At 71.3% G+C, this 57,671-nt stretch carries 43 protein-coding genes and 2 rRNA genes (2 of these 45 cut by a window edge); 22 read left to right on the plus strand and 23 right to left on the minus strand.

Annotated features, from left to right (window positions below):
* The 3 genes in view from OG453_RS18885 to OG453_RS18895 are tightly spaced (at most 48 nt apart) and all read right to left on the minus strand, a layout consistent with a single transcriptional unit that may run on beyond the window.
* Positions 1 to 452 carry the start of an MFS transporter gene (locus OG453_RS18885; protein ID WP_266869086.1) on the minus strand. Its footprint begins 901 nt before the window's first position, so 452 of the gene's 1,353 nt are visible here — the first part of the coding sequence; its start codon is at positions 450 to 452; the stop codon falls past the left edge of the window.
* 48 nt (positions 453 to 500) lie between these two features.
* Positions 501 to 1,268 (minus strand): glycerophosphodiester phosphodiesterase, encoded by a 768-nt coding sequence (locus OG453_RS18890; RefSeq protein WP_266869087.1) that lies wholly within the window; start codon positions 1,266 to 1,268, stop codon positions 501 to 503.
* Complete coding sequence (locus OG453_RS18895) at positions 1,265 to 1,888, minus strand: YitT family protein (RefSeq protein ID WP_266869926.1); 624 nt, start codon at positions 1,886 to 1,888, stop codon at positions 1,265 to 1,267. The genes OG453_RS18890 and OG453_RS18895 overlap by 4 nt, the downstream gene beginning before the upstream one ends.
* Before the next feature lie 150 nt (positions 1,889 to 2,038).
* Between OG453_RS18895 and OG453_RS18900 the strand changes: the two genes are divergently transcribed.
* A complete protein-coding gene (locus tag OG453_RS18900) occupies positions 2,039 to 3,538 on the plus strand; it encodes a PLP-dependent aminotransferase family protein (protein WP_266869088.1) in 1,500 nt (499 codons plus the stop codon).
* A 76-nt stretch (positions 3,539 to 3,614) separates the two neighbouring features.
* Here the strand turns inward: OG453_RS18900 and OG453_RS18905 are convergent, their stop codons facing one another.
* Positions 3,615 to 5,204, minus strand: coding sequence for a hypothetical protein (locus OG453_RS18905; protein ID WP_266869089.1), 1,590 nt, complete (start codon positions 5,202 to 5,204; stop codon positions 3,615 to 3,617).
* Between the two features lie 48 nt (positions 5,205 to 5,252).
* Positions 5,253 to 5,447, minus strand: coding sequence for a hypothetical protein (locus OG453_RS18910; RefSeq protein WP_266869090.1), 195 nt, complete (start codon positions 5,445 to 5,447; stop codon positions 5,253 to 5,255).
* Positions 5,448 to 5,742: 295 nt separating this feature from the next.
* Between OG453_RS18910 and OG453_RS18915 the strand changes: the two genes are divergently transcribed.
* From OG453_RS18915 to OG453_RS18935, 5 genes are all read left to right on the plus strand, one after another.
* On the plus strand, positions 5,743 to 6,135 hold the full coding sequence (locus OG453_RS18915; RefSeq protein WP_266869091.1) for an ankyrin repeat domain-containing protein: 393 nt from the start codon (positions 5,743 to 5,745) through the stop codon (positions 6,133 to 6,135).
* A gap of 302 nt (positions 6,136 to 6,437) precedes the next feature.
* A complete protein-coding gene (locus OG453_RS18920; RefSeq protein WP_266869092.1) occupies positions 6,438 to 7,856 on the plus strand; it encodes a HEAT repeat domain-containing protein in 1,419 nt (472 codons plus the stop codon).
* A 109-nt stretch (positions 7,857 to 7,965) separates the two neighbouring features.
* On the plus strand, positions 7,966 to 9,090 hold the full coding sequence (locus tag OG453_RS18925; RefSeq protein ID WP_266869093.1) for a glycosyltransferase family 1 protein: 1,125 nt from the start codon (positions 7,966 to 7,968) through the stop codon (positions 9,088 to 9,090).
* Positions 9,087 to 10,418: a glycosyltransferase gene (locus OG453_RS18930; RefSeq protein ID WP_266869094.1), complete on the plus strand. Its 1,332-nt coding sequence runs from the start codon at positions 9,087 to 9,089 to the stop codon at positions 10,416 to 10,418. The genes OG453_RS18925 and OG453_RS18930 overlap by 4 nt, the downstream gene beginning before the upstream one ends.
* Positions 10,415 to 11,272 (plus strand): SGNH/GDSL hydrolase family protein, encoded by an 858-nt coding sequence (locus OG453_RS18935; RefSeq protein ID WP_266869096.1) that lies wholly within the window; start codon positions 10,415 to 10,417, stop codon positions 11,270 to 11,272. Before OG453_RS18930 ends, OG453_RS18935 begins: the two co-directional genes overlap by 4 nt.
* Before the next feature lie 6 nt (positions 11,273 to 11,278).
* Here OG453_RS18935 and OG453_RS18940 read toward each other — a convergent pair whose 3' ends face one another.
* From OG453_RS18940 to OG453_RS18960, 5 genes are read right to left on the minus strand one after another with little or no spacing between them, the layout of a single operon-like run.
* A complete protein-coding gene (locus tag OG453_RS18940) occupies positions 11,279 to 12,136 on the minus strand; it encodes a biotin-dependent carboxyltransferase family protein (protein ID WP_266869097.1) in 858 nt (285 codons plus the stop codon).
* Positions 12,133 to 12,747 (minus strand): allophanate hydrolase subunit 1, encoded by a 615-nt coding sequence (locus OG453_RS18945; protein ID WP_266869098.1) that lies wholly within the window; start codon positions 12,745 to 12,747, stop codon positions 12,133 to 12,135. The genes OG453_RS18940 and OG453_RS18945 overlap by 4 nt, the downstream gene beginning before the upstream one ends.
* Positions 12,744 to 13,532, minus strand: coding sequence for a LamB/YcsF family protein (locus tag OG453_RS18950; protein ID WP_266869099.1), 789 nt, complete (start codon positions 13,530 to 13,532; stop codon positions 12,744 to 12,746). Before OG453_RS18950 ends, OG453_RS18945 begins: the two co-directional genes overlap by 4 nt.
* Before the next feature lie 49 nt (positions 13,533 to 13,581).
* A complete protein-coding gene (locus OG453_RS18955) occupies positions 13,582 to 14,373 on the minus strand; it encodes a putative hydro-lyase (RefSeq protein ID WP_266869100.1) in 792 nt (263 codons plus the stop codon).
* A complete protein-coding gene (locus tag OG453_RS18960; RefSeq protein ID WP_266869101.1) occupies positions 14,370 to 15,671 on the minus strand; it encodes an MFS transporter in 1,302 nt (433 codons plus the stop codon). The genes OG453_RS18955 and OG453_RS18960 overlap by 4 nt, the downstream gene beginning before the upstream one ends.
* 179 nt (positions 15,672 to 15,850) lie before the next feature.
* Here OG453_RS18960 and OG453_RS18965 point away from each other — a divergent pair, with 179 nt between their 5' ends.
* The 4 genes from OG453_RS18965 to OG453_RS18980 all read left to right on the plus strand — a co-directional run bounded on the left by OG453_RS18965 (position 15,851) and on the right by OG453_RS18980 (position 24,013).
* The gene (locus OG453_RS18965; protein WP_266869102.1) at positions 15,851 to 16,555 is read left to right on the plus strand and encodes a GntR family transcriptional regulator; all 705 of its coding nucleotides are present in this window, start codon (positions 15,851 to 15,853) and stop codon (positions 16,553 to 16,555) included.
* A gap of 58 nt (positions 16,556 to 16,613) precedes the next feature.
* A complete protein-coding gene (locus tag OG453_RS18970; RefSeq protein ID WP_266869104.1) occupies positions 16,614 to 18,140 on the plus strand; it encodes a hypothetical protein in 1,527 nt (508 codons plus the stop codon).
* 58 nt (positions 18,141 to 18,198) lie between these two features.
* Complete coding sequence (locus OG453_RS18975) at positions 18,199 to 19,101, plus strand: hypothetical protein (RefSeq protein WP_266869105.1); 903 nt, start codon at positions 18,199 to 18,201, stop codon at positions 19,099 to 19,101.
* A gap of 79 nt (positions 19,102 to 19,180) precedes the next feature.
* Positions 19,181 to 24,013, plus strand: coding sequence for a hypothetical protein (locus OG453_RS18980; RefSeq protein ID WP_266869106.1), 4,833 nt, complete (start codon positions 19,181 to 19,183; stop codon positions 24,011 to 24,013).
* Positions 24,014 to 24,046: 33 nt separating this feature from the next.
* On the opposite strand, the gene OG453_RS18985 is transcribed toward OG453_RS18980, so the two are convergent.
* The 4 genes from OG453_RS18985 to OG453_RS19000 form a co-directional block, all read right to left on the minus strand.
* The gene (locus OG453_RS18985) at positions 24,047 to 25,201 is read right to left on the minus strand and encodes an aromatic ring-hydroxylating dioxygenase subunit alpha (RefSeq protein WP_266869107.1); all 1,155 of its coding nucleotides are present in this window, start codon (positions 25,199 to 25,201) and stop codon (positions 24,047 to 24,049) included.
* Positions 25,198 to 27,666: an FAD-dependent oxidoreductase gene (locus tag OG453_RS18990; RefSeq protein ID WP_266869108.1), complete on the minus strand. Its 2,469-nt coding sequence runs from the start codon at positions 27,664 to 27,666 to the stop codon at positions 25,198 to 25,200. The genes OG453_RS18985 and OG453_RS18990 overlap by 4 nt, the downstream gene beginning before the upstream one ends.
* A complete protein-coding gene (locus OG453_RS18995) occupies positions 27,663 to 28,748 on the minus strand; it encodes an S-(hydroxymethyl)mycothiol dehydrogenase (RefSeq protein WP_266869109.1) in 1,086 nt (361 codons plus the stop codon). Before OG453_RS18995 ends, OG453_RS18990 begins: the two co-directional genes overlap by 4 nt.
* Before the next feature lie 338 nt (positions 28,749 to 29,086).
* Positions 29,087 to 29,929 (minus strand): IclR family transcriptional regulator, encoded by an 843-nt coding sequence (locus OG453_RS19000; protein WP_266869110.1) that lies wholly within the window; start codon positions 29,927 to 29,929, stop codon positions 29,087 to 29,089.
* A 204-nt stretch (positions 29,930 to 30,133) separates the two neighbouring features.
* On the opposite strand from OG453_RS19000, the gene OG453_RS19005 reads away from it, so the two are divergent.
* Positions 30,134 to 30,454: a bifunctional 3-phenylpropionate/cinnamic acid dioxygenase ferredoxin subunit gene (locus tag OG453_RS19005; RefSeq protein WP_266869112.1), complete on the plus strand. Its 321-nt coding sequence runs from the start codon at positions 30,134 to 30,136 to the stop codon at positions 30,452 to 30,454.
* Positions 30,451 to 31,626 (plus strand): NAD(P)/FAD-dependent oxidoreductase, encoded by a 1,176-nt coding sequence (locus OG453_RS19010; RefSeq protein WP_266869113.1) that lies wholly within the window; start codon positions 30,451 to 30,453, stop codon positions 31,624 to 31,626. Before OG453_RS19005 ends, OG453_RS19010 begins: the two co-directional genes overlap by 4 nt.
* 49 nt (positions 31,627 to 31,675) lie before the next feature.
* On the opposite strand, the gene OG453_RS19015 is transcribed toward OG453_RS19010, so the two are convergent.
* The gene (locus OG453_RS19015) at positions 31,676 to 32,197 is read right to left on the minus strand and encodes a hypothetical protein (RefSeq protein ID WP_266869114.1); all 522 of its coding nucleotides are present in this window, start codon (positions 32,195 to 32,197) and stop codon (positions 31,676 to 31,678) included.
* Positions 32,198 to 32,638: 441 nt separating this feature from the next.
* On the opposite strand from OG453_RS19015, the gene OG453_RS19020 reads away from it, so the two are divergent.
* From OG453_RS19020 to OG453_RS19040, 5 genes are read left to right on the plus strand one after another with little or no spacing between them, the layout of a single operon-like run.
* Positions 32,639 to 35,647: a nitrate- and nitrite sensing domain-containing protein gene (locus OG453_RS19020; RefSeq protein WP_266869115.1), complete on the plus strand. Its 3,009-nt coding sequence runs from the start codon at positions 32,639 to 32,641 to the stop codon at positions 35,645 to 35,647.
* Entirely contained in the window at positions 35,644 to 36,084 is a 441-nt protein-coding gene (locus tag OG453_RS19025) for a roadblock/LC7 domain-containing protein (protein ID WP_266869116.1), read from the plus strand. Before OG453_RS19020 ends, OG453_RS19025 begins: the two co-directional genes overlap by 4 nt.
* Positions 36,085 to 36,093: 9 nt before the next feature.
* On the plus strand, positions 36,094 to 36,498 hold the full coding sequence (locus tag OG453_RS19030) for a DUF742 domain-containing protein (RefSeq protein WP_266869117.1): 405 nt from the start codon (positions 36,094 to 36,096) through the stop codon (positions 36,496 to 36,498).
* A gap of 25 nt (positions 36,499 to 36,523) precedes the next feature.
* Positions 36,524 to 40,195 (plus strand): hydantoinase B/oxoprolinase family protein, encoded by a 3,672-nt coding sequence (locus tag OG453_RS19035; protein ID WP_266869119.1) that lies wholly within the window; start codon positions 36,524 to 36,526, stop codon positions 40,193 to 40,195.
* Positions 40,176 to 40,781: an ATP/GTP-binding protein gene (locus OG453_RS19040; protein ID WP_266869120.1), complete on the plus strand. Its 606-nt coding sequence runs from the start codon at positions 40,176 to 40,178 to the stop codon at positions 40,779 to 40,781. Before OG453_RS19035 ends, OG453_RS19040 begins: the two co-directional genes overlap by 20 nt.
* 65 nt (positions 40,782 to 40,846) lie before the next feature.
* Here OG453_RS19040 and glpK read toward each other — a convergent pair whose 3' ends face one another.
* The 5 genes from glpK to OG453_RS19065 all read right to left on the minus strand — a co-directional run bounded on the left by glpK (position 40,847) and on the right by OG453_RS19065 (position 46,040).
* Positions 40,847 to 42,367 (minus strand): glycerol kinase GlpK, encoded by a 1,521-nt coding sequence (gene glpK / locus OG453_RS19045; RefSeq protein ID WP_266869121.1) that lies wholly within the window; start codon positions 42,365 to 42,367, stop codon positions 40,847 to 40,849.
* 24 nt (positions 42,368 to 42,391) lie between these two features.
* The gene (locus OG453_RS19050) at positions 42,392 to 43,147 is read right to left on the minus strand and encodes an MIP/aquaporin family protein (protein WP_266869122.1); all 756 of its coding nucleotides are present in this window, start codon (positions 43,145 to 43,147) and stop codon (positions 42,392 to 42,394) included.
* 371 nt (positions 43,148 to 43,518) lie between these two features.
* Entirely contained in the window at positions 43,519 to 44,709 is a 1,191-nt protein-coding gene (locus tag OG453_RS19055; protein ID WP_266869123.1) for a lipid-transfer protein, read from the minus strand.
* Positions 44,706 to 45,131, minus strand: coding sequence for a Zn-ribbon domain-containing OB-fold protein (locus OG453_RS19060; RefSeq protein ID WP_266869927.1), 426 nt, complete (start codon positions 45,129 to 45,131; stop codon positions 44,706 to 44,708). The genes OG453_RS19055 and OG453_RS19060 overlap by 4 nt, the downstream gene beginning before the upstream one ends.
* Before the next feature lie 102 nt (positions 45,132 to 45,233).
* Entirely contained in the window at positions 45,234 to 46,040 is an 807-nt protein-coding gene (locus OG453_RS19065; RefSeq protein ID WP_266869124.1) for a M15 family metallopeptidase, read from the minus strand.
* A 72-nt stretch (positions 46,041 to 46,112) separates the two neighbouring features.
* Between OG453_RS19065 and OG453_RS19070 the strand changes: the two genes are divergently transcribed.
* The gene (locus OG453_RS19070; protein ID WP_266869125.1) at positions 46,113 to 46,643 is read left to right on the plus strand and encodes an NUDIX domain-containing protein; all 531 of its coding nucleotides are present in this window, start codon (positions 46,113 to 46,115) and stop codon (positions 46,641 to 46,643) included.
* A gap of 26 nt (positions 46,644 to 46,669) precedes the next feature.
* On the opposite strand, the gene OG453_RS19075 is transcribed toward OG453_RS19070, so the two are convergent.
* Positions 46,670 to 49,051, minus strand: a complete 2,382-nt coding sequence (locus OG453_RS19075; RefSeq protein WP_266869127.1) for a TIM-barrel domain-containing protein — start codon at positions 49,049 to 49,051, stop codon at positions 46,670 to 46,672.
* Positions 49,052 to 49,264: 213 nt separating this feature from the next.
* Here OG453_RS19075 and OG453_RS19080 point away from each other — a divergent pair, with 213 nt between their 5' ends.
* Entirely contained in the window at positions 49,265 to 51,247 is a 1,983-nt protein-coding gene (locus OG453_RS19080) for an acetoacetate--CoA ligase (protein WP_266869128.1), read from the plus strand.
* A gap of 79 nt (positions 51,248 to 51,326) precedes the next feature.
* Positions 51,327 to 52,220, plus strand: coding sequence for a hypothetical protein (locus OG453_RS19085; RefSeq protein WP_266869129.1), 894 nt, complete (start codon positions 51,327 to 51,329; stop codon positions 52,218 to 52,220).
* 82 nt (positions 52,221 to 52,302) lie between these two features.
* On the opposite strand, the gene ptsP is transcribed toward OG453_RS19085, so the two are convergent.
* Together ptsP and OG453_RS19095 are read right to left on the minus strand one after the other, a co-directional pair.
* Positions 52,303 to 53,973 (minus strand): phosphoenolpyruvate--protein phosphotransferase, encoded by a 1,671-nt coding sequence (gene ptsP, locus OG453_RS19090; RefSeq protein WP_266869130.1) that lies wholly within the window; start codon positions 53,971 to 53,973, stop codon positions 52,303 to 52,305.
* A gap of 77 nt (positions 53,974 to 54,050) precedes the next feature.
* The gene (locus OG453_RS19095) at positions 54,051 to 54,500 is read right to left on the minus strand and encodes a PTS glucose transporter subunit IIA (protein WP_266869131.1); all 450 of its coding nucleotides are present in this window, start codon (positions 54,498 to 54,500) and stop codon (positions 54,051 to 54,053) included.
* A 561-nt stretch (positions 54,501 to 55,061) separates the two neighbouring features.
* Here OG453_RS19095 and OG453_RS19100 point away from each other — a divergent pair.
* Both OG453_RS19100 and OG453_RS19105 read left to right on the plus strand, forming a co-directional pair.
* A 16S ribosomal RNA gene (locus OG453_RS19100) occupies positions 55,062 to 56,587 on the plus strand.
* Between the two features lie 306 nt (positions 56,588 to 56,893).
* Positions 56,894 to 57,671: ribosomal RNA gene (locus OG453_RS19105) — 23S ribosomal RNA — on the plus strand; it runs 2,344 nt beyond the window's last position.
* The 16S and 23S rRNA genes sit together here, the layout of an rRNA operon.

Raw genomic sequence — 57,671 nt, forward strand, 5'->3', positions numbered from 1 at the left:
TAGAGCACCATCGACACCGCGAGCGACGCATTCGCGACGACCAGTAGGAAACCGCCGAGCAGATAGCGGTCGCCGTCCAGGAAGAACATCCCCGCCGTCGCCCCGGCCCCCAGATAGGCCGCTGCCGCCAGGAGCGGCTTCTTGCGGCCCGAACGGTCGGCCGCGGCGCCCGCCAGCGGCATCACGAAGATCGAGACGAGCACCGACGCCGAGACCGTGTACGCGAAGAACGACCCGGCGCTGACCGGGACGCCCAGCGGATGGACGTACCCGTCCGCGTCCGCGACCGTCTTGGCGATCTCCGTCAGATAGGGGCCGAGGAACACTGTCAGGACGCTCGTCGAGTAGACGGAACAGGCCCAGTCGTAGACGTACCAGCCGCGCTGTTCGCGCCGCCGCCCTGCGGCCTCCTCGTCGGCCGTCCGCTCTGCCCGCACGGTGTCGCTGCCCACCCGTGCCCCCTCGCTGTTCCCCGTGGTCCGCTGCCCCCGCCAAGGCGGTCAGGCCCAGGTGCCCCGGTCCTTCAGCACCTCGCGCAGCGTCTCGATGTGATCGGAAATGATGCCATCCACTCCGAGGTCGAGAAGGGCCGTCATACGGTCCGCGTCATTGACCGTCCAGACATGGACCTGCAGCCCGCGCGCGTGGGCCGCGCGCACGAAGCGGCGGTCGACCACCCGGATCCCGCCGTGCGTCTCGGGCACCTGCGCGCACACTGCGGAACGGCGCACCGCGGCCGGTACGCCGTAGGAACGCAGCCGGAGCGCCGCCACACCCCGCGTCCCGTACGAGGTGGCCAGGCGCGGCCCCGCAAGGCGCTGCGCCCTGGCCACCCGGGCCTCCGAGAACGAGCCCACGCACACACGGTCCCAGGCATCCGTACGGCGCAGCAGATCCAGCAGCGGGAGCAGGGCGGGCTCGGCCTTGACGTCCACGTTCCAGCGGACGTCCGGGAACGACTCCAGGAGCTCTTCGAAGAGGGGCACCGGCTCACTGCCCGCCACGCGCGCGTGGCGCACGTCCTCCCAGGGAAGGTCGGCGATCCGGCCGACCCCGTCCGTCACCCGGTCCAGCGTCGCGTCGTGGAAGGCGACGAGCCTGCCGTCCGACGTGGCGTGCACGTCCGTCTCGATGTAGCGGTAGCCCAGGCCGACGGCGCGCCGGAACGCGGCCGTGGTGTTCTCCAGGCCGTCGGCCGCCCCGCCGCGGTGGGCGAAGGCGAGCGGGCCCGGATGGTCGAGATAGGGATGGGGTACGTGCTGGGTCACCGCTGCAGTATCGCCTGCTCCGGTTGACCGCCGGCAGCCACCACGTCACTCCCGGATGGAGCAGGGACGGCGAAGAAGCGCAGGAAGAACTGGGCGAGCGGCCCGATCGCCAGCGCGTACAGGATCGTCCCCACACCCACCGTGCCGCCCAGCGCGAAGCCGGTCGCCACCACCGCCACCTCGATCAGCGTCCGCATCAGCCGGATCGAGCGGCCCGTGCGCTGATGCAGGCCCGTCATCAGACCGTCCCGCGGCCCCGGCCCGAACCTGGCCGAGATGTAGAGCCCGGTCGCCACACCGTTCAGGACGATGCCCGCCACCAGGAGCGGGACACGGGCGGCGAGCGCGTGCGCGTCCGGCAACAGCGCGAGGGTGCCGTCCATCGCCAGGCCCACGACGAAGACGTTGGACACCGTGCCCAGACCGGGACGCTGCCTCAGCGGGATCCACAGCAGCAGCACGGCCGCGCCCACGAAGATCGAGACGACGCCGATGGACATCCCGGTCAGCTCGGCCAGACCCTGGTGCAGCACGTTCCACGGCTCGAGGCCGAGCCCGGACTCCACGAGGAGCGCGGAGCTCGCCCCGTACAGCGCCAGGCCTACGTACAACTGGATCAGCCGGCGCGCCAGATGCGCCGTGGGCGTCGTCGTCGGCTTCGTCGTGGACAAGGATGCCCCCCGCTAGTGGTAGTGGCCTGACGCATGACACTCTGTGGCTTGTAAAGGGATGCCAACCATGGCCAATTCCAGGAAGGTGGACTGGGAATCATGGCTCAGTGGACTTCGGCGGTGGGCGCCACACAGCTTGCCCGGCTGCTCACCTCTCAGCAGACCCGCCCCGCGGGCCCGGGCAGCCGCAGGCCGCCCGCCTACCGCGCCCTCGCCGATGGCATCCGCATGCTCGTCCTCGAAGGCCGGGTCCCCGTCGCCGCCCGCCTGCCCGCCGAGCGCGAACTGGCCGTGTCGCTCTCCGTCAGCCGGACCACCGTCGCCGCCGCGTACGAGGCGCTGCGCACCGAAGGATTCCTGGAATCCCGCAGGGGAGCGGGCAGTTGGACTGCCGTCCCCGCCGGCAACCCGCTGCCCGCGCGCGGGCTCGAACCGCTGCCGCCCGAGGCACTCGGCTCGATGATCGACCTGGGCTGCGCGGCCCTGCCCGCACCCGAGCCCTGGCTCACCCGCTCCGTCCAGGGCGCCCTGGAGGAACTGCCTCCCTACGCGCACACCCACGGCGACTACCCGGCCGGCCTGCCCGAACTGCGCCAGATGCTCGCCGAGCGCTACACCGCGCGCGGCATCCCGACCATGCCCGAACAGATCATGGTCACCACCGGCGCGATGGGCGCCATCGACGCGATCTGCCACCTCTTCGCCCCGCGCGGCGAACGCATCGCCGTCGAATCCCCGTCGTACGCCAACATCCTCCAGCTCATGCGCGAGACGGGGGCCCGTCTCGTCCCCGTTGCCATGGCCGATGGACTCGGCGGCTGGGACATGGACCGCTGGCGCCAGGTGCTGCGCGACGCGGCGCCCCGGCTCGCCTATGTGGTCGCCGACTTCCACAACCCCACCGGCGCCCTCGCCGACGAGGACCAGCGGCGCCGACTCGTCGACGCGGCCCGCTCCTCCGGCACCGTCCTCGTCGTCGACGAGACGATGAGTGAACTGCAGCTCGACACGGACCTGCCGATGCCGCGCCCCGTCTGCGGATTCGACCCCGCGGGCTCGACCGTCATCACCGTCGGCTCGGCGAGCAAGGCCTTCTGGGCGGGCATGCGCATCGGCTGGGTGCGGGCCGCCCCCGATGTGATCCGCAGCCTGATCTCGGCCCGCGCGTACGCCGACATGGGCACCCCCGTCCTGGAACAGCTGGCCGTGAACTGGCTCCTGAACACCGGAGGTTGGGAGTCGGCCGTGGAAGTGCGCAGGGCCCAGGCGCGCGAGAACCGCGACGCCCTGGTCGCCGCCGTCCGCCGCGAACTGCCCGGCTGGGAGTTCGAGGTCCCGGCAGGTGGCCTCACCCTCTGGGTGCGCACCGGCGGCATCTCCGGCTCCCGCCTCGCCGAGGTCGGCGAACGCGTGGGGGTCAGGGTCCCGTCGGGGCCGCGCTTCGGAGTGGACGGCGCGTTCGAGGGGTATGTGCGGCTGCCGTTCACCGTGGGAGGCGCGGTGGCGGACGAGGCGGCGGCGCGACTGGCGGCGGCGGCTCGGTTGGTGGAGACGGGGGCGGGGGCCGGGGTGGAGACGCCTCGGGCGTTTGTGGCGTGATGGCTGGCAGGTGGCGGGTGAGAGAAGACGGATGACGGGTGACAGATTTCAGCATCTGTCACCCGTCATTCGCTCTTCAGCTCTCGGCGGGCACCGGCTCCGGCTGGGGCTCCGCCCCTGCCCCCGCGACCGCCACCGGCTCAACCGCGTCCGCCGGTGTGCTCCGCCCCGGCAGCAGCTCCAGGACCGCCTGACGGTGCGACTCGCTGGTCGCGTCGTCGTACGGGTCGGGTGTCGCCGGCACCTGGAGGCGGTGCACCGCGGCCGTGCCGAGCCGGGCGTAGCCGCGGCCCGGCGGGACGTGGGCCGTGGGGGTCGTGTGCGGCGGTACGCCGAGGACGTCCTCGAGCTGGTCGGGCGTCGCGGGGCCGAGCACCACGCGCGCGCGGGTGTGCTGCCGTACGGAGTCGCTCAGCGCGTCCAGGCTGTCGAACTGGTCGGCCACGACGACCGTGACCGCGGCCGCCCTGCCGTGCCGCAGCGGTACCTGCAGCAGGGACTGCGGGTCCTGGTGTCCGTCGGCCGCCGCCAGGTGGCCGAGGACGCTGGGGCGGTCCAGGAGGATCCACAGGGGGCGCTTGGTGTCCTCCGGTGCCGGGTGGCCGGCCTGCCGGGCGCGGTTGGCGGAGATGAGGCGCCGCTCCGTCTCGTGTGCCGCCCACTCCAGGCTGGCCAGGGACCCGGCGAGCCCGCACTCGACGGCAAGGACGCCGTCACGGCCGGTCAGGCAGGCGTAGTCGCCGGTGCCGCTGCCCTCGACGATCAGGACGTCGCCGTGCTGGAGCGCCTGCAGGGCGATGGACCGCAGCAGGCTTGTGGTGCCGCTGCCGGGCTGGCCGACCGCCAGGAGGTGTGGCTCGGTGGAACGGGGTCCTGTGCGCCAGACGACGGGGGGTACGTCGCGCTGGTCGTCGCCGTCCGCCACGGGCAGGGTGCGCTGGACTCCGGTGGGGTCGGTGAAGCCGAGCACGGTCTCGCCGGGAGCGGTGACGAATCGCTGGGCGGCGATGTCGGTGGGCAGCGGGGGCAGCACGTTCACCGTGAGCTGGTTGCCCTCCTCGTCCCACGCGAAGTGGTATTCGCGGCCGCGTCCCGACTTGGCGTGCAGGAGCTGCTCGATCCGTGCGCGGGACTCGGCCTCGCCGTCCGTGAAGTACGCCGGGTAGCGCACCACCAGATGGGAGACGCGCCCGGAGTCGTCGAACTCGTACGAAGTGAAGGCCTTGTCCCACTCACCGCCGTGCGCGAAGAGCGGGGCGGGGTCCTCGGGGACGGAGAAGTACGGGACGAGTGCTTCATAGAGGGACTGCAGCCGCTGGATCTGCGCCTCGTCGGGGCCGGTCGGCGCGGGCGCCGTGCGCTCCCGCCCTGTCCACCCGGCGGCCGCCATCAGGCAGATGGCGGCGAGCAGCGGACCGTACGGAATGAGCGCCACGACCAGAACCACGGAGGCCACGAGGAACAGCAGCGGTCCGCGCCGGTCCTTGGGTGTGTCGGCCCACTTGCGCCGCCCGGCTGAAGCCAGCCGGCGCAGTCCACGGGTGATCGTGATCAGCGGATGGAGGACGTCGGTGGCGCTGTCGGCGGCCGACCGTGCGAGCTCCCGGCTCCGGGCGATCGGGGCAGTGCCGTTGCTCAGAATGCGGGGGAGGGGGCGCCGGGCCACGTCAGTCTCCTGATGGTGCGAACGAAGTGCTACGGGGGGCAGGGGACGTCAGAACTTGATCCCGCCGAGCAGGCTCGCCAGGCTCGCACTGCCGGCCTTGATGCTCGGGGCGATGGCGGTCCCCGCCATGAAGAAGCCGAAGAGCGCGCAGACCACCGCGTGGGACGCCTTGAGGCCGTCCTTGCGGAAGAACAAGAAGACGATGATTCCGAGCAGCACGACGCTCGAGATGGAAAGGACCATGAGGGTTCTCCTGGTTGGTGGGGACAGTCACCATCAGTACTTCCAGGCTCACAGAATGTATCCATACGATAAAAGGTGCAAATGGGGGAATTCCTCGTAATTTCCCTCGAATGGGCGAGGGTTGCTGGGCCACCCGTGCGCAGGTCGTGAGGTGTATGTGCCCCTTGTGATCTTTGCCGCGGGCGGGCCCGGTCATGTGCCCGGACGGGCAGTACCCTGTCGATTCACTCGTACGGCTGCACCGAGCGCCGTACGCCCCCCCGAATCACCCCGCAGTCGAAAGGCGGTCCGGTCCATGAGCGAAGCACCCGACCCGGAAGTCGTGGAGCTGGCGACCAAGATCTTCGATCTGGCGCGGCAGGGCGACACCGCGGCGCTCACGGCGTACGTGGACGCGGGCGTTCCGGCCAATCTCACCAACGACAGCGGCGACTCGCTCGTGATGCTGGCCGCCTACCACGGGCACGCCGACGCGGTCCGTGCCCTCCTGGAGCGGGGCGCCGAGGCCAACCGCGCCAACGACCGGGGGCAGACGCCGCTCGCGGGCGCCGTCTTCAAGGGCGAGGACGCCGTGATCAGGGCGCTGCTCGACGGCGGTGCCGATCCGGCCGCAGGAACTCCTTCGGCGGTGGACACCGCCCGTATGTTCGCCAAGACGGAGCTCCTCGAGCTGTTCGGGGCGGCCTGAACGGGGTAGCTGACCAGCAACAACGGGGGCGCTGGAAATGTGGTCGCGGCGGGCTGAACCGCTGGGTCATCATGACGACGTGATTTACGGACGCGACGGCGGGGCAGGTGTTGCCGCACCGCGCGGACCGTGAGCGGCCCGCCCCCGGACCTCCCGTCCGGGATCCCTTCGGGCCACCGACGAGAGGCAGAGGAAGATGGTCTACAACAAGCAAGAGACGGCGGGCGGCCCGACCTGTTGGCGCACGGCCAGGTAATTCACGATTCCCGGTTGCGTCGACGCTTGATGTGAGGCTGTTTCCCATGTTCGATCCGGTCATAGCGCCCAGCGGTACGCTGCTCGGCCTGCTGCAGCGGGGCCGCGGCGACGGCACGCTGCACGCACTCACGGCACCCCGATCCGAGGCGCTCGCCGCCCTCGACCACTGTGTGCTCCACGACCCCCGCCACGACTGGCAGGTGGAGAACCGCTCCCTGTACTTCGCCCGCCTCTACCTCGATCTGCGCGGCGAGATCAAGGGCATCGAGCGGCACCTGTTCGACCCCGAGGACGTCCTGGACACGGACGACTCACGCACCGGCCTCGCGCTCTCCGTCCTCGGCCACCTGGCCTCGTACGGCAGGCGTGACGCCCTGGAGCTGCTGCGCCGGTACGCGGCGTTCGGTGCCAACTGGGCGTGGGCCCTCGACGAGCTGGCGCTGCGGGACGACGACGCGGGCCTGCGCGCCCTTGCCGCCCCCGTGCTCGCCAGATTCCCCGCCGACGCGGAGGGCGAGGCCGAACTGGCCGCCTCCGTGCGCGACGCCTACGAACCGCGGCCCTGGCGGCTGTGGGAGGAGGACCCCCGCGCCGATATCGGCGCCCGTGTGCGTGCCGCACGGGAACAGGGCTCCTTCGACCGCTGGCAGCGCCAGATGCGGCCGTCGGGGCCACGCCCCGGCTGGAGCGTCCAGGCCGTCTTCGACTGGGCGCAGGAGGGACTTGAGCGCGGCGCCGTCCTTCACGTGCCGGCCGCCCGCTGCCTGAGCGCGGTCGCCGGACCCGACGACCGCGCCGAGATCCTCGAAGCCGCCCGCAACGGCTCCGACGGGGCGCGCGGCACCGCCTTGCGCTACTTGGCCGACGCCCATGACCCTGGCGTCTTCGAGCTGATCGAGTACGCCGTCCAGAGCCCGTCCCGGGTCGTCGTGGACGCGGCGGCCGAGGCTTTCGAACGGATGCGCAGTGTCGCCGCCGTGGAGTGGGCCCGCCGCTGGGCCTACCGGCCCGACGCCCTGGGTGCCGCCGCCGGACGGGTGCTCGCCTGCAGAGGCGGCGCCCACGACAGCAAGCTGGTGCTCGCGGCACTGCGGGAAGCGGTCCGCGGCGAAGGCCCGGACGCACCCACCCTGTGGACCCTCGTCGACGGAGCCGGACGGCTCGGCATCGCCTGCGCGGCCCCCGTCCTTCGCCACGTCTACCGCGAGACCGCCTCGTCCCATCTGCGCGGCCGCGCCGCCCGCGCGCTCGCCGCAACCGACCCCTCCTTCGCCGCCGGATTCGCCGTCGAGTGCCTGTGGGACTGCGAGGAGTCCACCCGCGAGGTCGCCGCACGGCACGCCGAGACCGGTGACGCCCGCGTGGTCACCCAGCTCAGAAGGCTCGCCGCGGACCCCGCCGAAGAGGACGACGTACAGAGCGCGGTGCGCAGCAGAATCGACCCCGATGCGGCCGAGGTGTGACCCGGCGCTGACACCGGCGTCGGGTACGGAGGGGAACGCTCATGGGACGTTCCCCGCCAGGAAAGATCCACGTTGACGTGCCCACGCCCCGCACGACGACAACACGGGTATGCGTGTCGTCATCGTCACCGAATCCTTCCCTCCCGACGTCAACGGTGTGGCGCACTGTGCGCTGCAGACCGCCCGGCAGCTCGTCGCCCGCGGTCACGACCCCCTCGTCATCGCCCCGGCCCCCGCGGCCGGGGCGGACGCCGATGAAAGCGCGCCCTGCCCCGTCGTCCGCGTTCCCTCCCTGCCGCTCCCCGGCTATCCGCAGGTCAGGGTGGCGCTGCCGAGCCGGCGCCTTTCCGCGGCGCTGAGCGCGCACCGGGCCGAACTCGTCCACCTCGCAAGCCCGTTCGTCCTCGGCGCGCGCGGCATGGCGGCCGCCGCCCGGCAGGGCATCCCGACCGTCGCCGTCTACCAGACGGACCTGGGCGGCTACGCCCGTACGTACATGGGCATGGGGGAGTCCACCGCCTGGCGGCGCATCCGCGCCGTGCACACGGCCGCCGACCGCACGCTCGCCCCGTCGTCGGCCGCCCTGCGCGACCTCGTGGCGCACGGCGTGCCACGGGTGCGGCTGTGGCCGCGCGGCGTGGACACCGCGCGCTTCAGGCCTTCCCTCCGGGACGCCGCGATACGTCGTGAACTCGCCCCGAACGGTGAGCTGATCGTCGGCTACGTGGGCCGTCTCGCCCCCGAGAAGCAGGTCGAACTCCTTGCCGGGGCCTGCGGCCTCGAGGGCGTGCGCGTCGTCGTCGTGGGCGACGGGCCCAGCGAGGACTCCGTGCGGGCGGCGCTGCCGGGCGCGCTCCTCCTGGGACGCCGTACCGGCGATGAACTCGCCAGGATCTTCGCCTCGTTGGACCTGTTCGTGCACACCGGGCCCTACGAGACGTTCTGCCAGACCGTGCAGGAGGCGATGGCCAGCGGAGTGCCGGTGGTCGCGCCCGCCGCGGGCGGACCGCTCGACCTCGTCATGCCGGGACGCACCGGCGTCCTCGTACCGCCGAGGGACGCCCTCGCGGTGCGGGACGCGGTGTGGGCGCTCGCCGCCGATCCGGGGCTGCGCGCCGCGTACGGGGCGGCAGGACGCGCCGCGGTCGAAGGGCGTACCTGGGGTGCGGTGGGCGAACAACTCGTCGGCCACTACGCCGAGGTGCTCGCGACGCGGACGGCGGTGGCGGCATGAGGGCGGCGGCATACCGGGAGGCGGCGGCTTCCCGGGCGGCGGCTTCCCGCGAGGCGGCGCGGTCCGGCGCGAGGCCCGCGGAGGGGCTGCGGATCGTGCGGCTCGCCAACTTCGTCGCGCCCTCGTCGGGCGGACTGCGCACGGCACTGCGTGAGCTGGGCCGCGGCTACCTGGCGGCCGGGCACGAACCCGTCCTCATCGTTCCCGGCGAGCGGGCCTCGGTGCGCGACACCGAGCAGGGACGCGTGCTGACCCTGCCGGGCCCCGTGCTGCCCGGCACCGGCGGTTATCGCGTCCTCAAGGACCGCGTGCGGGTGGCCCGGCTCCTGGAGCGCCTCGCCCCCGACCGGCTCGAAGTCTCCGACCGCACGACACTGCGCTGGACCGGCGCGTGGGCCCGCCACCGCCGCATCCCGGCCGTGATGGTCTCCCACGAGGCGACCGACGCCGTCCTGAGGACCTGGGGCCTGCCTCCCGGGGCCGCGCTCCGTGCCGCCGACGCGCTCAACTCCCGTACCGCGCACGCGTACGCGCGTGTCGTGTGCACCACGGAGTGGGCTGAGCGCGAGTTCGTCCGCATCGGGGCGCGCAATGTCGTACGTGCTCCACTCGGCGTCGACCTGGAAGGACGTCACCCGGGGCTGTACGACGCCCGCGTGCGTGCCCGCCACGCGCGCGTGGACGAGGTGCTTCTCGTGCTGTGCTCGCGGCTGTCCGTGGAGAAGCGCCCCGGCACGGCCCTCGACGCCCTGGAGGCGCTGCGCGGGCGGGGCGTACGGGCGGTGCTCGTCGTGGCGGGGGACGGCCCCTTGCGCGGCCGCCTCGAACAGCGGGCGCGCGAGCGGCGGTTGCCGGCGACCTTCCTGGGTCATGTCGCGGACCGCGCGACGCTGGGGGCGCTGCAGTCGGCGGCCGACGTCTGCCTGGCGCCGGGCCCCTGCGAGACGTTCGGCCTGGCGGCCCTGGAGTCCCTGGCCTGCGGCACGCCGGTGGTGGCCAGTGCGTCGTCGGCGTTGCCGGAGATCGTGGGCGCGGCGGGCGCCGCTGCGGCCGACAACGGGGACGCGTTCGCCTCAGCCGTCCAAACCCTGCTGGCCCGCCCTGAGCGGGCACGCAGGGAGGCGGCACGCGCGCGTGCGGAGGGCTTCGGCTGGGAGGGGGCGGTGGCGGCATTCTTGGGGGCGCATGACGCGGAGATTGGTATCCGCCCTGGTTGTGGGCAGGCGTCCCGCAGGGCGGGACGGGTGGGCACAACCCCCCTGCCGGGCACGGATGCACCAGGCGCAGGGGCAAGCACGGCAACGGAACACACGGGGTACGCATCATGAGCCCCCTGCGCTTCGTGGCCATGGGCGACTCCCTCACCGAGGGGATCGGGGACCCCGTGGCGGACGGCTGGCGGGGCTGGGCCGCACTGCTGGCCGCAGGCCTGGCCCCGCCCGGCGGCGGCGACACCGAGTTCCACAACGTCGCCGTCAGCGGCGCCCAGACCTCCGACGTCCTCAAGAGACAGCTGCCCGCGGCGCTCGAACTGCGCCCCGACATCATCTCCGTAGTCGTCGGCGTCAACGACACCCTCCGCTGCACCTTCGACATCCACGCCGTCGCCGCCCGCCTCGATCAGATCTACGCCTCCTGCGCGCAGCAGGGCGCCCTGCTGCTCACCGCCTGCCTGCCCGACCCCGGAGCCATGCTCGGCCTGCCGGGCGCCCTGGCCCGCCCGCTGGCAAGGCGCCAGCGCGGCGTCAACGCGGTCGTGCACGCGCTGTCCGAGCGGTACGGCGCGGTGCACCTGCACGCGGCGGAGGGCGACTGGGTGGCCGACCGCGGCCTGTGGAGCGCGGACCGGCTGCACCCCGGCGAGCGCGGGCACCGGCTGCTCGCCGCCCGCTTCCACGCCCTGCTCGCGGCACGCGGCGCCGCGGCCGGAAGGCCGCCGTCCCGCGAGCCTCAACTACCGCAGCCCACCCGGTCGGCGAGCATCTGGTGGCTGGCCACCGCCGGCACCGGATGGGTGGCGCGCCGGTGCACCGATCTGCTGCCCCAGCTGCTCACCCTCGCGGCCGACGAGGTACGCCACCAGGTGCGGGGCAGCAGTGCCCGCCTCGACCTGATCGCCAGCCACGGAGTGGCCACGGCCCTCGCCGCGCTCTCGGCCGCCGAGCAGCCGGACGCGGCGTAGCGGCGCTCAGGTGACGAACCGCAGCGGCGTGCCCGGCACCGCCTGGGCGGCCGCGCCGAGGTCGGCCTCCCTGACGACCGCGATCACCGGGTATCCGCCGGTCGTCGGGTGGTCGGCGAGGAACACCACGGGCCGGCCGTCCGGCGGCACCTGGACGGCGCCGAGGACCATGCCTTCGCTCGGCAGCTCGCCGGTGAACGCCCGCTCCAGGGAAGGGCCTTCGGTGCGCAGGCCGATGCGGTTGCTCGCCGACGACACCCGGTACGCGCGCGTGGTCAGCGTGCGCACGGCGCCGGACGTGAACCAGTCGGCGCGTGGGCCTGGCGTCACCGGCAGGACCAGTTCGTGCGGTGGCGCCGGGTGCGGGACGGTGTCCACGCGCGCGTGGGGCGCGACAACGCTCCCCAGGGGAAGGACGGTTCCGTCCGCAAGGAGGGGTGGGCCGAGGCCGGAGAGCAGGTCCGTGGAGCGGCTGGCGAGCACGGGTTCGACGGTGACGCCGCCGCCGAACGCGACGTAGGACCGTACTCCGGAGACGGCCGCCCCGATGTCGAGCAGCGCCCCGGCCGGGACCCGCACGGGCGCACCCCATGCCGCGGGACGGCCGTCGACGCGCACCGGGCACGGCGCGCCGACCACTGCCACGGTCACCTCGCAACGAGGGCGTACGGAACAGCCGTTGAGTGTGGTCTCCAGGACGGCGGCGTCGGGCGGGTTGCCGACCAGGCGGTTGGCCAGGCGCGCGGCGGCCGGATCGAGCGCTCCGGAGCGTGGCACCCCCAGGTGCGCGTGCCCGGGGCGGCCCTGGTCCTGCACCGTGGTCAGCGCCCCGGCCCGTACGACGGCGAAGGCACGGTCGGTCATCGTGCCTCCGGGACGAAGCGCACCCGTACGCCGGGAGCGAGCAGGGCGGCGGGCACGCGCGCGTGGTCCCACAGCACGGCATCGGTCGAACCGATCAGCTGCCAGCCACCGGGCGACGGGCGCGGGTACACCCCGGTGTAGGGCCCGGCGAGGGCGACGCTGCCCGCCGGGACGGTCGTGCGCGGAGTGGCCCGACGCGGTACTTCGTAGTGGCCCGGCAGCCCGGTCAGATAGCCGAAGCCGGGCGCGAACCCGCAGAAGGCGACGCGGAATTCGGCCGCCGAGTGGATCCGTGCGACCTCCTCGGGCGGCACACCCCAGTGCGTCGCCACCTCCGCCAGGTCGGGGCCGTCGTAGCGGACCGGGATCTCCAGGACCGCCTCGTCGCGCGCCGAGAGCGGCGGGATCTCCAGACCGGCGAGCTCCGCCCCGACGCGGCCGGGGTCGTCAAGGCCGTCCAGGAGCACCGTGCGGGCCGCGGGCACGAGTTCGCGCACCCGGATGAGTCCCGCGGCCCTGCGGCGCAGCAGCTCGGCGTGGAGCGCCTGCGCCTCGGCCCCGTCGGCGAGTTCGACGAGCAGCGCCCGGCCGCCGACCGGAAGCACCCTCACGCGAACGCCTCGACGCCGACGCCCGCCGCTTCGAGCCGTGCCCGGATCTCGCGGGCCAGGCCCACCGCTCCCGGAGTGTCGCCGTGCAGGCACAGCGAACGCGCGCGGACGTCGATCCGCCGCCCGTCCTGGGCGGTGACGGTCCCGGTCCGGGCCATGGAGACGGAGCGTTCGACCACGGCGGCCTCGTCCGTGATGACGGCGCCGTCCCGGCCGCGCGGCACGAGCGTGCCCTGCGGGGTGTACGCGCGGTCCGCGAAGGCCTCGGTGACGACGGGGAGGCCCGCCTTGCCTGCCACCTCCAGGAAGCGTGAACCGGGCAGTCCGAGCACTGGGAGCGTGCCGTCGGCGAGCAGCACGCCGTCGACGACGGCACGCGCCTGGTCCTCGTCGTGGACGACGCGGTTGTAGAGCGCGCCGTGCGGCTTCACGTACGACACGCGCGTGCCCGCCGCCCGCGCGAAGACCTCCAAGGCGCCGATCTGGTACGCCACTTCGGCCGCCAGCTCGTCGGGCGGCACGTCCATCGCGCGCCGCCCGAAGCCCGCCAGGTCGCGGTAGGAGACCTGCGCGCCGATCCGCACCCCGCGCTCGGCCGCCTGCGCGCACACCCGGCGCATGGTGGCCGCGTCCCCCGCGTGGAAACCGCAGGCCACGTTGGCGCTGGTGACCACGGAGAGGAGTTCCTCGTCGTCGGTCAGGCGCCAGCGGCCGAAGCCCTCACCGAGGTCGGCGTTGAGGTCGATCACGGCGTCGGCCCGCGGTCCTGCAGCGGCGTCGGTCATCTACGTAGGTCTCCTGTTTCGCTGTTTCCGTGCCCGGCGGTCACCCCGCTCAGGCCACCCGGTACTGCTCGTCCCTGGCGTCGGTGATGAACATCTGGCCCGGCGCGTGGGTGATGGCGAACGGCGGCCGCGAGGCCATCACCGCCGCCTGCGGGGTCACCCCGCACGCCCAGAACACCGGGATGTCACCGGGCTCGGCGGCCACCGGATCACCGAAGTCCGGACGGTCGAGGTCGTCGATGCCGAGCCCCGTCGGCTCGCCGCAGTGCACCGGGCCGCCGTGCACCGCGGGCAGCAGCGAGGTCTCCCTGATCGCCGTGGCGAGGTGCTCGGGCGGCACCGGGCGCATCGACACCACCATGGGGCCGTGCAGCCGGCCCGCGGGCCGGCAGGGGCGCGCGGTCACATACATGGAGACGTTGCGGCCCTGCTCGATGTGGCGCATCGGGATGCCGGACTCGGTCAGCGCCCACTCGAAGGTGAAGCTGCAGCCGATGAGGAACGACACCAGGTCCTCGCGCCAGTGCCCGACCACGTCGGTGGGTTCGGCCACCAACTCGCCGTGCTCCCACACCCGGTAGCGCGGGAGATCCGTGCGCAGATCGGCGCCCGGGGCGAGCGGCGTGGTCCAGGAGCCGGCGTCCGTGACGTCGAGCACCGGGCAGGGCTTCGGGTTGCGCTGGCAGAACAGCAGCATGTCGTACGCCCAGTCGGCGGGGACGGAGATCAAGTTGGCCTGCGTGTGACCGGCCGCCCAGCCCGCGGTCGGCCCGCTCGCGCCAGAACGGAAGTGCGCGCGGGCCTGCCCGGGGTCCTCGAGCACGGTGGAGGCCCCGGTCACAGCAGCTCCTTGCCCCGCGTCTCGGGGAGCCCGAGCAGGGCGAGCACGGCGATGCCGTAGCCGATCGCACCGAAGACCAGCGCACCGCCGACGCCCCAGCTGTCCGCCAGGAAGCCGACCATGGTGGGGAAGACGGCGCCCACGGCGCGCCCGGTGTTGTACGTGAAGCCCTGGCCCGTGCCGCGCACGGCGGCCGGATAGAGCTCGCTGAGGAACGAGCCGAAGCCGCTGAAGATCGCCGACATACAGAAGCCGAGCGGGAAACCGAGCACCAGGAGAAGGCCGTTGGCGCCGTCGGGGATGTTTGTGTACGCCAGGATGCTGGCCGCGGAGAGGAACGCGAAGAGCGTGATGTTCCGTTTGCGGCCCAGCACATCGGTGAGATAGCCGCCGGCCAGATAGCCGATGAAGGCACCGGAGATGAGGAAGGTCAGGTACCCGCCGGTGCCGACCACGGTGAGTCCGCGCTCGGTCTTCAGGTAGGTGGGCACCCAGGTGGCGAGCGTGTAGTAGCCGCCCTGTACGCCGGTCGAGAGCAGCACGGCGAAGAGGGTGATCCGCAGCAGGCCGGGCTTGAAGATGGCGGTGAACGAGCCCTTGTCGGCGCTCTTCTGGCGTTCCGCGGCCGCTTCGGGGGCGTCGTGGACGTTGCGGCGTACGTAGACGACGAGCAGGGCGGGCAGGGCGCCGGTCCAGAACATCACGCGCCAGGCGATGTCCTCGTCCAGGAACTGGAACACCAGGGTGTAGACGATCACCGCGAGCGCCCAGCCGACCGCCCAGGCGCTCTGGATCGCGCCGAGCGTGCGGCCGCGGTTCTTGGCGGTGGCGTACTCGGCGACCAGGATCGCGCCGACCGCCCACTCGCCGCCGAAACCGAGGCCCTGGAGGGCGCGGAAGACCAGCAGCGTCTCGTAGTTGGGCGCGAAACCGCAGGCGACGGTGAAGACGGCGTACGTGATGACCGTGATCATCAGCGCCTTGACCCGGCCGATCCGGTCGGCGATGACGCCCGCGACGGCGCCGCCGATCGCGGAGACGACGAGGGTGACCGTGGTGAGCAGGCCGGTCTGGCCGCTGTCCAGGCCGAAGTACGCGGCGAGCGCGACCATGCTCAGCGGCAGCGTGAAGTAGTCGTAGGAGTCGAGGGCGTAGCCCCCGAAGGCGCCGGCGAAGGCGCGGCGGCCGCGCGGACCGAGGTCGCGCAGCCAGCCGAACGCGCCGCCGCTTTCGGGGAGTTCGGCCGCGGCGGGGCGTGTCTCGGTGGAGACGGCCTGGGGTGGAGGGGGCGTGCTCATGGGCACCTCGCAGGAGGGGGACGGAGGGTGCGGAGTGGGCCGAGCGTGTCGCGTGGGTCGGGTATCGCGGGCTTACGGAGCGGGTGGGGACCGTGCCGTGCCCGCCAAGGTAGAGGATCGTTGAACGATCCCTCAATACCCATGTTGTTTCGTTCTTGTATCTGCGATTGAATCCGGGCATGACCGAGGGAATCGCTGGCGCGAGCGGACTGGCCGACGACCGGGCGCTCCTGGGGCGCACGAGCACGGCGGAGCGGGTCTCGGACATCCTTCGCAGCCGGATCGCGGAGGGCTACTTCCCGCCCGGGGCGCGGCTGTCGGAGGACAGCATCGGCGGCGCCCTCGGCGTCTCGCGGAACACACTGCGCGAGGCCTTCCGGCTGCTCACGCACGAGCGACTCCTCGTCCATCAACTCAACCGCGGGGTATTTGTCCGAGTTCTCACCATTGAGGACGTGGAGGACATCTACCGCACCCGGCGCCTCGTGGAGTGCGCGGTCGTCCGTGGACTCGGTGCCCCGCCCTTCGCGCTCGACGGGCTCGCGGCCGCCGTCGCGGACGGCACCGAGGCGGCCCGCGAACGCGAGTGGAAGGGCGTCTCCACCGCCAACATCCACTTCCACCGCGAGCTGGTCGCGCTCGCCGGCAGCGCCCGCACCGACGAGGTCATGCGCAGCGTCTTCGCCGAACTGCGCCTGGCCTTCCACGTGGTGGACGATCCGCGACGCCTCCACGAGCCGTATCTCGTACGCAACCGGCAGATCCTCGACACCCTCCGGGCCGGGGACGCCGCCGAGGCCGAACGGCTGCTCGCGGAGTATCTGGACGACTCCCGCAACGGGCTCGTCGAGGTGTACGGACGCCTGGTGCCGACCGAGGCCTGAGCCGGTCGCTTCTGCGCCGTTTCGACCGTTGTCAGACCGAGGACCTAGTCTGTGCACCGTGACTTCGCCTGCCGTTACGGACACCGCTCCGCCCCAGCTCAGCGCGGGGCCGAGGCCCGCTCTGGGCCCGGCCGCCGACGAGGGCCTGGCGCGGCGGCTCCGCGCGCTCGCCTGCACGGCGCCGCTGCACGACCTGGACACGCGCAAGGCCAACCTGGCGGGCGAGTACACCGTGTACGCGATGGCGGAGGTGGCCCTCTCCGCCATCGACCTCGTCACGCTCAACATGGACTTCGACACCGGCGCCGACCATGAGCAGATAGTGGCCAGGCTGCTCCCGCGCGTCGCCGCGCAGGCCCCGCGCCGCCCAGCCGCCGAGCACGAGCGGGTGGCTCGCTGGGTCCTGGAGAACCTGATCAACGTCGGCAGCGTCGACCGCGGCTTCCGCGCCGTGTACGGCACCTTCGCGCCCGACGGCACCTATGTGCGCAGGGACTACGACTTCAAGCTGATCGAAGAGGTCCCCGGTTACGGGGGCGGCGTCTACCTCCGCACGACCGACGAGGCGGTCAACGTCCTGGTGGGCGCCCTCGACACGGACGTCACCAGCGCCCAGATCGCCGCCGAGGTGAAGCTGGAGGTCCTGATCAGCCGCGGCCGTCTCGCCGACGCCCAGCTCGCCGCCGAGCAGGCGCGCTATCGGACCGTGCAGTATTCGGAGACCCTCCGCAAGGCCCTCGACGCGACCCGGCGCAATGTCCGCGCGGTGGACTGGCTGCAGGCCGTCCCGGACATGATCGCCGAGGCGCTCGACCACGTCGCCGACCGCTACCGCCACGAGAACGCGATCCTGACGAACATCCGCAAGGCCCGCGACGAGTCCGAGGACCCCGAGCACAAGCGCCGCGCCGCCGAGCTGGTCGACATCGTCAAGGACTGCATCCGCCGCCATACGCAGCTGCAGTCCCGGCTCCTCGAAGCGGGGCCGCTGTTCCGCGCCGAGCAGGACCGCCAGGCCTTCGCGGCGCCCACCGCGCGCACCGGCCTCGACCTGTACGGGCAGCTCGTCGCGCCGCTCCTGCCGCTCCCGGTCGAGCAGGCGAGCCGCGTCACGGGTGCCTTCTTCGCGCGCGGGACGGGGCTGCGCACACCCGTCTCCGTACGGGTCGGGGACCTGGTCGACATACTGCTCACGCCGCCGCAGGAGCGCGAGCACCTGGGCGTGGAGATGCCCGAGCCCGACCTCATCGCGACGCCCGACGACAGCCGCTTCAGCGAGGAGCAGCTCGCCAGCGCCATGGAGCTGCTCGACCTGCCCGCCGACGCGCCCCGCCGCCTCTCCGGACTGCTCGCCGACGCCCGCGGCCGCGACGCCGAACTGCCCTATCTGGTCGCCCTCCTGGCCGTCCACGCGGCGAGCCCGCCGGTCGGCACGGCCTATCGCCAGGGCGAGGAGAAGCTCCTGTTCGCCGTGGACGACGGCACGGAGCTCGACGACCCGGAGTTCGGCGGCGCCGACCTCATCGTGGGCACGGCCCTGCTCGACGCCGCGGGCATGGCCGCCGACCGGACGGAGGCGGCGTGAGCACTCCCGCCACTCCCAGGACTTTCCCGTACGACGACCGCCGCAAGGAGCACAAGCCGTGACCGAGCACCCCGCAGAGCACGCCGCGTGGGGCGAGCCGGGTCCCCCGACGGCGCCTGCGGCGCCCGCCGCGACCGCGGCCGTCACCCCGGCCGACGCCGCCGACGCCGCGCGCCTTGTCGCCTTCGGCCTGCAGCCCAAGCTGCAGCCCGCCCGCGACCAGGAGTACGCCGAGCTCCTTCGCCGGTACCGCGAGGACCCGCCCTTCGCGCGGCTCGCCGACGCCGTCGCCGCCGGGCTCGGCCTGGTCGTCCTTGAGGTGTCCCCGCGCGCGGGCATGGCCGTGACCGCCGCAGAGGACTCCGTGTTCGCCGTCCGCATGGGCGACTACGCACGCAGGACCGCCGCCGACTCCACCGACCGCTTTCTGCACGGCCTCGCCCATCTCGCCGTCGCCGCCATGGCGTTCCCGCGCCCCGAGGACCTCGCCGACGACGGATACATCGGCCGGGTCACGGTCAACGGCGTGGACGCCTTCGTACGCCAGGCCTGCCACCGCCTGGAGGAGCGCGCCGAGGAGCAGGGCGAGAACACCGACCCGGCGACCGACGCCCCCGGCCTCGAAGCCGCCTGGCGGATCTGGGCGCGACGCAGCGCCACCGGCGCCACCAAGGACGCCCGCCGGCTCGCCGGTTCGACCACCGGGATCATCGGTAAGGCCGTCGCGTTCCTGACCGACTCCGGGTTCCTGCAGCGCACGGGCGACGACTCCGGCGGGACGTACCGCACCACCGCGCGCTATCAGCTGCAGGTCCGCGACATGGCGGGCGGCGCGGCCATGGCCGAGCTCCTGGAACTGGGCATCGTGCCCGTCACCGACGGCTCGGCGACCCTGCTGCCCCCCGACGACACCGACGACCTGGAACTGGCGGCCGACGCGGGCCTGCCGTTCCACTCCTGACGTCACCGCCCACTCCCGACGCCACCGCCGCCCTTAACTTCCTGCCGTTCCTCACGACTTACGACGAGAGTCCGCCGCCATGTACGAGCTGTCCCGGGTCCGCCTCTACTCCATCGGCCCCGCCGGTGCGCGCTACGCCGACACCGTGCTTGACCTGCGCGGCGTGGGCGCGGAGGTGCCCGACCCCGCGCCCGCCCAGGCGGAGTTCTTCGAGGAGGAGCCGGTCGGCCCGCCGCGCCGCCCGGCGCCCGCGGGCGTGCTCTTCCTGGAGAACGGCGGCGGCAAGTCCGTCCTGCTCAAGCTGATCTTCTCGGTGATGCTGCCGGGCCACCGCAACACGCTCGGCGGCGCCAGCTCCGGAGTCCTGCGCAAGTTCCTCCTCGCCGACGACTGCGGGCACGTCGCCCTGGAGTGGCAGCACACCCTGACCGGCGAGTGCGTCGTGGTCGGCAAGGTCAGCGAGTGGCGCGGGCGGCAGGTCTCCAACGACCCGCGCAAGTTCGCCGAGGCCTGGTACTCCTTCCGGCCAGGACCCGGTATGAGCCTGGACTCGCTGCCCGTCGCCGAGTCCACCGCCGTGCGGCCCCCCGCGGAGGGCGCGTCGGGCGCCCAGGGGCGGCGGCGCACCATGAAGGGCTTCCGTGACGCGCTGACCGAGGCGGTCAAGGCGTACCCCCACCTCGAAGTGCACTGGGAAGAGATCCACGACCGCTGGAACGAACACCTCGGCGACCTGGGCCTTGACCCCGAACTCTTCCGCTACCAGCGCGAGATGAACGCCGACGAGGGCGAGGCCGCGGGACTCTTCGCGGTCAAGAAGGACTCCGACTTCACCGACCTGCTGCTGCGCGCCGTCACGGACACCCGCGACACGGACGGCCTCGCCGACCTGGTCCATGGCTTCGGCAACAAGCTGGGGCGCCGCTCCGAGCTCATCGCCGAGCGGGACTTCACCGCCGGGTCCGTCGATCTGCTCGGGCGGATCGTCGACGCCGCCGAAACGCGGGCACGCGCGCGTGACGTGCACGCGGGCGCCGAGCGGCGCACCCGGACGCTCGCCCGCCGGCTCTCCGCGCGGGCCGTCGCCGAGCGGGGCCGCGCCGCCGAGCTCGCCGAACGGGTCACCGCGGCCGCGCACACCGTCACGACGGCCGAGCAGGCACGCGGCAGGTCCGCGCTCATCTCCGCCGAACTCGCCTTCCGGCACGCCTCGTTGGCGCTCACCGTCGCCGAGAAGGCCGCCGCCGCCCAACGTCGCGAGCTGGCCGACGCGCGTCAGCTGCACTCCGCCTGGCAGGCCGCCGAGGCCGTACTGCGCCACCGCGCGGCAGCCGACCGATCCGCGCGCGTGGCCGCCGCGATCCTGGAGGCCGAGCGGGACGCCGCGCCCGCGCTCGCCGCCCGCGCCAAGGCGGCGGCCGATCTCGTACGGGTCCTGCACACCGCGGCCGAGGGCGCCGAGTCGCTCGCCAACGAGGAGGAGGAGCGCTCGGCCGCACTCCAGGAGACCGGCGAGGCCGCCCACCGCGACGCCACCGCCGCCGCGACCGAGGCCCAGCGCGCCCGCAGCGAGGCCGGGCACCTGCGCCAGCGCCTGGCCGAGGTCGAGCAGGAGACCGCCGAGGCCGTCCGCGCGGGCTGGCTCGACGACACCGCCCCGGACGCCGACCCGGCGCGCGCGGCACTGGCCGCCAGCGACGCCGAGAAGACCGCGGTCGCCGCCTGGGAGACCACCCGCGAGGCCGCGCTGCGCTCCGCCGAGCACGCCAAGGAGGCGGGCGCCGCCGAGGCCCGCGCCGAACTCACCGCGGCCCGCGCGTCGGACGCCGCGGACGCCGCCGAGCACGCGTACGACGCCGAGCGCGGGGCCGCCGAGTCGATCGCCGCCGACGAGCGCCTCGCCGAGCTGCTCGGGCTGCCGGGTGGGGGATCCTCAGGAGGGGTGCCGCAGCCCCGGCAGGGGGTGCGGGGCGGCGTGGGTACGGACGGCAACGGGACCGCGCACTCCGGCGACGCCACCGGCGAAGGCTCCCCGGCGGACGAGGCCCCCGGCTCCGCCGCTGCGCGCGGCGCGGCCGCGGGGTCCGGCATGGGCGGCGGCTCCAGCGCCACCGCGGGCTCCGCCACCGCGGGCTCCGCCGCTGCGACCGGCTCGGCCGCGGCGGCGAGCGCAGGCACCCTCACTCATTCCCCGGCCGAAGGCCCTCTCTCCGTAGCGGAGTTGGACCGCAGCGCCGACGACCTGCGCACGCTCCTCGAGGACGGCGTCGGCTCCGCCGAGCGGCAGCTCTTCGAGCTGCGGACCGCCGCCGCCGACGACTCCCGCATCCTGGGCGCCCTCGGTGACGGCGGACTGCTGCCGCCGGGCCCCGACGTCCTGGCCACCGTCGAGTTCCTCGGCGAGCACGGCATCCCCGCGCTGCCCGGCTGGCGCTATCTGGCCCAGGCCGTCGACCCGGTCGACCACGCGCGCGTGCTCGCCGCCCGGCCCGAGCTGGTCGACGGCGTCGTCATCACCGACCCGGCCACCCACGCACGCGCCCGCGAAGCCCTCGACGGTGCCGCACTGCTGCCCCGCTCCGCGGTCGCCGTCGGCACCGCCGCGGCCCTCCTCGCCCCCACGCCGAGTGGCGAGGCAAGCGACGGGGGAGTCTTCCTCGTACCGCCGAACCCCGCCATGCACGACGAGCACGCCGCTGACGAGGAGCGGCAGACGCTGCGCGCACGGGCCGCGCGGCGAGACGAGGAGATCAGGGCGCTCGCCGTCCGCCTCGCCAAGGACCGTGAGCTCGCCGCGCGCATCGCCTCCTGGCGCACCGGCTGCCCGGCGGGACGGCTCGACGAGCTGGCCGCCGCCGCACGGGGCGCCCGCGCCTTCGCCGAGGAGGCCGAGGCGGAGCTCGCCGAGGCCCGGAGCATCCGCGCCGAGGCCGACGAGGCGGCCGCCGAAGCGGCACGCGTGCGTGACGAGCGGCAGGAGGCCGCCCAGCGCGCCCGCCGCGTCGCCGACGCCCTGGCGGGGCTCGCCTTCCGGCTCCGCGAGCGGGCCGGCTGGCAGACCAAGCTGCGCGAACTCGCCGACGACGCCATCGAGTCGGAGTCCCGCGCCCAGACCTGCCTGGACCGCGCCCGCGCCGCCGACGAGGACCGCCGCGCCGCCCAGCGCGCCGCCGACGACGCCCGCCGCACCTCCCGCGCCCTGCGCGCCGAACGTGCCGAGATCGCCGGCGCCCCCGAGGACGTGCCGGAGGGCACCGACGCCCCCAAGGCCTCGCTGCCCGCCCTGCGCGAGGCCTACCGCGCCGCGTCCCAGCTCTACGAAAAGGTCGGCGTCGGCGCCGACCTGCGCGCCGAGCAGGCCCGCGCGGAGAGCGACGAGAGCGGCGCCCTCGCCGAACTCGACCGGCTCAGCAACAAGGTCCGCACCCGCGCCGCCCTGCTCCTCGAAGGCACGGACGGCTCCGACGGACCGTCCCGGCAGGCCGCTTCCGCCCGCGCGGAAGCCCAGGTCCAGCTCATCGAGACCCGCGCGTCCACCGCGAGCGAGCAGCTCGGCAGGCTCCGCGGCGAGGCCGAGCGGCTCGCCCCCGAGGACGGCGACGCGCACACCGAGCTCCCCGAAGACCTCGTGCCCGCCGACGCCGAGCAGGCGCAGAGTCTCCTGCGCACCGCCACCGGCGAACTGGCCGCCCACACCGATGCGCTGACCCAGGCCAAGGACGCGCACGCCGCCCTGCTGCACTCCCACCGCGCCACCGAGGACGCCGCAGGCGGCTTCGATGAAACGGCCGCGCTCCTGCGTGACCTGCTGCGTGAGCATCAGGACGAGGAGGGGGCCGAAGAGCCCGAGCCGTTCCCCGGCTCCCTCGAAGAGGCTCGCCAGTCGGCGGCCGAGACCCGCCGCTCGCTGCGCGGCTGCTCCGCCGACCTCTCGGCCGCCGAGGCCGCCGTCCGCGAGGCCAGCGACATCCTCGTACGCCATGCGAACTCCACCCGCTACGAGCAGGTACGCACCCCCGCCCGCCAGCAGATCCGCGAACTGCCCGCCTCCGCGCTGCCGGAGCACGCCAAGAAGTGGGCGGACGCCTTCGCGCCCCGGCTGCGCGTCCTCACCGACGAGTTGGAGCAGCTGGAGCGCAACCGCGACAGCATCGTCGACCGGCTGCGCGGCTTGGTCGAGTCCTCGCTCGCGACGCTCCGTTCCGCGCAGCGCCTCTCCCAGCTGCCCGAGGGCCTGGGGGAGTGGTCGGGCCAGGAGTTCCTGCGGGTCCGCTTCGATGAGCCCGACCAGACGACGCTGACCGAGCGCCTCGGCGAGGTCATCGACGAGGCCACGCGGGCGGCCGTGAAGAAGAACTCCGATCTGCGGCGGGACGGCATGTCCTTGCTCCTTCGCGGAGTTCAGGCCGCCCTGGAGCCGCGCGGCATCGCCGTGGAGATCCTCAAGCCGGACGCGGTGCTCCGTGCCGAGCGGGTGCCCGTCGGGCAGATGGGCGACGTGTTCTCCGGCGGCCAGCTGCTCACCGCGGCCATCGCCCTGTACTGCACGATGGCCGCGCTGCGCAGCAACGACCGGGGCCGCGACAAGCACCGGCACGCCGGCACGCTGTTCCTCGACAACCCCATCGGCCGAGCCAACGCGACGTATCTCCTGGAGCTCCAGAGGGCCGTGTCGGACGCGCTCGGTGTGCAGCTGCTCTACACCACGGGCCTGTTCGACACGACCGCGCTCGCCGAGTTCCCGCTGGTCATCCGCTTGCGCAACGACGCCGATCTGAGGGCGGGCCTGAAGTACATCAGCGTCGAGGAGCACCTGCGGCCGGGCCTGCCGCAGCAGGACCCGGCCGAGGAGACGGTGCACGGGGAGATCACGGCGACGCGGATGTACAAGAGGCCCGCGACAGCTTCTTAGGACAGGACGACTTCTTAGGAGCAGGACGACTTCCTAGGACAGCCGCTCCGCCAGCCACTGGTGGAAGATCCCGATGTGATGCTCGGTGGGCACCAGCACCCCGCCCCCGCGATAGGCGCGTGACGCCATCGCGGGCTGGGTGCGCTCGCAGGCCGCGAAGTCCTGTTCGTTGACCCGGTGGAAGAGCTCGACGGACTTGCCGAGATCGGCGCCGGAGGCGACGACGTCGGGTGCGTACAGCCAGTCGCACTCGACGACCGTGCGGTCCTCGGCAAGGGGGAACATCCGGTGCAGGATCACATGGTCGGGGACGAGGTTCACGAAGACGGTCGGCTTGATGGTGATCGCGTAGTAGCGGCGGTCCTGGTCGTCGGCGACGGAGGGCAGCCGGCCGAAGCCCGCGCTGCCGTCGACGGTGAATCCCCTGACCTCGTCGCCGAACGAGGCGCCGTGGCCTACGTAGTACTGGGCGGCGAACCCGTCGGCGAACTCCGGCAGGACCTCGGTCAGTTCGGGGTGGATGGTCGCGCAGTGATAGCACTCCATGAAGTTCTCGACGATGAGCTTCCAGTTGGCGCGCACGTCGTACGTGACGCGCTTGCCGAGGGCGAGCCCCTCGGTCCCGTACCGCTCGATGGACGCCGCGTCGCCCAGCCGCTCCACCGCCGCCCCGACGACGGTCTCCTCGAAGGAGGGCGGCTCATCGGCCAGGCACACCCAGGCGTAGCCGAGCCACTCCCGCAGGGCGACCTTGACCAGGCTGTACGCGGTTCGGTCGACGTCGGGCATCTTCACCAGGTTGGGCGCGGCGATCAGCTTGCCGTCGAGGTCGTACGTCCATGCGTGGTACGGGCATTGCAGGTTGCGGCGCACCTCGCCCGACTCCTCGGTGCAGAGGCGGGCGCCACGGTGCCGGCAGATGTTCAGGAAGGCCCGCAGCTCCCCGGTGCGGGACCTGGTGACCAGGACGCTCTCGCGGCCGATCTGGACGGTGCGGTAGGCGCCGGGCTTGTCGAGGTCGGCGGAGCGCACCGCGCAGAACCAGAGGGACTCGAAGACGCGCTCCTGCTCCTGCCGGAAGATCTCCGGATCCGTGTAGAAGTGGCCCGGCAGCGTCGAGACGAGGCTGTCGGAGATGGGGGTCGTCGTCACGGTGGCGTACTCCTCCAACGGCGGACAGGCGGTCATCGGCGGATGCGGGTCATCTTCGGGTCGAACAGCGGCTCCTCGGCGACGGTCGCGGGAACCTTCTCGCCGAAGTACTCGATGTGCGTGCCGGTGCCCGCCTCCAGCGGCGGCAGCCAGGCGTACGCGACGCAACGGCCCAGCGTGTAGCCGTACGAGGCGCTGGTGACATACCCGGCGGGGACCCCGGCCCCGTCGATGGACACGGGCTCCTTCCCGAGGACGACGGCGGCCGGGTCGTCGAGCAGCAGCGCGGTGAGCCTGCGCTCCGGGGTCCCCTTCGCCTCCAGAGCCGAACGCCCCATGAAATCGCCCTTGTTCATCCGGACGGCGAAGCCGACGCCCGCCTCGTACGGGTCGTGCTCGGTGGTCATGTCGTGGCCCCAGGCGCGGTAACCTTTCTCCAGGCGCAGGCTGTTGAACGCGGACCGTCCCGCGGCGATCACGCCGTGCCGCTGCCCCGCCTCCCAGAGTGTGTCCCAGAGCCGGAGTCCGGTGTCGGCGCCGGTGTACAGCTCCCAGCCCAGCTCGCCGACGTACGACAGGCGCATCGCCGTCACCGGGACATGCCCGATGTACGTCTCCTTGGCCTTGAAATAGCCGAACCCCTCGTGTGAGAAGTCGTCGCGGGTGAGCGGCTGGACGAGCTCGCGGGCGAGCGGCCCCCACACGCCGATGCAGCAGGTGCCCGATGTGATGTCCCGCAGGTGGACGCCGTCCGGGGCGTGGCGCAGGAGCCAGTCCAGGTCGGCGGGGGAGTTGGCGCCCACCTGGAAGCGGTCGGGCGCGAGGCGGGCCACGGTGAGGTCGGACCGGATGCCGCCCGCCTCGTCCAGGAGCAGCGTGTACGTCACCGAACCGGGCTTCTTGGCCAGGTTGTTGGAGGTCATGCGCTGCAGGAAGTCGAGCGCTCCAGGGCCGGACGCCTCAAGGCGGCGCAGCGGCGTCATGTCGTAGAGGGCGACCTTCTCGCGCGTGGCCTTCGCTTCGGCGGCCGCGATCGGCGACCAGTGGCGGGCCGACCAGGCGTCGCGCTCGGGTACCTCGACGCCCGCGGCGAGCGGGGCGTTCGCCTCGTACCAGTGCGGACGCTCCCAGCCGCCGCCCTCCAGGAAGACCGCGCCGAGCTCCTGCTGACGGGCGTAGAAGGGACTGACCCGCAGCGGCCGGGGCTGCTCCATCGGCTGCAGCGGATGCAGGACGTCGTAGACCTCGACGAACTGCTGTGCGCCCCGGTCGGCGACGTACGCGGGAGAGCGCTGGGCGTCCTCGAAGCGCGTGAGATCACAGTCGTGTACGTCGATGGAGGGCCGCCCGTCGACCATCCACTCCGCGACGGCCTTCGCGACACCCGCGGAGTGCGTCACCCACACCGCCTCGGCCAGCCAGAAACCGCGCAGCGCACGGGATTCGCCGAGCACCGGCATGCCGTCCGGGGTGAAGGAGAAGACGCCGTTGAAGCCCTCGGCGACCTCGGTGTCGCGCAGCGCCGGCAGCAGCCAACGGCAGTCCTCCCAGCTCGGCGCGAAGTCCTCCTCGGTGAAGGGGTACGAGGACGGCATCTCATCGGCGTCGTCGTACGCCGGGACGGTGAACGCGTCGACGGGCAGCGGCCGGTGGGCATAGGAGCCGATGCCGATGCGGTCGGTGTGCTCGCGGAAGTACAGATCGCGGTCCTGGAAGCGCAGGATCGGCCTCGACGCCTCCGTGCGCGGGTCGTTGACGCCCGCGAGCCCGGGCAGCGGCTCCGTCTTCGCGTACTGGTGCGCGAGGGGGAGCAGCGGTATGTCGATCCCGGCCATCCGCCCGATCACCGGGCCCCAGAAGCCGGCGGCCGACACCACGTGGTCGGCGGGGAAGGTGCCCCGGTCGGTGACGACGGCGGTGACGCGGCCACCTGTGGGGCCGTTGGGGCCGTCCTCCCGCTCGATGCCCGTCACGGTGTGCCGGTCGAGAAAACGGGCTCCACGCGCGCGTGCCCGCTCGATCTGCGCGCGGCAGGCGAGCACGGCGCGGGCGAGCCCGTCGTCGGGGGTGTGCAGACCGCCGATGACCCGGCTCTCGTCGATGAGCGGCCACATCTCCTTGCACCGCGCGGGCGAGACCAGTTCCGCTCGGATCCCCCAGGACGCGGCGTATCCGGCCTTGCGGTGCAGGTCGGCCCAGCGTTCGTCGGTGGTGGCGAGTTCGAGGCCGCCGACCGGGTTGAAGCAGGAGAGGCCGTCCACTTCGAGGGACCCGAACTTCTGGACCGTGTACGTCGCGAAGGCGGTCAGCGTCTTGGACGGTCCCGTCTGGAAGACGAGCCCGGGGGCGTGCGACGTGGAGCCGCCGGGGGCGGGCAGCGGCCCCTGTTCGAGGACGGTGACGTCGGTCCAGCCGCGGGCGGTCAGCTCGTCGGCGAGGGAGCAGCCGACGATGCCGGCGCCGATGACGACGACGCGGGGAGCTGTGGTCTGCGTGGTCACAGGACCACCACCGAACGCAGGACCTCGCCGCGCCGCATCCTGCCGAACGCCTCCTCGACCTGGTCGAGCGCGATGGTCTCGGAGACGAATCCGCCCAGGTCGAGCCTGCGGCTGAGGTACTGGTCGATGAGGATCGGGAAGTCACGGCTCGGCAGGCAGTCGCCGTACCAGGAGGATTTGAGGGCGCCGCCGCGCGAGAACAGGTCGATCAGCGGCAGGTCGATCGTCATCTCCGGGTCGGGCACGCCGACCTGGACAAGGACGCCCGCGTGATCGCGCATGTAGAAGGCCTGTCTGTACGTCTCCGGGCGGCCGACCGCGTCGATCGCGACGTCGACGCCGAAGCCGCCGGTCAGCTCGCGCACTGCGTCGACGGGGTCCGTGCCGCGGGAGTTGACGGTGTGCGTGGCGCCGAACCGGGTCGCGCCGTCGAGCTTGCCCTCGTCGATGTCGACGGCGATGACGCGGCGGGCCCCGGCGAGCGAGGCGCCGGCGATCGCGGCGTTGCCGACCCCGCCGCAGCCGATGACGGCCACGGTGTCGCCGCGGCCGACCCGGCCGGTGTTCACGGCGGCCCCGTACCCGGCCATCACCCCGCAGCCGATGAGCCCGGCGGCCTCGGGGCGGGCCGCCGGGTCGACCTTCACCGCCTGCCCGGCGGCGACCAGGGTCTTCTCGGCGAAGGCGCCGATGCCGAGGGCGGGGCTCAGGGGGGTGCCGTCCAGGAGGGTCATCGGCTGGGCGGCGTTGCGCGAGTCGAAGCAGTACCAGGGGCGGCCGCGCAGACAGGAGCGGCAGGCTCCGCAGGGGGCGCGCCAGGCGATGACCACGTAGTCGCCGGGGCGGAGATCGGTGACGTCGTCGCCGACCGCCTCGATGGTGCCGGCCGCCTCATGGCCGAGCAGGAACGGGAAGTCGTCGTTGATCGCGCCCTCCCGGTAGTGCAGATCCGTGTGGCAGACCCCGCAGGCCTGCACGGAAACGAGTACCTCTCCCGGTCCGGGATCTGGCACGACGATCGTCTGCACCTCGACGGGTGCGCCCTTCTTCACGGCGACGACGGCACGGACCTCGTGTGGCACGGCCAGGCTCCTCTGCTGTTGCGCACTGCACGACGGGTTGCGCTATGAGAGACATAGTGAGAACGCCATCAAGAGGCCGTCAAGGGGTTGGAGTTAAGCCTCGGAAAATCGGCCGGGCACGGCGAAACACGATCGACACGCGACCGGGGCGGATGCGGATTCGTGACGGGGGCGCGTGCGGGAACGCGACGGCGCTTGTGCCGAAACGCGACGAGGGCGCGCGCGGAACGCGACGAGGGCGCGTGCGGAAACGTGGCGAGGGCGCGTGCGGAACGCGACGAGGGCGGAACCAGGAATCCCCGGTTCCGCCCTCGTCCTCCGTGTCCAGTACGGGTCCCTCAGAAGCCGTAGCCCATCCGCCGCGAGAGCTCCACCGCCGCGACGACCGTGCGCTTGGCGAGCTCGGTCAGCCGTTCGTCGGTCAGGCGGTACACCGGCCCCGACGCGCTGAGCGCCCCGATGACCTTGCCGTCGTGCGCGCGCACCGGGGCGGCGACGGCGGCCAGGCCCACCTCCAGCTCCTCCACGGCGATGGCGTACCCCTGCTCGACGACGGCCTCCAGCTCGCCGCGCAGCGCCACCGTGCCGGTGACCGTGTGCTCGGTCAGGCGCGGCAGCGTACGGGCGACAAGCCCCTCGCGCAGCGTCGTCGGCAGGTGGGCCAGAAGGATCTTGCCGCTGGACGTGGCGTGCAGCGGAGTGCGTCTGCCCAGCCAGTTCTGCGCGGTCACGGACGCCGGGCCGCGGGCCTGCATGATGTTGACCGCGGCGTCGTCGTCGAGGATCGCGATGTTGACCGTCTCGCCCAGCTCGTCGGCGAGCTCACGGCAGACCGGGCCGCCCTCCTGGGAGATGTCCAGACGCACTGCCGCCGCCCCCGCGAGGCGCAGTACGCCGGCGCCCAGGAAGTACTTGCCGCGGTCCTTCGCCTGGCCGACCAGACCGCGGTTCTCCAGGACGCCGAGGAGCCGGAAGGCCGTCGACTTGTGCACCCCCAGCTCGTCGGCGATCTCGGTGACCCCGGCCTCGCCGAGCCGGGCGAGTATCTCCAGGACGCTCACGGCGCGGTCCACGGACTGGACGGACCCGGGGGCCGCCTTCTGCTGCTTCTCGCGTGACTCCCCGGGCTCGTTCTCGGGCGGCTCCTCGTTCTGATCAGGCTGTTTCCGCGTACGGGTCATATCTCAACTCTCACCACCTTGCGGCCTCTTGAAGCCGCATCTGCGGGAAGCCCTTGACGCGGTGGGCGTCCCGCCCGGATTCTGTTGCGCATAGCGCTCCCTCGTGCGCCATGTGAAACATCATGTTACCGAAGGGTCCTGTACCGAGAAGGTCTCAGGACCGGGCCAGCGAGATCTACGAGAGAGATCAAGAGAGGGGGGCCCATGATTCCCGTCTGCCGCCTTGAAGACCTCCCCGTGGGCGAATCCGTCCGTGTCGACACCACACCGCCCATCGCGGTGTTCAACGCCGAGGGCGAGATCTACGCCATCGACGACACCTGCAGCCACCAGGACGCCTCTCTCTCCGAGGGGTGGCTCGAAGGCTGTCTGGTCGAATGCCCGCTGCATGCCGCCTCATTCGATCTCCGTACCGGGCAGCCGACCTGCCTGCCGGCACGCCGCGCCGTGCGCACCCACCGGGTGAGCGTCGACGACGGAACGATCCATGTCCACCTGGCAGCCGAGGAGGGCTCCGCCGCATGAGGACCATCACCGTGGTGGGCGCCTCGCTCGCCGGGCTCTACGCGGCGCGTGAGCTGCGCGCCCAGGGATTCGACGGCCGGCTCGTGATCGTCGGCGACGAGCCGCACCAGCCGTACGACAGGCCCCCGCTCTCCAAGGACTTCCTCACCGGCAGGTCGGGCGAGGCCCAGCTGGCCCTCACCGACGGCGAGGAGACGGCCGAACTCGCCGCCGAGTGGCTGCTCGGGACGCGCGCCCGCGGCCTCGACCCGCGCGGCCGCACCGTCCTCCTCGACGACGGCAGGACCGTCCCGAGCGACGGCGTGGTCATCGCCACCGGGGCGTCCGCCCGCCGTCTGCCGGGGCCCGGCCTCGCGGGCGTGCACACGCTGCGCACGCTGGACGACGCCCGCGCCCTGCGCGCCGAACTGGCCGCAGGACCGCAGCGGGTCGTCGTGATCGGCGGGGGATTCATCGGCGCCGAGACCGCGTCCTCGTGCGTGGCGCTCGGGCACGACGTGACGGTCGTCGAGGCCGCTCCGCTGCCGCTGCTCCCGCAACTCGGCCCGGAGATGGCCGCGGTGTGCGCGGGACTGCACGCACGCGGCGGCACGACGCTGCTGACCGGCACGGGCGTGGCGGCATTGCGCGGCGACACCGCCGTCCGCGCGGTGGAGTTGTCCGACGGCAGGCTGCTCCCCGCCGACGTGGTCGTCGTCGGCATCGGGGCCACCCCCAACACCGGCTGGCTCGCGGGCTCGACCCTCGCCCTGGACGACGGGGTCCTCTGCGACGACGGCTGTGTCACCGGGCTGCCGCACGTGGTCGCCGTGGGTGACGTGGCCCGCGTCGGCGGCAAGCGCGCCGAGCACTGGACGAGCGCCACCGAGCAACCCCGCGTCGCCGTACGCAACTTGCTGGCCGCGAGCACCGTCGAAACGGTCCGCCCGCTGCCGTACTTCTGGTCCGACCAGTACGGCTCCCGCATCCAGTTCGCGGGCCTGCGGCGGGCCGACGACACCGTGCGCCTGGTCGAGGGCTCGCCGGACGAGGGCGGCTTCCTCGTCGCGTACGAGCGGGAGGGGCGGACCACGGCGGTCCTCGCCGTCGACCGGCCACGCCCGTTCATGCGGATGCGACGCGCACTGGCGGCGGGCGCCGCGGAGCCGGCGGGGGTGCCTGCCGGGGTGTGAGCGGCTGGGGGCGGCCCTCGCCCCTTCGGCCCCTCAGGAAGGGGACAGCTCAGGAATGGGACAGCTGCCCCGCCCCGCCCCGACTCCGTATGCGCTCCTTGCCGCGCGCCGCGGCCCGCGCCTGCCTGCGGGCCCGGCGCCGCTCACGCCGCAGCCTGCGTGCCGTGCTGCTGGGCACCGACACCACTCCGTGCCGCTGGTTGTACACCTGCCGAGTCACCCACACGTCGAGCACGCCCCAGGTGGCGACCACGGTGCTGGCCACACTGCTGAGCACCATCGGGAAGGACAGCCAGGATCCCGCCAGCGCGCTCAGGAACGCGATCATCGCCTGTATCAACGTCAGCGACACGATGATGACGGCGCGCACGGCGGCCGTACGCACCGGATCCGGTAGCCGCCGCCTGCGTGCCGGCTCCTCGATCCACAACTCCCTGCGACGCTCGCCGTCATCACCGACCGCGCCGTACGACTCCTCCGAAGCCGCGCCGTACGACTCCTCCGCAGCCGCGTCGTCCCGACGCCCGCCGTGCTGCTGCTCAGGCGCCCGCTGGCGCTCCGCCGTGCCCATCAACTCGTCACTCCCCCCGCTGCCCCGTGGCCCACTCGCTGAGATGTCATCGGACCTGGCCCCTCAGTGGCTGCCCGAAATGCTCGGCTTTACGCCACCTCGGCACGGCATGCGGTCTCGGCGCACGCTGTCCTCAACTCCCTTACTGACAGACGAACGAGCGCCCCGGAAGATTCCCGAACGGCTTCGGCAAAGCGAAGAGATCCGGCCAACTGGGCACATCCGCAAGGGGGATTGTGCCCAGTGGCATGTGCCACACGCGGGATGCAATCTCCCGTAATGGAGGGACAACTTCGGACGTCTCTTTCGCGTCACGGCTGAAATCCGTCCGGACGTGCCTTCGAGTTGCCCCTGGGTCGGTAGTAGGCTCACGCCGTTTGTTGACGCACATGTGTGCCCCTGGCCATAGCGCGGCCGCAGGGGGCCGATCTGGGGGAGGCCATGCGCTTTCGCGGGAAGTCCATCCGCCGGAAGATCGTGGCATTGCTGCTGGTGCCGCTCATTTCGCTGACCGCGTTGTGGGGCTTCGCCACCTACGTCACCGGTCAGTCGGCCAAGAATCTGATCGACGTCGCGAACCTCGTCGACACGATCGGCTACCCGGTCGACGACACCGCCCAGGTCGTCCAGCAGGAGCGCCGCCAGACCCTCGTCTATCTCGCCGACCCCCGGGCCTCCGACGCGCTCGCCGCGCTGCGCCGCAGCCGCGCCGCCACCGACGACATGGTCGCCCAGGTGAGGCAGCGGGCCAAGGACCCGGACGTACGCGACGGGGTGTCCGGACAGTCCGCCGACCGGCTCGCCTCGATCCTCGACGCCTTCGACGGCATCGAGTCGCTGCGCCGCACGGTCGAAGAGGGCACCATCACCCGCGCCGGCGCGCTCAAGATGTACACGAAGCTGATCGACCCCTGCTACGGCTTCCTGATGACCCTCCAGGGCCTCGACGACGCGAAGCTCGACCGGCAGGGCCGCGCTCTCGTCGGAGTGGCACGCGCGCGTGAACTGCTCTCCCGCGAGGACGCGTTGCTCGGCTCCGCGCTCGTGGCCCGCCGCGTCACCAAGGCCGAGATCCGGGAGATCGCCGACCTGCGGGCCCAGCGCACGCTGCTGTACGAGGTCAGCCTCGGCCAGCTGCCCGAGGACGAGCGAGGCCACTACGAGCGCTACTGGAACGGCGCCGAGACGACCCAGCTGCGGGGCGCCGAGAAAGCCGTGGCCGAGTCCGCGGCCGGCACGCCGCGCGTGGTCACTTCGGCGCGCTGGGACGCCGCGGCGGGCAAGGCGCTCAAGGACCTCGCCGAACGCGGCGACGCGGCGAGCGACCGCCTGCAGGAGCGCGTCGAGCCGGTGGCCGTCGGCGTGATCATCCGGGTCGCCGTAGCCGGTGTGTTCGGTCTGCTCGCGCTGCTGTTCTCGGTCTTCATGTCCCTGCGCATCGGCCGCAGCCTCGTCCGTGACCTGCGCCGACTGCGCCTGGAGGCCCACGAGGCGTCCGGCGTCCGGTTGCCCGGCGTGCTGCGCCGCCTCGCGGCCGGCGAACAGGTCGACGTGGAGACCGAGGCGCCCCGCCTGACGTACGAGAAGGACGAGATCGGCCAGGTAGGCCAGGCGCTCAACACCCTGCAGCGCGCCGCGGTCGAGGCCACCGTGAAACAGGCAGACCTGCGCCGCGGCGTCTCCGAGGTGTTCGTCAACCTCGCACGGCGCAGCCAGGTGCTCCTGCACAAGCAGCTCACCCTGCTCGACACGATGGAGCGCAGGACCGAGGACACGGACGAGCTCGCCGACCTCTTCCGCCTCGACCACCTGACGACCCGTATGCGGCGGCACGCCGAGGGTCTCGTGATCCTCTCCGGCGCCGCCCCCTCGCGGCAGTGGCGCAAGCCCGTCCAGCTCATGGACGTCGTCCGCGCAGCCGTCGCCGAGGTCGAGGACTACGAACGCATCGAGGTGCGCCGCCTGCCGCGCATCGCCGTCACGGGACCCGCGGTCGCCGACCTCACCCACCTGATGGCCGAACTCCTGGAGAACGCCACGGTGTTCTCGCCCCCGCACACCGCGGTGCAGGTCCTCGGGGAGCACGTCGCCAACGGCTTCACCCTGGAGATTCACGACCGGGGGCTCGGCATGGCCGCCGACGCGCTCCTGGACGCCAACCTCCGCCTCGCCGAGACCCCGGAGTTCGAACTCTCCGACACCGACCGGCTCGGCCTCTTCGTAGTGAGCCGCCTCGCCCAGCGACAGCGCGTACGCGTCTCCCTGCAGCCCTCTCCGTACGGCGGGACCACCGCCGTCGTGTTCATCCCCGAGACGCTGCTCACCGACGACGTACCGGACACGAACGGCATCGGATTCCGGCTCGACCGGCGGCAGGCCAAGGACGCCGTGAACCGCGACAAGGCGGGCGACAAGGCGGCGGCCCTCGGTCAAGTGCCCGTCCAGCTGCCCGGGTTGCCCGCGTCCATCCTCGACGGTCCGGTCGAGCTGGAGGCGCCCGTCGGCATGGCGGACCTCGACGGCTTCCCCGGAGCCCTGGGGGACGAGGACAGCGAGCGCGGCGGCCTCTTCCGCCCTCGCCGCCGCGTCGCCGGGGTCCCCGGAGACGAGCAGCACCAGCAGGCCCGCGACGAGCGGGAGGCCGGCCAGCGTGAACCCGTACGCCCCGACGACTCGCCCCCGGACGACGACCCCGCGGACGAGGGCCACCCCACCGATCCGGTGCCGCTGCCCCGCCGCAGGACCCCGAAGCTGGTCTCCTCGCACGGCCGCCCCGTGACGCACACCAGGAACCGGGGCACGGCCGCGGAGGACGAAGCGGCCCCGGAGAGCCCGGTGGGCCGCCCCCAGGGCGGCATCGCGGTGGAGAACACCCCCGTGGGACGTCCCCAGGGCGGTGCCGTGAACGCCGATCTCCCGGTACGGGACAGCGGCTCCGACGCCGAGGGCGGCCCCCCCGAGCCGGTCGTTCCTGAGCTGCCGAGCCGGCTGCGCGGCCGTACCGCGACGGACGCCGTCGACCTGCCGCGCCGTCCCGAACCGCAGTCCGCCTGGCCCGATCTGTCGCCCCCGCACCGCGACGTCACCGCGTCCGACAAGACGCAGCCGGAGCTCCCCAGGCGCAGCCGGCGCGCGGAGCCCACGGAGACCCCAGTGCGCCCCGCGCCGTCACCCGACGCCGGACAAGTGCCCACCCAAGCTCCCGGCGGACTGCCCCGGCGCGTCCGTCAGGCCAACCTCGCGCCTCAACTGAAGGACGGTCCCGATCAGCGCCCGGAGCGCGCACCGACGGCCGGGACCAGGCCGCAGGAGCGCGACGCCGACGAGGTACGCAGCCGGATGGCATCGCTCCAGCGTGGCTGGCAGCGCGGCCGTGAAGAGAACGCCGCGGGCGACGACGCCTCCGACGGCACAGCACCAGGAACGACATCTGAGGGGGACGGTCGATGACCGCACCGAAGGCCGACGCACGCATCGCCATGCCCGGAGGATCGGGAGAGCTGAACTGGCTCCTCGACGACCTGGTGCAGCGGGTCGCCAGCATCCGCAGGGCGCTCGTGCTCTCCGGCGACGGCCTGCCGACCGGCGTATCGAAGGACCTGACCAGGGAGGACAGTGAGCATCTCGCGGCCGTCGCCTCGGGGTTCCACAGCCTGGCCAAGGGCGTCGGACGCCATTTCGAGGCGGGCAGGGTCCGCCAGACCGTGGTGGAGCTCGACGACGCCTTCCTCTTCGTCACGGCCGCGGGCGACGGCAGCTGTCTCGCTGTCCTCTCGGACGCGGACTCCGACGTAGGTCTGGTCGCGTACGAAATGACGCTGCTGGTCAAGAGGGTGGGTGTGCATCTGGGTTCGGCGCCGCGCACCGACCTGCCCACGGGAGGGTAGCGGGAGGGCATGAGCGAAGACGGTCAGGGGACACAGGGGACGCATCGCTGGTACGACGACGACGCCGGGCCCGTGGTGCGTCCCTATGCCATGACACGCGGCCGCACCACCAGTCCGGCCCAGCACCGCCTCGACCTGATCGCGGTCGTCATCGCCGAGGCCAGGGCCGACGACCCGGAGACCGACCAGACGCTGTCCCCGGAGCATGTGGACATCGTCGGGCTCTGCCGTGACAGCCCTCAGTCGGTCGCCGAACTGGCGGCCGAACTCGACCTTCCCATCGGCGTGATCCGGGTCCTCATCGGCGATCTCGTCGACGACGAACTGGTGCACGTGACACGTCCCGTACCCCCCGCGGAACTGCCCGACGAGAGTATTCTGCGCGACGTGATCAACGGCCTCCGGGCGCTCTGAACAGCGCGGAAGCGGGGAGTGAGACGTGACTGGCTGGCAGTTCTGGGTCGACAGGGGCGGCACCTTCACCGACATCGTCGCGCGGCGTCCGGACGGCCGGCTGCTCACCCACAAGCTCCTGTCGGACAACCCCGCGCGGTACGCCGACGCGGCCGTCGCGGGGATCCGCGAACTCCTCGCCGACACCCCCGGCGCGCCTGTGGAGGCCGTCCGCATGGGGACCACCGTCGCCACCAACGCCCTCCTGGAGCGCAAGGGCGAGCCCACCGCCCTGGTCATCACCCGCGGCTTCGGCGACGCCCTGCGCATCGCGTACCAGAACCGCCCGCACATCTTCGCGCGCGAGATCGTCCTGCCCGCCTCGCTGCACGAGCGGGTGATCGAGGTCGACGAACGCGTCACCGCAGACGGCGACTTGCTGCGCACGCCCGACCTGGAGGCCCTCGCGGGACCGCTCCAGAAGGCGTACGACGACGGGATCCGCTCCGTGGCCGTCGTCTGCCTGCACAGCCATCTGTATCCCGCGCACGAGCGGGCGATCGGCGAACTCGCCGCGCGGACCGGCTTCCCCCAGGTCTCGCTCTCCAGCGAGGTGAGCCCGCTGATGAAGCTCGTCCCGCGCGGTGACACCGCCGTCGTCGACGCCTATCTGTCGCCCGTACTGCACCGCTACGTCCAGCAGGTCGCGGACGAACTGCGGGGCGTGCGGCTGATGTTCATGCAGTCCAACGGCGGCCTCACGGAGGCCGGCCAGTTCCGCGGCAAGGACGCCATCCTGTCCGGTCCCGCCGGCGGCATCGTCGGGATGGCCCGCATGTCGCGGCGCGCGGGCTTCGACCGGGTCATCGGCTTCGACATGGGTGGCACCTCCACGGACGTGTCGCACTACGCGGGCGAGTACGAACGGGTCTTCACCACGCAGATCGCGGGGGTACGCCTGCGCGCGCCGATGCTGGACATCCACACCGTCGCCGCGGGCGGCGGCTCCGTGCTGCACTTCGACGGCAGCCGCTACCGCGTGGGCCCCGACTCGGCGGGCGCGACGCCGGGCCCGGCGAGCTACCGGGGCGGCGGACCGCTCACCGTCACCGACGCGAACGTCGCGCTCGGCCGTGTCCAACCCGCCCATTTCCCCCGCGTGTTCGGACCGGACGGCGACCAGCCGCTCGACGAGACGCTCGTCCGCGACCGCTTCGCCGCCCTGGCCCGCGACATCCGGGAGCGCACCGGCGACGACCGCACCCCGGAGCAGGTCGCCGAGGGCTATCTGCAGATCGCGGTGGCCAACATCGCGGGCGCCGTCAAGCGCATCTCGGTCCAGAAGGGCCACGACGTCACGCGCTACGCCCTGACGACGTTCGGCGGCGCGGGCGGCCAGCACGCGTGCATGGTCGCCGACTCGCTGGGCATCCGCACCGTCCTCGTACCGCCGATGGCGGGTGTGCTCTCCGCGCTCGGCATCGGCCTCGCCGACACCACGGCGATGCGCGAGCAGTCCGTGGAGGTCCGCCTCGAGCCGTCCGCGATGCCGCGCGTCCTGAAGACCGCCGACCACCTGGAGGAGGCGGCCCGCGCCGAACTCCTCGCCGAGGACGTGCCCGTGGACCGCGTACAGGTCACGCGCCGTGCCCAACTGCGCTACGACGGCACCGACACCACGCTGACCGTGCAGCTCGCCGAACCGGACGCCATGATCCGTGCGTTCGAGGACCGCCACCGCACCACCTACTCCTTCACCCTGGACCGGCCCGTCGTCGTCGAGGCCCTCTCCGTGGAGGCCACCGGAGTCACCGAGCAGCCGGATCTCTCGGTGCTGGCCGGCGAGGCCCGGCGGGGCACACCGGAGACCGTCCGCCTGCACACGGGCGGCGCCTGGCGCGACGTACTCCTGCACCGCCGCGAGCAGTTGCCGCCGGGGGAGACCGTCACCGGACCCGCGATCATCACCGAGACCAGTGCCACGACGGTCGTGGACGACGGCTGGCAGGCGGCCATGACCGACGAAGGACACCTGGTCATGGAACGCGTGGCGGAGCCCGAGGGTTCCACCGCGAGCACGGAGGCCGACCCCGTCCTCCTCGAAGTCTTCAACAACCTCTTCATGTCCATCGCCGAACAGATGGGCGCCCGCCTGGAGTCCACGGCCCAGTCGGTCAACATCAAGGAGCGCCTGGACTTTTCCTGCGCGCTCTTCGACCCGGACGGCAGTCTCGTCGCCAACGCCCCGCACATCCCCGTGCACCTGGGCTCCATGGGGACGAGCGTGAAGGAGGTCATCCGGCGCCGCGGCACGACCATGCGCCCCGGAGACACCTACGCCGTCAACGACCCTTACCACGGCGGCACTCACCTCCCCGACGTCACCGTCATCACGCCGGTCTTCGACGCTCCGGGGGAACACGGCACCCCGGGGGAGCGGATCCTCTTCTACGTGGCCTCCCGGGGGCACCACGCGGAGATCGGCGGCATCGCCCCCGGCTCCATGCCCGCCGACAGCCGCACCATCGAGGAGGAGGGCATCCTCTTCGACAACTGGCTGCTGGCGGAAGGCGGCCGGTTCCGCGAGGCCGAGACCCTGGCCCTGCTCACCGACTCCCCCTACCCCTCCCGCAACCCGGCCACCAACCTCGCCGACCTGCGCGCCCAGATCGCAGCCAATCAGAAGGGCGTCGACGAAGTCGCCCGCATGATCGGGAACTTCGGGCTCGACGTGGTCCAGGCGTATATGCGGCACGTCCAGGACAACGCCGAAGAGGCCGTACGCCGCGTCATCGACACCCTCGAAGAGGGCGAGTTCGCTTATCCAACCGACTCCGGAGCCGTCATCCGGGTGCGCGTCACGGTCGACCGCGAGAACCGCTCGGCGACCGTCGACTTCACCGGTACGTCGCCCCAGCTCGCCACGAACTTCAACGCGCCCTTCGCGGTGGTCAACGCAGCCGTCCTGTACGTCTTTCGCACCCTGGTGGCCGAGGACATCCCGCTCAACGACGGCTGTCTGCGCCCCCTGCGCATCGTCGTGCCGCCGGGCTCGCTGCTCGCCCCCGAACCGCCGGCGGCCGTCGTCGCCGGGAACGTCGAGACCTCACAGGCGATCACCGGAGCGCTGTACGGCGCCCTGGGCGTCCAGGCCGAGGGCTCCGGCACGATGAACAACGTCACCTTCGGCAACGACCGCCACCAGTACTACGAGACCGTGGCGTCGGGATCCGGGGCAGGCGACGGGTTCGACGGGGCGTCCGTCGTCCAGACCCATATGACCAACTCCCGGCTCACCGACCCCGAAGTCCTCGAGTGGCGGCTGCCCGTGCTCCTGGAGGAGTTCGCGGTGCGGCACGGCAGCGGCGGCGAAGGGCGGTGGCGCGGCGGGGACGGGGCCGTACGGCGCATCCGTTTCCGCGAGCCGATGACCGTCTCCACGCTGTCACAGCACCGCAGGGTGGCCCCGTACGGCATGGCAGGCGGCAGCCCGGGAGCGCTCGGCACGGGCCGTGTGGAGCGCGCCGACGGCGGCGTGCTCGTGCTCCACGGAAGCGACTCGGCCGACCTGGGCGCCGGCGACGTACTCGTGATCGAAACCCCTGGCGGCGGCGGATACGGACCGGCCCCGCGCGACACCACAGACGCACGTGACACCCCCGAAGCACGTGCCACCACTGATGCAGGAGAAGCGAGCGATGATCTTCAAGCGTTCTGAGCGCGGCAAGGCCCCCGTCGAGCCGGTCACGCTGAAGATCCTGGTGGCAGGCGGGTTCGGCGTCGGCAAGACGACCCTCGTCGGCGCGGTCAGCGAGATCAAACCGCTGCGCACCGAGGAGCCGCTCAGCGAGGCGGGCCGCCCCGTCGACGACACCAGCGGCGTCTCGGGCAAGCACACCACCACGGTCGCCATGGACTTCGGCCGCATCACACTCCGCGAGGACCTGGTGCTCTATGTCTTCGGCACCCCGGGGCAGGACCGCTTCTGGTTCCTCTGGGACGAGCTGGCCACGGGGGCGCTCGGCGCCGTGGTCCTCGCCGACACCCGCCGCCTGGAGGACTGCTTCGCCGCCGTCGACTACTTCGAGCGGCGCTCCATACCCTTCGTCGTCGGCGTCAACTGCTTCGACGGGGCGTCCCGTTACCCCGCCGAAGCCGTGCGCCAGGCGCTCGACCTCGACCCCGAAGTGCCCGTGCTGCTGTGCGACGCCCGCGAGCGGCAGTCCGTCAAGGAAGTCCTGATCGGCGTCGTGGAGCACGCGATGTCGGTGGCCTCCGCGGCCAGGGAGCCCGCGACCACCTGACTCCGCAGGCAGCGTCACGGCCCGTACCCCCGCCGACCGGGGTACGGGCCGCGGTCATTCTCGGCTCAGCCCGCGCCGTCCTCGTGCCAGCCGAAGCTCCGCTCCACCGCCTTGTGCCAGTTGTGGTACTCGCGGTCGCGCGACTCCGCGTCCATCACCGGCGTCCACTCCACGTCCCGCTGCCAGTGGGCCTTCAGCTCGTCCAGGTCGTTCCACACGCCGGTCGCGAGCCCGGCGGCGTACGCGGCACCCAGACACGTCGTCTCGGAGACCCGCGGCCGGATCACCGGAACGCCGAGCACATCCGCCTGGTGCTGCATCAGCAGATTGTTCTTGGTCATCCCGCCGTCCACCTTCAGGCTCCGCAGCTGCACCCCGGAGTCCTGGTACATGGCGTCGACGACCTCGCGGGTCTGCCAGCTGGTCGCCTCCAGGACGGCGCGTGCGAGGTGCGCCTTGGTCACGTACCGGGTGAGGCCGGTGACGACGCCGCGGGCGTCCGAGCGCCAGTAGGGCGCGAAGAGGCCGGAGAACGCGGGCACGATGTACGCGCCGCCGTTGTCCTCCACGCTCGCGGCGAGGGGCTCGATCTCGTCGGCGCTGCGGATGATGCCGAGCTGGTCGCGGAACCACTGCACCAGGGCGCCGGTGATCGCGATGGCCCCTTCGAGGCAGTAGACGGGTGCCTCGGAGCCGATCTTGTAGCCCATGGTCGTGAGCAGCCCGTTCTTGGAGGGGACGGGCCTGTTCCCGGTGTTGAGCAGCAGGAAACTGCCCGTTCCGTACGTGTTCTTGGCCGTCCCGGTGTCGTAGCAGGCCTGGCCGAAGATCGCCGCCTGCTGGTCGCCGAGCGCGGAGGCGACCGGCACTCCGGAGAGCTGCCCGACCGCTGTGCCGTACACCTCGGCCGACGACCTGATCTCCGGCAGGATCGCCTCGGGGACGTTCATCGCGGACAGGATCGACTGGTCCCACTGGAGCGTGGCCAGGTTCATCAGCATGGTGCGCCCGGCGTTGGTGACGTCGGTGACGTGGACGCCGCCGTCCGTGCCGCCGGTGAGGTTCCAGATCAGCCAGGAGTCGATGGTGCCGAAGGCTATCTCGCCGCGCTCGGCACGGGCCCGCAGACCGGGCACGTTGTCGAGCAGCCAGGCGGCCTTGGGCCCGGAGAAGTAGCTCGCGAGCGGCAGACCGGTCTGTTCGCGGAACCGGTCCTGGCCGTCCGCGCCGCCCAGTTCGTTGCAGAGCGCCGACGTCCGGGTGTCCTGCCAGACGATCGCGTTGTGCACCGGCTTGCCCGTCGCGCGGTCCCACAGGACCGTCGTCTCACGCTGGTTGGTGATGCCGAGGGCGCTGAGCTGGTCGGCACGCAGCCCGGCCTTGGCGATCGCCCCGGCGACCACCGCCTGCACTTTGGACCAGATCTCGGTGGCATCGTGCTCCACCCAGCCCGGCTTGGGGAAGATCTGGCGGTGCTCGCGCTGGTCGACGGCGACGATCTCGCCCGCGTGATTGAAGATGATGCAGCGGCTTGAGGTGGTGCCCTGGTCGATGGCGGCGACGAACTTCTCGGAGTTGTCCGGCATGGCTACCCCTTGAGTCAGCTTGAGTCAGAAGGCTGCGTTGTAGATGAGACCTGCGAGGGCTCCGCCGATCAGGGGCCCGGCCACGGGGATCCAGGCGTAACTCCAGTCGGATGTGCCCTTGTTCGGGATCGGCAGGAAGGTGTGCACGATGCGCGGGCCCAGGTCGCGGGCCGGGTTGATGGCGTAGCCCGTGGGCCCGCCCAGGGAGAGGCCGATGCCGACGACCAGGAAGGCGACGATGAGGACGAGCGTGCCGGACTCGCCGAGGCCCTTGGTCAGGCCGAAGGCGAGCAGCGGAAGCACCAGGCCGATCGTCGCGATGATCTCGGTGAGCAGGTTGGCGACCGGGTTACGGATCTCCGGGATGGTGGAGAAGATGCCCAGGGTCGGCAACGGCTCGTCCACGCTCTCCCCGTCGCTCTTGCCGCCGCGCGGCACATTGGCGTTGAACTGCGCGAAGTAGACGAGGTACGCGAGTACGGCACCGATCATGGCGCCGATCATCTGCCCGAGCAGATAGATCCAGACCTTGTCCCACTTCTCGGATTCGACGGCGATGCCGATCGTGACGGCCGGATTGAGATGGCCGCCGGAGAGCGGCGCGGCGGTGTACGCGCCCGCGAGCACGCCGAAGCCCCAGCCAAAGGCTATGACGATCCATCCGGAGGCTTTCGCCTTGGAATAGTTCAGGGTGACGGCGGCGCATACGCCGGCGCCGAAGAGAATCAGAATCGCGGTGCCGATGATCTCACCGACGAAGATGTCCCCATTCGAGTACATGGCGGCTCCTAGGCCCTCGCCCGGGGCGCTGGTCCCCGGTACTCCGTGCAGGGTGCGTTCCCATGACTACTGCCTGGCTACGCCCAGCGACTTCAGCCGAGGGCAGGAGTGTCCCGCGCCCCGCCCGGCATCGATGGCGAGCGTGCCGTCGCAGTCGAATCGCCCATGGGGGATGACCCGCTGAACAGGCCCTTCGTGCAGACCCTTCGCGCGTACAGGGGCCCTGAATGGCGCGGAGCCGAAGTGCGGCGATGCCGACTGACACCGGAAGTGTTCACCGGTGGTGATGGAGCGTCAAGGTCGCGGACGGCAACGGTTAACCGGCGCGATGCCTTCCTCCGTACAGACCTGCCGATGACCGGTGGCAGGACTCAGCGCACCGCCACGACGGAGGATCCGTGGCCGAACAGCCCTTGGTTCGCGGTGATCCCCACGCGCGCCCCCGGTACCTGCCGCGCCCCCGCCGCACCGCGCAACTGCCAGGTCAGCTCGCACACTTGGGCGATGGCCTGAGCGGGGACGGCCTCTCCGAAGGACGCGAGTCCGCCACTGGCATTGACCGGTATGCGACCGCCCGGAGCGGTCGCCCCCTCCCGCAGCAGCTTGGCCCCCTCGCCCTCACCACACAGCCCCAGGTCCTCGTACCACTGCAGTTCAAGAGCGGTGGACAGGTCGTACACCTCCGCCAAGGAGAGGTCGTCCGGCCCGATGTCCGCTTCCTCGTACGCGGCATGCGCGATGGAGGCACGGAAGGTCAGATCGCCCGGCGGAACGACGGCCGCCGAGTCCGTCGCGATGTCCGGCAGGTCCAGGACGGTGTTCGGGTACGTCGGCGTGACCGTGGACACGGCCCGAATTCGCACTGGGCTGGTCGCGCCGTGCCGCTGGGCGAACTCCATGCTGGAGAGCACGAGCGCCGCCGCTCCGTCGGAGGTCGCGCAGATGTCGAGCAGCCGCAGCGGGTCGGCGACCGTGGCGGACTCGGCCACTTCCTGCGCCGTGACGGTCTTGCGGTAGCGCGCGTTCGGATTGAGCGATCCCGCGGCCGCGTTCTTCACCTTGACCTGGGCGAAGTCCTCCAGTGTGTCGCCGTGCACGGCCATCCGACGGCGCGCGTAAAGGCCGAAGTAGGCGGGGTTCGTGGCGCCGAGGACGCGGAACCGGAGCCAGTCGGGGTCGTCGTGACGGTCCCCGCCCGCGGGCCGGAAGAACCCCTTGGGCGCGGCATCTGCCCCGACCACCAGGACGACATCGGCCAGGCCCGAAAGGATCTGCGTACGCGCCGTGTTGATCGCCTGGGCTCCGGAGGCGCACGCGGCGTACACGCTCGACACCCGCGCGCCCTGCCAGCCGAGCGCCTTCGCGAACGTCGCCCCCGCCACGTACCCCGGATACCCGCCGCGCACGGTGTCCGCGCCGACGACCGAACCCACCTCGCGCCAGTCGACGCCGGCGTCGGCGAGGGCCGCGCGGGCCGCCGCCGTGCCGTACTCGATGAAGCTCCGGCCCCACTTGCCCCACGGGTGCATGCCCGCGCCGAGCACCGCCACCTCGCTGGTCATGCGCTCACCCCCACCGGCCGCCAGTACCACGTCGTCCAGGTCGTCTCCGCGTCCTCGTTGAGCACGCCGGGGACGACCTCCACCTCCATGCCGACCTCCAGATCGGCGACGGTGACCCCCGGAACCGACTGTCCGAGCACCACCATGCGCTCGGCCTCGAGCTCTACAGCGATCAACGTGTAGGGACGCCAGGTGAGTTCCGGATCCGACACATAGGGCGCGGGAGGCCGGTAGCGGCTGTCGGTGTACGACCAGACGCGGCCGCGCCGCGAGAGCGGCACCTCGTCGAGCTCGCCGCCCGAGCAGCCGGGATTGCGGCAGAAGCCGTCCTCGCGGGGGAAGAAGACACAGGCGCATTCCGAGCAGCGCGTGCCCAGAAGACGGAAGCTGTCTCCCTCCCCGGCGAACCAGTCGGCCACCACGGGAGTACGCGTACGCGACAAGGCTCCTCCACGACACTGGATCTGACGGAACGTCAGAAGTGTGCCACGGGCAACCGGATCCCGTCAGTAGCGCTGCAGTTCCTACTTCCCGTTCAGTGAGCGGCGCGCCACGGGGAAGTCGAAGTAGGTGTCGGGGAAGAGCTCGGGCTTGAAGGTGAAGTGCCACCACTCCTCGCGGAGGTTCACGAACCCGACATCCGTCAGCGCGCCCCGCAGCAGATCCCGGTTGGCCCGCTGCTCACCGGTGATGCGCGGGTCGTCCGTGTGGGAGAGGGTGTCGAAGCAGTCGAACCCCGTCCCCATGTCCACGGAGTTGTCGGGGAAGCGCTCGTCCTGGGGTCCGTAGCAGGGTGCGAGCGCCTCTCCGGGGACGTAGGGGCGCGTGGGCAGGGCGGGCAGCTTCACGACCGTCAGATCGAGCGTAGAGCCGCGGCTGTGCCCGGACTTCGCGGCGATGTAACCGTCCTCGAACAGCCGCGACTTGTCGACATGGGGATAGAACTCCGCCTTCATGCGCTCGTCGTCGAGGTCCTCGGCCCAGCGCACGAACTGGTCGACGGCCCGCTGTGGCCGGTAACAGTCGTACACCTTCAGGGAGTAGCCCTGGCGCAGCAGCTTGCGCTGGGCTTTGTGCAGCGCCTTGGCCGCCGGATCCGTGAGGATGCACATCGGCTTCTTGTAGCCGTCGATGGGCTCGCCCACGAAGTTGTGCGGCGTGATGTAGCGCATCTCCTGGATGATCGTCGGGTCGACGTCGCGCAACGCCACGAACCCGTCAGGGGCCTTGGGTTCGGGCTTCGCGTGGGCGGGTGCGGAGGTGGCGGCCACGGCAAGGAGAGCGGTGGCGGTGACGGCGAGATTCCGCGGGGCGGAGGCGATTCCTGTCATGAACCCTGCATCTATCAGGATCAGGTCCCCGAGCGAAAGACCGCACCAGGGCGATCGGATACAGTCCGCGGCGTGTCCGCATCCCAGCACCGCGCCAACCCCGTTCCGGACTCCCACTGTTCGAGCTGCGGGGCGCCCTACGGAGAGCACCTGACCGGCTGGCCCCGCACCTGCCAGGACTGCGGCGCCGTGGCCTACCGCAATCCGCTGCCCGTAGCGGTGGCCCTTCAGCCCGTGTACGACACCAAGGGCACCGCCCTGGTCGTCGTGACCCGCACCATCGCCCCCGCGCGCGGGGGAGTCGCCCTCCCCGGAGGCTTCATCGACGACCGGGAGGACTGGCGGCACGCCGTCGTCCGCGAGCTCAAGGAGGAGACGGGCATCAGCGCGGCGAGCCACGACGTCCGCCTAGCCGATGCGCTGAGCGCGCCCGACGGATACCTGCTGCTCTTCGGCCTGCTCCCGGAGCGCCCGGCGGCGGAGCTGCCCCGCTCCGCCCCGACGGACGAGACGGACGGCTGGCACCTCCTCCACCGCCCGGCCGAACTCGCCTTCCCTCTGCACACGCTGGCGGTGCGCGCCTGGTTCGACGGGCGCTACTGACGCCCTGGGCGGGCCGTCGCCGATGGCTACGGGGAAGCCTGCGCCACACCTCGGACCGTCACCGGCAGCCCCACATCGCCCGCGGCCTCCTCGCCGTCCCTGCCGTCCCGTTCGATCACCACACGCCCGTCGATCCACCGCGCGGCGAACCGCTCGATGTCCGGCTCCTGCCACCCGTCACCGGCGTCCCTGATCACCAGGCCGCCACCGGTACGCCCCGGAGCGGGCGCCCACACCTCCAGTTCGAGCCCTCCGTCGGCGCCCCGCACCGGCAGCACCGCACCGGCCCGCGCGAGCACCGGCACCCGGGAGAGCGGCGCCTCCAGGAGCACCCGGGCAGGTCCTTCGTACGCCTTCCCGGTGGCCGTGTCGTACCAACGTCCCCGAGGCAGCCGCACCGTGCGGCGGACGGCTCCCGGCTCGAGCACCGGCGCCACCAGGAGACAGTCCCCGAGCAGGAACGCGTCCTCGCAGTCACGCAGCCCCCGGTCCTCCGGACTGCCCCACCACAAGGGCCGCACGTACGGCGTCCCCGTACGCCGCGCCAGGTGCGACAGCGTCACGAAGTACGGCAGCAGCCGCCGGCGCTCGACGAGCGCCACGCGCGCGTGCTCCAGCACGTCGGGGCCGAACTCCCAGGGCTCCCTGCGCCCGGCCCGCAGCGCCGCGTGCGTACGGAACAGCGGTAGATACGCCCCCAGTTGGAACCACCGCAGATACAGCTCGGGCGACGGATGGCCGTCGAACCCGCCCACGTCGGGTCCCGAATACGGAACACCGCACAGCCCCAGACCGAGGACCAGCGCCAGCGAGGCCCGCAGGCCCGGCCAGCCCGTGGCGACATCCCCGGACCAGGTCCCTCCGTAGCGCTGCATCCCCGCCCACCCGGAGCGCGAGAACACGAACGGCCTCTCCTGGGGATGCAGTTCACGCAGCCCCTCGTACCCGGCACGGGCCATGCCGAGGCCGTACACGTTGTGCGCCTCCCGATGGTCGCCGCCGCGCCCCTCCAACGCGTGCCGGGCCGAACGCGGCAGCGTCGGCTCCCCGAAGGCGGCGAACGACACCGGCTCGTTCATGTCGTGCCAGAAGCCCGCGAAACCCTGCGCCAGACGCTCCTTGTAGAGCCCGCCCCACCACTCGCGCACCCGTGCGTCGGTGAAGTCCGGAAACACCGCCTCACCCGGCCAGACGACCCCGCGCACCGTCCGCCCCGCCGCGTCCCGCACAAACGCGTCGGACGTGGTGCCGCTGTCGTACACCTCGTTGCCCCGTTCGGCCTTCACCGCCGGGTCGACGATCGACACCAGCCGCACACCGCCTTCGAGCAACTCGTCGGCCAGCTGCGGCAAATGGGGATAGGTCTCCTTGTCGACGGTGAACACCTGATGCGCTTCGTAGTGGTCGATGTCCAGATGGACGGCGTCCAGCGGCAGCTCCCGATCCCGGTAGCCCGCCACGATCCGCCGCACCTCCTGCTCACCGCCGAAGCCCCAGCGGGCGTGGTGGTGCCCGAGCGCCCAGGCGGGCGGCAGCGCCGGCGGCCCCGTCAGGGACGCCCAGGTGTGCAGCACGCGCGCGGGAGTGCCCACCATGACCCAGCACCGCAGCGGCCCGCCCGCCATGCGCACCTCGCACGAACCCAGCCGGTCGTGCCCCGATCCCGCACCCTCCTGGCCCTCGCGCACCGCCACGGTCCCGTCCCACGTGTTGTCGTGGAAGACCAGATGGCAGCCGACATCGGCCGCCACCAGCTGCACGGGCATGGTGATGTACAGCGGTCCGTCGCCTGGCCCGAACGCACCCCCGGGGTCGGAGTTCCACAGCCGGTACGTCCCGTCCCGCAGCCGCGGCCCCTGCGCACGCCCCCCGAGCCCGAAGAACCGCGCGTCCGCCGCCACTTGCGACCGCTGGAACCAGCGCGCCGCGCCCCCGCCGACCGGCTCCCACCAGCGCGGTGGCAGATCACGGCGCAGCATGAGACCGCCGGGTGTGCGCAGCTCGACGGCACCGTGCCGCGAGATGACAACCGTCGCCCGCTCCGACACCACCCGCCAGCCGCCCTCCTTGTCGGGCTCGAGGACGGCCCGCGGATCCGCCTCGGGACTCCCGTTCACCAACGCGTACGAAGGATCGGGCTCCGCCCCGTCCCACCCCCAGAAGATGGCCCCGCCCGTCGTGACCCGCACCCGCAGCTCGGAACGGGCGAACCGCACGACCCCGCCTCCGGGCCCCGGCTCGACGCCCGTCATCGGACCGGGCACCCGCGCGCGCTCGACACCCCGGGGGGTGAGCCCGGCCGCGTCCGCCCTTTTCATCCGCCAAGAGGACCGCACCGTACGCAACCCCTGCGCCGTACCGACCAAACCGACCGCCTTCATCGAACGCACCAGGTCACGACCGTTCATGCTGCTCACCCTGCCACCGAAGAAGCCGCGTGTGTGGATCGTTCAACTGCCGTTCACCTGGGGTGACGGCACACAGTCGCCGCGCCGACTGTGTGAGGCTCACCCTGGTGCCGAAATCGATCACATGGCATCGTCCTTTTCAGCCGTGTCGCGCGCACACCAGCACGCGCGCACCACACACGCATACGACGCGTACAGCCCGGGAGCCGCCCCATGTCCTCAGCGAACCCTTCAGCGCTCTGGCAGCCCGACCAGGATCGGATCGCCGGCGCGCGGATCACGCGCTTCCAGGCGTGGGCCGCCGAGCACCACGGAGCGCCCGCCGACGGAGGCTACGCGGCATTGCACCGCTGGTCGGTGACGGAACTGGACACGTTCTGGAAGGCCGTGACCGACTGGTTCGACGTACGGTTCTCGACGCCCTACGCGCGCGTGCTCGGCGACCGCTCCATGCCGGGCGCCGAATGGTTCCCCGGGGCCACGCTCAATTACGCCGAACACGCCCTGCGCGCCGCGGAGGATCCCACGCGCGCGGGCGACCCCGCCCTCCTCCATGTTGACGAGACCCACGAGCCGGTACCGGTGACCTGGGCAGAGCTGCGCCGCCAGGTCGGCTCCCTGGCGGCGGAGCTGCGCGCACTCGGCGTACGCCCCGGAGACCGCGTCAGCGGCTACGTCCCGAACATTCCGCAGGCCGTCGTCGCCTTCCTGGCCACCGCCGCCGTCGGCGCCGTCTGGACCTCCTGCGCCCCGGACTTCGGCGCCCGCAGCGTCCTTGACCGCTTCCAGCAGGTCGAACCGGTCATCCTGTTCACCGTCGACGGCTACCGCTACGGCGGAAAGGAACACGACCGCCGCGACGCCGTGGCCGAGCTGCGCCGCGAACTGCCCACCCTGCGCGCCGTCATCCACATCCCGCTGCTTGGCACCGAGGCCCCCGAAGGCGCCCTGGAGTGGTCCGCACTCACCGCATCGGACACCGCCCCCGTCTTCGAACCGGTGTCCTTCGACCACCCCCTGTGGGTGCTCTACTCGTCCGGCACGACGGGGCTGCCCAAGGCCATCGTCCAGTCCCAGGGCGGCATCCTCGTCGAACACCTCAAGCAGCTCGGCCTGCACTGCGACCTGGGCCCCGACGACCGCTTCTTCTGGTACACGTCCACCGGCTGGATGATGTGGAACTTCCTCGTCTCCGGCCTCCTCACGGGCACCACGATCGTCCTCTACGACGGCAGCCCCGGCTATCCCGACACCGGCGCCCAGTGGCGCATCGCCGAACGCACGGGGGCCACCCTCTTCGGCACCTCCGCCGCGTACGTCATGGCGTGCCGCAAAGCGGGCGTGCACCCGGCCCGCGACTTCGACCTCTCGCGCGTCCAGTGCGTCGCCACCACCGGCTCCCCGCTGCCGCCCGACGGATTCCGCTGGCTGCACGACGAGTTCGCGGACAGGCCGGGCGGCCTCTGGATGGCTTCCGTCAGCGGCGGCACGGACGTGTGCTCCTGCTTCGCCGGCGCCGTGCCGACCCTGCCCGTCCACATCGGCGAACTCCAGGCCCCCGGCCTCGGCACCGACCTCCAGTCCTGGGACCCTCAAGGCAAGCCCCTCATCGACGAGGTCGGCGAACTCGTGGTCACCAACCCGATGCCGTCCATGCCGATCCACTTCTGGAACGACCCCGACGGCAGCCGCTACCACGACAGCTACTTCGACACCTATCCCGGAGTGTGGCGCCACGGCGACTGGATCACCCTGACCTCGCGCGGCTCGGTCGTGATCCACGGCCGCTCCGACTCCACGCTCAACCGCCAAGGCGTACGCATGGGTTCGGCCGACATCTACGAGGTCGTCGAACGCCTCCCGGAGATCCGCGAATCCCTCGTCATCGGCGTCGAAGAACCCGAAGGCGGCTACTGGATGCCGCTCTTCATCCACCTCGCCGCAGGCGCCACCCTCGACGACGCTCTGCGTGACCGCATCAAGCAGTCAATCCGCACACAGCTCTCCCCGCGCCACGTGCCCGACGAGATCATCGAGGTCCCCGGCATCCCGCACACCCTCACCGGCAAGCGCATCGAGGTCCCGGTCAAGCGCCTGCTCCAAGGCGCCACACTGGACAAGGCGGTCAACGCGGGATCGGTGGACAACCTCGAACTGCTCCGCTTCTACGAGGAACTGGGCCGCCGACGCTCATGATCAACTCCCGTCCCGCGGCCGTTGTCAGTGCCTCCCGTTACCGTGAGTGAGCATTGATCAACAGATCGCAGGGGGAATCATGGGCCGCACGCAACAAAGCACCATGCGACGCGCACTGCGCCGCGAAGTCGCCGGAACCATCGGTCTGTTGGCCGACGAGGAAGACTTCGCGGCGATGCGCCGCTACCGCACCTTCACGTTCGACGACCACACCACCTACCTGAGCCAGGCCGAAGGCCTGCTCCGCTCCCTCGCCTCCGACGGCCGGCACACCACCATCGCGCTCTTCGACCCAGAGGAGTACGAGGAGTACTGCGCAGACAGCGGCCTGGAACCGGACGCACCGGCCAGCCGTACCCGCTTCACCGCCGAGCTGGCCTCCACCGGGCCCACCGTCCCCTACGACGGCCAGTCGCTCTCGGACCTCCTGCCCGACCTCGTCGACGAGGCGGTCCGCCAGGCCACCTGGGAGTACGCCACGATGCTCCTGGCCGGGCTCGGCGCGTGCGCGGTCTGCGGCGAGGACATCGGCAGGGCCGCCTTCGACCGGGCATCGGACCTGCTCGTCCGGCTCCTGGAAACCACCGGCCCCGGCACCCGGCACCTGGTCTGCAGCCTGCCCGCCGCCCAGGAGACTCTCCTCGCCGCGCTGCACGTCGAACAGGACACCGAGGCCATCACACGGCTCGACGAAACCGAAGCCCTGGAGTTCACCACGGTCCTCGCCGTCGGCATCGCCACCCACGGCGCCGCGGGCCTGGTGATGCGCACGACCGCCGACGGCAGGCCGGACCGCGTCCAAGGCTGGCGCCTGCACGGCGAGCGCCTGCTGCCCCTCACCGCGGCCGAAGTCTTCGACGCGTACTGCACGGACGCCATCTCGGGCGACCTCGTCGCCCCGGAATCCGGCGTCGACTACTGCGCGGCACCGCCCATCGGAGACGACGCGACCGAAGGGGGACACCGCCACTGAACGCCCGAGGGGCGCCCCACCCGCATCGGATGGAACGCCCCTCGCACTTCACACAGCGGACCAAGCGGCCCGCACGCACCTGCTACTCGCCGGACAGAACCGCCTGAGCGGCCTTCCGCGCGTCCTCGGCGCTGTCCGCGGCACGCGCGGCGGCCGCAGCGCGCTCGCACTGGGCCAGCGTGTACTTGCCGAGCGTCGCCCGCACATAAGGAATGGACGCCGCACCCATGGAAAGGGAGGTGACGCCGAGACCGGTCAGCACACACGCGAGCAGCGGGTCGGATGCCGCCTCGCCACAGACACCACAGCTCTTGCCCTCGGCCTTGGCCGACTCGGCGGACAGCGCGACGAGGTCGAGCAGCGCGGGCTGCCACGGGTCCTGCAGCCGCGACACCGCGCCCACCTGGCGGTCGGCGGCGAAGGCGTACTGGGCCAGGTCGTTGGTGCCCAGCGAGAGGAACTCGACCTCCTGCAGGATCGAGCGCGCCCGCAGCGCCGCCGACGGAATCTCCACCATGGCGCCGAACTTGGCCTGCAGCCCCGCCTCGCGACACGCGTCCGCGAACGCCTTGGCGTCGGCACGGTCCGCGACCATCGGAGCCATGACCTCGAGGTAGACAGGCAGCCCCTCAGAGGCCTTGGCCAGCGCGGTCAGCTGCGTACGGAGCACATCGGGGTGCTCCAGCAGCGACCGAAGACCCCGCACACCGAGCGCCGGGTTCGGCTCATCGGCGGGCGTCAGGAAGTCGAGCGGCTTGTCGGCTCCCGCGTCGAGCACACGCACCACGACCCGGCCCTCGGGGAACGCCTCGAGCACCTTGCGGTACGCCTCGACCTGCTTCTCCTCCGACGGCGCCTTGGTGCTGTCGTCGAGGAACAGGAACTCGGTACGGAAGAGACCGACACCCTCGGCGCCAGCCTCCACCGCCGCCGGCACGTCGGCGGGACCGCCGACGTTGGCGAGCAGCGGCACCTTGTGACCGTCGGACGTCGCACCCGGACCGGTCGACGCGGCGAGCGCAGCCTTCCGCTCGGCGGCCGCGGCCTCCATCTGGCTCCGCTTCTCCGCACTCGGGTCGACGAAGATCTCACCGGTGCTGCCGTCCACGGCCACAACGGTGCCCTCGGCGAGCTCACCCGCACCCGGCAGAGCGACAACGGCGGGCACACCGAGCGCCCGCGCGAGAATCGCGCTGTGACTGGTCGGCCCGCCTTCCTCGGTGACGAAGCCGAGCACCAGCGCGGGGTCGAGCAGCGCTGTGTCCGCGGGCGCGAGGTCGCGCGCGATCAGGACGTAGGGCTCATCGCTGTCCGGCACACCCGGCATCGGAACGCCGAGCAGCCGCGCGACGATGCGATTCCGTACGTCATCGAGGTCAGCGACACGACCGGCCATGTACTCACCGGCACCGGCAAGCAGTTCGCGGTAGTGGGAGAACGCGTCGTAGATGCCGCGCTCCGCCGTGCTGCCGACCGTGATGCGGCGGTCGACGTCGGACATGAGCTCGGGGTCCTGGGCGATCATCGCCTGCGCCTCGAGTACGTGCTGCGCCTCCCCACCGGCCAGATTGCCGCGCGCGATCAGATCGGCCGCGACAGCCTCCACGGCCTGCCGGGCGCGCCCCTGTTCGCGCTCGGCCTCTTCCGCGGGAATCTGCTTGGCCGGCGGCTCGAGCACCGCCGTCCCCATGTGCCGAACTTCGCCGATCGCCACACCGTGGCTCACGCCGACGCCTCGCAGCGTTGTCTCCATTTCACCCGTCTCCAATAGAGCGACGGGCCCAGCCGCCGCGGTGGATGTCCTACCTGCCGTCAGGGACGGCGATGACGTCACTTCCAGCTGAAGAGAGAGTCCCCGGCCTTGACGTCACCATCCTCGACGAGCCCGCTGAGGGACTCGGCAGTGGCCTCGAGTGCCACGATCGGGCAGATAGGAGACTTGCCGGCCGCCTCGACGCTCGCCGGGTCCCAGCGCACGATCTCCTGGCCGCGCTGCACGGTGTCACCCTTGTTGACGAGCAGCTCGAAGCCCTCACCATTGAGCTGTACGGTGTCGATGCCCAGGTGCGTCAGCACGCCGTGCCCCTGGTCGTCAACGACGACAAAGGCATGGGGGTGAAGCGAGACGACGATGCCGTCGACGGGAGCGACAGCCGCCGAGGGCTCACGCGCGGGGTCGATGGCCGTACCGGGGCCGACCATCGCACCGGAGAACACGGGGTCCGGTACTGCGGCGAGCCCGATGGCGCGTCCTGCAAGCGGTGACGTCACGCTGGTCATGGCATGCCTCCCAGGGGGCGGAGATTCGTAGCCGCCGTCACTGCCTGTCCCGGACGGCGCACTGTTCAGAAGCGTAAGTCATAAAAAGTCCCGGTTCCGCGCGAGAGGTCCCGGTTGACTGAGTAGGGGCACTGCACAAACGATTTGCGGCCACCCCAGCGCCCCATGTACAGTCGGACTCCTGCCTGAGGCGAGCGACGCGGTCAAGCGTCCGGACTCGGCAGCATCTATCAAGTCAGATCCTAATCCCTGGGTCAGCTTCTGCGTGCTCGCAGATGAGTGGTCAGGGAGTCGAAAAAGACCTGATAGAGTTTGGAACACAACGAAGGGAAGCGCCCGGAGGAAAGCCCGAGAGGGTGAGTACAAAGGAAGCGTCCGTTCCTTGAGAACTCAACAGCGTGCCAAAAGTCAACGCCAGATATGTTGATACCCCGTCTCCGGCCGTCATGGTCGAGACGAGGTTCCTTTGAAGAAAACATCAGCGAGGACGCTGTGAACCGGAAGATTATTCCTCTTCCTGGTTCCGCTCAACGCGGATGCGCACCCGATTACGGGTAAACATTCACGGAGAGTTTGATCCTGGCTCAGGACGAACGCTGGCGGCGTGCTTAACACATGCAAGTCGAACGATGAAGCCCTTCGGGGTGGATTAGTGGCGAACGGGTGAGTAACACGTGGGCAATCTGCCCTGCACTCTGGGACAAGCCCTGGAAACGGGGTCTAATACCGGATGATATCCCCTCTCGCATGGGAGGGGATTGAAAGCTCCGGCGGTGCAGGATGAGCCCGCGGCCTATCAGCTTGTTGGTGAGGTAGAAGCTCACCAAGGCGACGACGGGTAGCCGGCCTGAGAGGGCGACCGGCCACACTGGGACTGAGACACGGCCCAGACTCCTACGGGAGGCAGCAGTGGGGAATATTGCACAATGGGCGAAAGCCTGATGCAGCGACGCCGCGTGAGGGATGACGGCCTTCGGGTTGTAAACCTCTTTCAGCAGGGAAGAAGCGAAAGTGACGGTACCTGCAGAAGAAGCGCCGGCTAACTACGTGCCAGCAGCCGCGGTAATACGTAGGGCGCAAGCGTTGTCCGGAATTATTGGGCGTAAAGAGCTCGTAGGCGGCTTGTCACGTCGGTTGTGAAAGCCCGGGGCTTAACCCCGGGTCTGCAGTCGATACGGGCAGGCTAGAGTGTGGTAGGGGAGATCGGAATTCCTGGTGTAGCGGTGAAATGCGCAGATATCAGGAGGAACACCGGTGGCGAAGGCGGATCTCTGGGCCATTACTGACGCTGAGGAGCGAAAGCGTGGGGAGCGAACAGGATTAGATACCCTGGTAGTCCACGCCGTAAACGGTGGGAACTAGGTGTTGGCGACATTCCACGTCGTCGGTGCCGCAGCTAACGCATTAAGTTCCCCGCCTGGGGAGTACGGCCGCAAGGCTAAAACTCAAAGGAATTGACGGGGGCCCGCACAAGCAGCGGAGCATGTGGCTTAATTCGACGCAACGCGAAGAACCTTACCAAGGCTTGACATATACCGGAAAGCATCAGAGATGGTGCCCCCCTTGTGGTCGGTATACAGGTGGTGCATGGCTGTCGTCAGCTCGTGTCGTGAGATGTTGGGTTAAGTCCCGCAACGAGCGCAACCCTTGTTCTGTGTTGCCAGCATGCCCTTCGGGGTGATGGGGACTCACAGGAGACTGCCGGGGTCAACTCGGAGGAAGGTGGGGACGACGTCAAGTCATCATGCCCCTTATGTCTTGGGCTGCACACGTGCTACAATGGCAGGTACAATGAGCTGCGAAGCCGCGAGGCGGAGCGAATCTCAAAAAGCCTGTCTCAGTTCGGATTGGGGTCTGCAACTCGACCCCATGAAGTCGGAGTTGCTAGTAATCGCAGATCAGCATTGCTGCGGTGAATACGTTCCCGGGCCTTGTACACACCGCCCGTCACGTCACGAAAGTCGGTAACACCCGAAGCCGGTGGCCCAACCCCTTGTGGGAGGGAGCCGTCGAAGGTGGGACTGGCGATTGGGACGAAGTCGTAACAAGGTAGCCGTACCGGAAGGTGCGGCTGGATCACCTCCTTTCTAAGGAGCATCTAGACTGCCAGGCTTGCTTGGTGGTCCAAGAGCCAGTACATCAGCGAATGTCTGATGCTGGTTGCTCATGGGTGGAACGTTGACTACTCGGCACGGTCGGTTGGCTTCACTAGTACTGCTTCGGCGTGGAACGTGAATGTTGATGGATCGGGTCGGGCACGCTGTTGGGTATCTGAAGGTACGGCCGGTTTTTCGGCTGCCTTCGATGCCGACCCCAGTGAAGCACTGTGAATGCAGTGTGTGATGGGTGGTTGGTCGTTGTTTGAGAACTGCACAGTGGACGCGAGCATCTGTGGCCAAGTTTTTAAGGGCGCACGGTGGATGCCTTGGCACCAGGAACCGATGAAGGACGTGGGAGGCCACGATAGTCCCCGGGGAGTCGTCAACCAGGCTTTGATCCGGGGGTTTCCGAATGGGGAAACCCGGCAGTCGTCATGGGCTGTCACCCGCTGCTGAACACATAGGCAGTGTGGAGGGAACGCGGGGAAGTGAAACATCTCAGTACCCGCAGGAAGAGAAAACAACCGTGATTCCGGGAGTAGTGGCGAGCGAAACTGGATGAGGCCAAACCGTATACGTGTGATACCCGGCAGGGGTTGCGTGTGCGGGGTTGTGGGATCTCTCTTTCACAGTCTGCCGGCTGTGAGACGAGTCAGAAACCGTTGATGTAGGCGAAGGACATGCGAAAGGTCCGGCGTAGAGGGTAAGACCCCCGTAGTCGAAACATCAGCGGCTCGTTTGAGAGACACCCAAGTAGCACGGGGCCCGAGAAATCCCGTGTGAATCTGGCGGGACCACCCGTTAAGCCTAAATATTCCCTGGTGACCGATAGCGGATAGTACCGTGAGGGAATGGTGAAAAGTACCGCGGGAGCGGAGTGAAATAGTACCTGAAACCGTGTGCCTACAAGCCGTGGGAGCGTCGCGCATTGAGTTTACTCAATGCGTCGTGACTGCGTGCCTTTTGAAGAATGAGCCTGCGAGTTTGCGGTGCGTTGCGAGGTTAACCCGTGTGGGGAAGCCGTAGCGAAAGCGAGTCCGAATAGGGCGGTTCAGTAGCGCGCTCAAGACCC

The organism is Streptomyces sp. NBC_01381 (assembly GCF_026340305.1).
Taxonomy (GTDB): Bacteria; Actinomycetota; Actinomycetes; order Streptomycetales; family Streptomycetaceae; genus Streptomyces.

What these genes read in the sequence shown, in the direction of transcription:
- OG453_RS18900 (WP_266869088.1), top strand. Translation starts at nt 2,039, where the DNA reads ATGGCTCAGTGGACTTCGGCGGTGGGCGCCACACAGCTTGCCCGGCTG.
- OG453_RS18910 (WP_266869090.1), bottom strand. Translation starts at nt 5,447, where the DNA reads ATGGTCCTTTCCATCTCGAGCGTCGTGCTGCTCGGAATCATCGTCTTC.
- OG453_RS18915 (WP_266869091.1), top strand. Translation starts at nt 5,743, where the DNA reads ATGAGCGAAGCACCCGACCCGGAAGTCGTGGAGCTGGCGACCAAGATC.
- OG453_RS18920 (WP_266869092.1), top strand. Translation starts at nt 6,438, where the DNA reads ATGTTCGATCCGGTCATAGCGCCCAGCGGTACGCTGCTCGGCCTGCTG.
- OG453_RS18925 (WP_266869093.1), top strand. Translation starts at nt 7,966, where the DNA reads ATGCGTGTCGTCATCGTCACCGAATCCTTCCCTCCCGACGTCAACGGT.
- OG453_RS18930 (WP_266869094.1), top strand. Translation starts at nt 9,087, where the DNA reads ATGAGGGCGGCGGCATACCGGGAGGCGGCGGCTTCCCGGGCGGCGGCT.
- OG453_RS18935 (WP_266869096.1), top strand. Translation starts at nt 10,415, where the DNA reads ATGAGCCCCCTGCGCTTCGTGGCCATGGGCGACTCCCTCACCGAGGGG.
- OG453_RS18940 (WP_266869097.1), bottom strand. Translation starts at nt 12,136, where the DNA reads ATGACCGACCGTGCCTTCGCCGTCGTACGGGCCGGGGCGCTGACCACG.
- OG453_RS18950 (WP_266869099.1), bottom strand. Translation starts at nt 13,532, where the DNA reads ATGACCGACGCCGCTGCAGGACCGCGGGCCGACGCCGTGATCGACCTC.
- OG453_RS18960 (WP_266869101.1), bottom strand. Translation starts at nt 15,671, where the DNA reads ATGAGCACGCCCCCTCCACCCCAGGCCGTCTCCACCGAGACACGCCCC.
- OG453_RS18965 (WP_266869102.1), top strand. Translation starts at nt 15,851, where the DNA reads ATGACCGAGGGAATCGCTGGCGCGAGCGGACTGGCCGACGACCGGGCG.
- OG453_RS18980 (WP_266869106.1), top strand. Translation starts at nt 19,181, where the DNA reads ATGTACGAGCTGTCCCGGGTCCGCCTCTACTCCATCGGCCCCGCCGGT.
- OG453_RS18985 (WP_266869107.1), bottom strand. Translation starts at nt 25,201, where the DNA reads ATGACCGCCTGTCCGCCGTTGGAGGAGTACGCCACCGTGACGACGACC.
- OG453_RS19000 (WP_266869110.1), bottom strand. Translation starts at nt 29,929, where the DNA reads ATGACCCGTACGCGGAAACAGCCTGATCAGAACGAGGAGCCGCCCGAG.
- OG453_RS19005 (WP_266869112.1), top strand. Translation starts at nt 30,134, where the DNA reads ATGATTCCCGTCTGCCGCCTTGAAGACCTCCCCGTGGGCGAATCCGTC.
- OG453_RS19010 (WP_266869113.1), top strand. Translation starts at nt 30,451, where the DNA reads ATGAGGACCATCACCGTGGTGGGCGCCTCGCTCGCCGGGCTCTACGCG.
- OG453_RS19015 (WP_266869114.1), bottom strand. Translation starts at nt 32,197, where the DNA reads ATGGGCACGGCGGAGCGCCAGCGGGCGCCTGAGCAGCAGCACGGCGGG.
- OG453_RS19020 (WP_266869115.1), top strand. Translation starts at nt 32,639, where the DNA reads ATGCGCTTTCGCGGGAAGTCCATCCGCCGGAAGATCGTGGCATTGCTG.
- OG453_RS19025 (WP_266869116.1), top strand. Translation starts at nt 35,644, where the DNA reads ATGACCGCACCGAAGGCCGACGCACGCATCGCCATGCCCGGAGGATCG.
- OG453_RS19030 (WP_266869117.1), top strand. Translation starts at nt 36,094, where the DNA reads ATGAGCGAAGACGGTCAGGGGACACAGGGGACGCATCGCTGGTACGAC.
- OG453_RS19040 (WP_266869120.1), top strand. Translation starts at nt 40,176, where the DNA reads ATGATCTTCAAGCGTTCTGAGCGCGGCAAGGCCCCCGTCGAGCCGGTC.
- glpK (WP_266869121.1), bottom strand. Translation starts at nt 42,367, where the DNA reads ATGCCGGACAACTCCGAGAAGTTCGTCGCCGCCATCGACCAGGGCACC.
- OG453_RS19050 (WP_266869122.1), bottom strand. Translation starts at nt 43,147, where the DNA reads ATGTACTCGAATGGGGACATCTTCGTCGGTGAGATCATCGGCACCGCG.
- OG453_RS19055 (WP_266869123.1), bottom strand. Translation starts at nt 44,709, where the DNA reads ATGACCAGCGAGGTGGCGGTGCTCGGCGCGGGCATGCACCCGTGGGGC.
- OG453_RS19065 (WP_266869124.1), bottom strand. Translation starts at nt 46,040, where the DNA reads ATGACAGGAATCGCCTCCGCCCCGCGGAATCTCGCCGTCACCGCCACC.
- OG453_RS19075 (WP_266869127.1), bottom strand. Translation starts at nt 49,051, where the DNA reads ATGAACGGTCGTGACCTGGTGCGTTCGATGAAGGCGGTCGGTTTGGTC.
- OG453_RS19080 (WP_266869128.1), top strand. Translation starts at nt 49,265, where the DNA reads ATGTCCTCAGCGAACCCTTCAGCGCTCTGGCAGCCCGACCAGGATCGG.
- OG453_RS19085 (WP_266869129.1), top strand. Translation starts at nt 51,327, where the DNA reads ATGGGCCGCACGCAACAAAGCACCATGCGACGCGCACTGCGCCGCGAA.
- ptsP (WP_266869130.1), bottom strand. Translation starts at nt 53,973, where the DNA reads ATGGAGACAACGCTGCGAGGCGTCGGCGTGAGCCACGGTGTGGCGATC.
- OG453_RS19095 (WP_266869131.1), bottom strand. Translation starts at nt 54,500, where the DNA reads ATGACCAGCGTGACGTCACCGCTTGCAGGACGCGCCATCGGGCTCGCC.